At 58.2% G+C, this 55,519-nt stretch carries 64 protein-coding genes (1 of these 64 running past the window's edge); 4 read left to right on the top strand and 60 right to left on the bottom strand.

The annotated features are described in order from the left end of the window. The first annotated feature begins 294 nt into the window (after nt 1-294). Nucleotides 295-684, top strand: coding sequence for a hypothetical protein (locus BG83_RS0126690; protein WP_024979630.1), 390 nt, complete (start codon nt 295-297; stop codon nt 682-684). On the opposite strand, the gene BG83_RS0126685 is transcribed toward BG83_RS0126690, so the two are convergent. From BG83_RS0126685 to BG83_RS28210, 16 genes are all read right to left on the bottom strand, one after another. Continuing rightward, nucleotides 681-1,385, bottom strand: a complete 705-nt coding sequence (locus BG83_RS0126685) for an SOS response-associated peptidase (protein ID WP_024979629.1) — start codon at nt 1,383-1,385, stop codon at nt 681-683. The genes BG83_RS0126690 and BG83_RS0126685 overlap by 4 nt on opposite strands. 144 nt (nt 1,386-1,529) lie before the next feature. Then, a complete protein-coding gene (locus BG83_RS0126680; RefSeq protein WP_152543766.1) occupies nt 1,530-1,868 on the bottom strand; it encodes a hypothetical protein in 339 nt (112 codons plus the stop codon). Between the two features lie 261 nt (nt 1,869-2,129). Beyond that, nucleotides 2,130-2,900: a PRTRC system ThiF family protein gene (locus BG83_RS0126675; protein ID WP_024979627.1), complete on the bottom strand. Its 771-nt coding sequence runs from the start codon at nt 2,898-2,900 to the stop codon at nt 2,130-2,132. Continuing rightward, nucleotides 2,890-3,513 (bottom strand): PRTRC system protein A, encoded by a 624-nt coding sequence (locus BG83_RS0126670; RefSeq protein WP_259394443.1) that lies wholly within the window; start codon nt 3,511-3,513, stop codon nt 2,890-2,892. The genes BG83_RS0126675 and BG83_RS0126670 overlap by 11 nt, the downstream gene beginning before the upstream one ends. Before the next feature lie 14 nt (nt 3,514-3,527). Beyond that, nucleotides 3,528-4,259: a PRTRC system protein B gene (locus tag BG83_RS0126665; RefSeq protein ID WP_231973466.1), complete on the bottom strand. Its 732-nt coding sequence runs from the start codon at nt 4,257-4,259 to the stop codon at nt 3,528-3,530. Nucleotide 4,260: 1 nt separating this feature from the next. Continuing rightward, the gene (locus BG83_RS0126660; RefSeq protein ID WP_231973468.1) at nt 4,261-5,148 is read right to left on the bottom strand and encodes a hypothetical protein; all 888 of its coding nucleotides are present in this window, start codon (nt 5,146-5,148) and stop codon (nt 4,261-4,263) included. Between the two features lie 155 nt (nt 5,149-5,303). Beyond that, nucleotides 5,304-5,531: a hypothetical protein gene (locus BG83_RS29770; protein WP_162634492.1), complete on the bottom strand. Its 228-nt coding sequence runs from the start codon at nt 5,529-5,531 to the stop codon at nt 5,304-5,306. Between the two features lie 3 nt (nt 5,532-5,534). Next, entirely contained in the window at nt 5,535-5,747 is a 213-nt protein-coding gene (locus tag BG83_RS0126655; RefSeq protein WP_024979623.1) for a PRTRC system protein C, read from the bottom strand. Between the two features lie 12 nt (nt 5,748-5,759). Further along, entirely contained in the window at nt 5,760-6,263 is a 504-nt protein-coding gene (locus tag BG83_RS0126650; RefSeq protein WP_024979622.1) for a PRTRC system protein E, read from the bottom strand. Between the two features lie 116 nt (nt 6,264-6,379). Next, nucleotides 6,380-8,155, bottom strand: a complete 1,776-nt coding sequence (locus BG83_RS0126645; RefSeq protein WP_024979621.1) for a PRTRC system ParB family protein — start codon at nt 8,153-8,155, stop codon at nt 6,380-6,382. Nucleotides 8,156-8,331: 176 nt separating this feature from the next. Continuing rightward, nucleotides 8,332-9,072, bottom strand: coding sequence for a prepilin peptidase (locus tag BG83_RS0126640; RefSeq protein ID WP_024979620.1), 741 nt, complete (start codon nt 9,070-9,072; stop codon nt 8,332-8,334). 20 nt (nt 9,073-9,092) lie between these two features. Beyond that, complete coding sequence (locus BG83_RS0126635; RefSeq protein WP_024979619.1) at nt 9,093-9,419, bottom strand: hypothetical protein; 327 nt, start codon at nt 9,417-9,419, stop codon at nt 9,093-9,095. A 53-nt stretch (nt 9,420-9,472) separates the two neighbouring features. Beyond that, nucleotides 9,473-10,306 (bottom strand): hypothetical protein, encoded by an 834-nt coding sequence (locus BG83_RS0126630; RefSeq protein WP_024979618.1) that lies wholly within the window; start codon nt 10,304-10,306, stop codon nt 9,473-9,475. Nucleotide 10,307: 1 nt separating this feature from the next. Beyond that, nucleotides 10,308-10,481 (bottom strand): hypothetical protein, encoded by a 174-nt coding sequence (locus BG83_RS0126625; protein ID WP_235193286.1) that lies wholly within the window; start codon nt 10,479-10,481, stop codon nt 10,308-10,310. A 105-nt stretch (nt 10,482-10,586) separates the two neighbouring features. Continuing rightward, nucleotides 10,587-11,180: a hypothetical protein gene (locus BG83_RS0126620; protein WP_024979616.1), complete on the bottom strand. Its 594-nt coding sequence runs from the start codon at nt 11,178-11,180 to the stop codon at nt 10,587-10,589. Between the two features lie 117 nt (nt 11,181-11,297). Next, a complete protein-coding gene (locus BG83_RS28210; protein WP_231973470.1) occupies nt 11,298-11,924 on the bottom strand; it encodes a hypothetical protein in 627 nt (208 codons plus the stop codon). A 369-nt stretch (nt 11,925-12,293) separates the two neighbouring features. Here BG83_RS28210 and BG83_RS0126610 point away from each other — a divergent pair, with 369 nt between their 5' ends. The 3 genes from BG83_RS0126610 (at nt 12,294) to BG83_RS0126600 (ending at nt 17,215) form a co-directional block, all read left to right on the top strand. Beyond that, on the top strand, nt 12,294-13,115 hold the full coding sequence (locus tag BG83_RS0126610) for a hypothetical protein (RefSeq protein WP_024979615.1): 822 nt from the start codon (nt 12,294-12,296) through the stop codon (nt 13,113-13,115). Between the two features lie 114 nt (nt 13,116-13,229). Then, nucleotides 13,230-14,051 (top strand): hypothetical protein, encoded by an 822-nt coding sequence (locus BG83_RS0126605; RefSeq protein ID WP_024979614.1) that lies wholly within the window; start codon nt 13,230-13,232, stop codon nt 14,049-14,051. Then, nucleotides 14,048-17,215 (top strand): helicase-related protein, encoded by a 3,168-nt coding sequence (locus tag BG83_RS0126600; RefSeq protein ID WP_024979613.1) that lies wholly within the window; start codon nt 14,048-14,050, stop codon nt 17,213-17,215. The genes BG83_RS0126605 and BG83_RS0126600 overlap by 4 nt, the downstream gene beginning before the upstream one ends. 460 nt (nt 17,216-17,675) lie before the next feature. Here BG83_RS0126600 and BG83_RS29765 read toward each other — a convergent pair whose 3' ends face one another. The 44 genes from BG83_RS29765 to BG83_RS29145 all read right to left on the bottom strand — a co-directional run. Next, a complete protein-coding gene (locus tag BG83_RS29765; RefSeq protein WP_182557887.1) occupies nt 17,676-17,813 on the bottom strand; it encodes a hypothetical protein in 138 nt (45 codons plus the stop codon). Between the two features lie 77 nt (nt 17,814-17,890). Further along, nucleotides 17,891-18,418, bottom strand: a complete 528-nt coding sequence (locus BG83_RS0126585) for a hypothetical protein (protein ID WP_024979611.1) — start codon at nt 18,416-18,418, stop codon at nt 17,891-17,893. Between the two features lie 406 nt (nt 18,419-18,824). Next, the gene (locus BG83_RS0126580) at nt 18,825-19,151 is read right to left on the bottom strand and encodes a hypothetical protein (protein ID WP_231973472.1); all 327 of its coding nucleotides are present in this window, start codon (nt 19,149-19,151) and stop codon (nt 18,825-18,827) included. Between the two features lie 197 nt (nt 19,152-19,348). Further along, nucleotides 19,349-20,023, bottom strand: a complete 675-nt coding sequence (locus BG83_RS0126575) for a hypothetical protein (RefSeq protein WP_024979609.1) — start codon at nt 20,021-20,023, stop codon at nt 19,349-19,351. 112 nt (nt 20,024-20,135) lie between these two features. After that, on the bottom strand, nt 20,136-21,176 hold the full coding sequence (locus BG83_RS0126570; RefSeq protein WP_024979608.1) for a phosphoadenosine phosphosulfate reductase family protein: 1,041 nt from the start codon (nt 21,174-21,176) through the stop codon (nt 20,136-20,138). Between the two features lie 81 nt (nt 21,177-21,257). Continuing rightward, complete coding sequence (locus BG83_RS0126565) at nt 21,258-21,782, bottom strand: NADAR family protein (RefSeq protein WP_375140048.1); 525 nt, start codon at nt 21,780-21,782, stop codon at nt 21,258-21,260. A 670-nt stretch (nt 21,783-22,452) separates the two neighbouring features. Then, nucleotides 22,453-22,797: a hypothetical protein gene (locus BG83_RS30015; RefSeq protein WP_231973473.1), complete on the bottom strand. Its 345-nt coding sequence runs from the start codon at nt 22,795-22,797 to the stop codon at nt 22,453-22,455. A gap of 113 nt (nt 22,798-22,910) precedes the next feature. Beyond that, nucleotides 22,911-23,417, bottom strand: coding sequence for a membrane protein (locus BG83_RS0126555; RefSeq protein WP_024979605.1), 507 nt, complete (start codon nt 23,415-23,417; stop codon nt 22,911-22,913). Between the two features lie 100 nt (nt 23,418-23,517). After that, entirely contained in the window at nt 23,518-23,763 is a 246-nt protein-coding gene (locus tag BG83_RS0126550) for a hypothetical protein (protein WP_024979604.1), read from the bottom strand. A gap of 379 nt (nt 23,764-24,142) precedes the next feature. Next, nucleotides 24,143-24,325, bottom strand: coding sequence for a hypothetical protein (locus tag BG83_RS0126545; RefSeq protein ID WP_024979603.1), 183 nt, complete (start codon nt 24,323-24,325; stop codon nt 24,143-24,145). Nucleotides 24,326-24,490: 165 nt separating this feature from the next. After that, entirely contained in the window at nt 24,491-24,967 is a 477-nt protein-coding gene (locus BG83_RS0126540) for a hypothetical protein (RefSeq protein WP_024979602.1), read from the bottom strand. Nucleotides 24,968-25,173: 206 nt separating this feature from the next. Beyond that, a complete protein-coding gene (locus BG83_RS0126535) occupies nt 25,174-26,031 on the bottom strand; it encodes a ParB/RepB/Spo0J family partition protein (protein ID WP_231973475.1) in 858 nt (285 codons plus the stop codon). A gap of 177 nt (nt 26,032-26,208) precedes the next feature. Beyond that, entirely contained in the window at nt 26,209-26,526 is a 318-nt protein-coding gene (locus BG83_RS0126530) for a hypothetical protein (RefSeq protein WP_024979600.1), read from the bottom strand. Nucleotides 26,527-26,721: 195 nt separating this feature from the next. Continuing rightward, nucleotides 26,722-27,450, bottom strand: a complete 729-nt coding sequence (locus BG83_RS0126525; RefSeq protein WP_024979599.1) for a hypothetical protein — start codon at nt 27,448-27,450, stop codon at nt 26,722-26,724. A 240-nt stretch (nt 27,451-27,690) separates the two neighbouring features. After that, entirely contained in the window at nt 27,691-28,182 is a 492-nt protein-coding gene (locus BG83_RS0126520; protein ID WP_024979598.1) for a hypothetical protein, read from the bottom strand. Between the two features lie 12 nt (nt 28,183-28,194). Continuing rightward, nucleotides 28,195-29,184, bottom strand: a complete 990-nt coding sequence (locus BG83_RS30010; RefSeq protein WP_231973477.1) for a DUF1643 domain-containing protein — start codon at nt 29,182-29,184, stop codon at nt 28,195-28,197. A gap of 183 nt (nt 29,185-29,367) precedes the next feature. After that, nucleotides 29,368-30,522, bottom strand: coding sequence for a hypothetical protein (locus BG83_RS0126505; RefSeq protein ID WP_024979596.1), 1,155 nt, complete (start codon nt 30,520-30,522; stop codon nt 29,368-29,370). 110 nt (nt 30,523-30,632) lie between these two features. After that, nucleotides 30,633-31,067, bottom strand: coding sequence for a hypothetical protein (locus tag BG83_RS0126500; protein WP_024979595.1), 435 nt, complete (start codon nt 31,065-31,067; stop codon nt 30,633-30,635). 50 nt (nt 31,068-31,117) lie between these two features. Next, nucleotides 31,118-32,002, bottom strand: a complete 885-nt coding sequence (locus BG83_RS0126495; RefSeq protein ID WP_024979594.1) for a DUF5131 family protein — start codon at nt 32,000-32,002, stop codon at nt 31,118-31,120. 66 nt (nt 32,003-32,068) lie between these two features. Continuing rightward, on the bottom strand, nt 32,069-33,571 hold the full coding sequence (locus BG83_RS0126490; RefSeq protein ID WP_024979593.1) for a 3'-5' exonuclease: 1,503 nt from the start codon (nt 33,569-33,571) through the stop codon (nt 32,069-32,071). Between the two features lie 80 nt (nt 33,572-33,651). Beyond that, nucleotides 33,652-34,221, bottom strand: a complete 570-nt coding sequence (locus BG83_RS0126485; RefSeq protein ID WP_024979592.1) for a hypothetical protein — start codon at nt 34,219-34,221, stop codon at nt 33,652-33,654. Nucleotides 34,222-34,349: 128 nt separating this feature from the next. Next, nucleotides 34,350-36,449, bottom strand: coding sequence for a putative bifunctional diguanylate cyclase/phosphodiesterase (locus BG83_RS0126480; protein WP_024979591.1), 2,100 nt, complete (start codon nt 36,447-36,449; stop codon nt 34,350-34,352). A 9-nt stretch (nt 36,450-36,458) separates the two neighbouring features. Further along, nucleotides 36,459-37,697 carry a site-specific DNA-methyltransferase gene (locus tag BG83_RS0126475; RefSeq protein ID WP_024979590.1) on the bottom strand — a complete coding sequence of 413 codons (1,239 nt, stop codon included), beginning with the start codon at nt 37,695-37,697 and terminating at the stop codon, nt 36,459-36,461. 1,115 nt (nt 37,698-38,812) lie between these two features. Then, complete coding sequence (locus BG83_RS0126465; RefSeq protein WP_024979588.1) at nt 38,813-39,571, bottom strand: phospholipase D-like domain-containing protein; 759 nt, start codon at nt 39,569-39,571, stop codon at nt 38,813-38,815. A gap of 211 nt (nt 39,572-39,782) precedes the next feature. Next, nucleotides 39,783-41,411, bottom strand: coding sequence for an ATP-binding protein (locus BG83_RS0126460; protein WP_024979587.1), 1,629 nt, complete (start codon nt 41,409-41,411; stop codon nt 39,783-39,785). Nucleotides 41,412-41,745: 334 nt separating this feature from the next. Further along, entirely contained in the window at nt 41,746-43,560 is a 1,815-nt protein-coding gene (locus BG83_RS0126455) for a hypothetical protein (protein WP_024979586.1), read from the bottom strand. Between the two features lie 118 nt (nt 43,561-43,678). Further along, nucleotides 43,679-44,134, bottom strand: coding sequence for a hypothetical protein (locus tag BG83_RS0126450; RefSeq protein ID WP_024979585.1), 456 nt, complete (start codon nt 44,132-44,134; stop codon nt 43,679-43,681). A gap of 183 nt (nt 44,135-44,317) precedes the next feature. Beyond that, nucleotides 44,318-44,536 (bottom strand): hypothetical protein, encoded by a 219-nt coding sequence (locus BG83_RS0126445; RefSeq protein WP_024979584.1) that lies wholly within the window; start codon nt 44,534-44,536, stop codon nt 44,318-44,320. A 278-nt stretch (nt 44,537-44,814) separates the two neighbouring features. Beyond that, on the bottom strand, nt 44,815-45,000 hold the full coding sequence (locus BG83_RS0126440; RefSeq protein WP_024979583.1) for a hypothetical protein: 186 nt from the start codon (nt 44,998-45,000) through the stop codon (nt 44,815-44,817). Between the two features lie 108 nt (nt 45,001-45,108). Then, a complete protein-coding gene (locus BG83_RS0126435; protein WP_024979582.1) occupies nt 45,109-45,447 on the bottom strand; it encodes a hypothetical protein in 339 nt (112 codons plus the stop codon). Between the two features lie 420 nt (nt 45,448-45,867). After that, nucleotides 45,868-46,152, bottom strand: coding sequence for a hypothetical protein (locus BG83_RS0126430; protein ID WP_024979581.1), 285 nt, complete (start codon nt 46,150-46,152; stop codon nt 45,868-45,870). Next, nucleotides 46,149-46,427 carry a hypothetical protein gene (locus BG83_RS29160; protein ID WP_080693756.1) on the bottom strand — a complete coding sequence of 93 codons (279 nt, stop codon included), beginning with the start codon at nt 46,425-46,427 and terminating at the stop codon, nt 46,149-46,151. Before BG83_RS29160 ends, BG83_RS0126430 begins: the two co-directional genes overlap by 4 nt. A gap of 179 nt (nt 46,428-46,606) precedes the next feature. Next, nucleotides 46,607-47,122 carry a hypothetical protein gene (locus tag BG83_RS0126425; protein WP_024979580.1) on the bottom strand — a complete coding sequence of 172 codons (516 nt, stop codon included), beginning with the start codon at nt 47,120-47,122 and terminating at the stop codon, nt 46,607-46,609. A 124-nt stretch (nt 47,123-47,246) separates the two neighbouring features. Beyond that, complete coding sequence (locus BG83_RS0126420; protein WP_048932974.1) at nt 47,247-48,233, bottom strand: DUF7221 family queuine tRNA-ribosyltransferase-like protein; 987 nt, start codon at nt 48,231-48,233, stop codon at nt 47,247-47,249. A 453-nt stretch (nt 48,234-48,686) separates the two neighbouring features. Beyond that, on the bottom strand, nt 48,687-49,247 hold the full coding sequence (locus tag BG83_RS0126410) for a hypothetical protein (protein WP_024979577.1): 561 nt from the start codon (nt 49,245-49,247) through the stop codon (nt 48,687-48,689). Then, nucleotides 49,244-49,618: a hypothetical protein gene (locus BG83_RS29155; protein WP_182557885.1), complete on the bottom strand. Its 375-nt coding sequence runs from the start codon at nt 49,616-49,618 to the stop codon at nt 49,244-49,246. The genes BG83_RS0126410 and BG83_RS29155 overlap by 4 nt, the downstream gene beginning before the upstream one ends. A 76-nt stretch (nt 49,619-49,694) precedes the next feature. Beyond that, nucleotides 49,695-50,948: a hypothetical protein gene (locus tag BG83_RS0126405; protein WP_024979576.1), complete on the bottom strand. Its 1,254-nt coding sequence runs from the start codon at nt 50,946-50,948 to the stop codon at nt 49,695-49,697. A gap of 553 nt (nt 50,949-51,501) precedes the next feature. Then, nucleotides 51,502-52,197 carry a hypothetical protein gene (locus tag BG83_RS0126400; protein ID WP_024979575.1) on the bottom strand — a complete coding sequence of 232 codons (696 nt, stop codon included), beginning with the start codon at nt 52,195-52,197 and terminating at the stop codon, nt 51,502-51,504. A 54-nt stretch (nt 52,198-52,251) separates the two neighbouring features. Beyond that, a complete protein-coding gene (locus tag BG83_RS0126395; RefSeq protein WP_024979574.1) occupies nt 52,252-52,446 on the bottom strand; it encodes a hypothetical protein in 195 nt (64 codons plus the stop codon). Nucleotides 52,447-52,700: 254 nt separating this feature from the next. Continuing rightward, nucleotides 52,701-53,021, bottom strand: coding sequence for a DUF1294 domain-containing protein (locus tag BG83_RS28200; RefSeq protein ID WP_025584864.1), 321 nt, complete (start codon nt 53,019-53,021; stop codon nt 52,701-52,703). A gap of 290 nt (nt 53,022-53,311) precedes the next feature. After that, nucleotides 53,312-53,809: a hypothetical protein gene (locus BG83_RS0126385; protein ID WP_024979572.1), complete on the bottom strand. Its 498-nt coding sequence runs from the start codon at nt 53,807-53,809 to the stop codon at nt 53,312-53,314. Beyond that, on the bottom strand, nt 53,806-54,294 hold the full coding sequence (locus tag BG83_RS0126380; protein WP_024979571.1) for a hypothetical protein: 489 nt from the start codon (nt 54,292-54,294) through the stop codon (nt 53,806-53,808). The genes BG83_RS0126385 and BG83_RS0126380 overlap by 4 nt, the downstream gene beginning before the upstream one ends. A gap of 165 nt (nt 54,295-54,459) precedes the next feature. Next, the gene (locus BG83_RS0126375) at nt 54,460-54,831 is read right to left on the bottom strand and encodes a hypothetical protein (RefSeq protein WP_024979570.1); all 372 of its coding nucleotides are present in this window, start codon (nt 54,829-54,831) and stop codon (nt 54,460-54,462) included. A gap of 388 nt (nt 54,832-55,219) precedes the next feature. Beyond that, nucleotides 55,220-55,519 carry the 3' end of a hypothetical protein gene (locus tag BG83_RS29145; RefSeq protein ID WP_080693754.1) on the bottom strand. 477 nt of this gene lie beyond the right edge of the window, so only the last 300 of its 777 coding nucleotides appear in the window; the start codon falls outside the window, past its right edge; it ends in the stop codon at nt 55,220-55,222.

Here is a 55,519-nt window from a genome sequence, read left to right as displayed (position 1 = left end):
CCGTAAGCACAATGTTATTCCATTGCCAAGGGTATGGCAACACAATGTTATTACACCGTTTCCGCCTTGTCTGCACCGCCCTTATTGGCATCGCATCCAGCGCAAGCGGCATGCAGATCTCGCAGCGATACCTCCGCGTATGGCTCGATATGCACCTCCTCGCCATGCGGGGCGGAGTCCGAAATGTTTCGCTGGTATGCCCGCTAAAGAGCATGGCGCCAAACAGAAAGCTTGCGCTATGCCGTCACAGCTCGTGTGGCATGCTGGCACCCAAAACCGGAATCAGGAGGCGGCATGACGGCAAGTGACGACGATTGGAGTGGCGCGGCGTACGCGCAAGACAGCCGTGGTGGAGACACTTTGGCAGCGCACCTACAGGCGGCCGGAATTCTTCCCCCTGGGCACGTCATCGTGAACGTGCAGATCTACCTGAGAGCAACCGTAGCGCCTGACGGCGTCGAAGGGCCTTACCTTACCGTCATGATGTTTGACGCATCAGGGAGCCGCGATCCGGCGGCGGCTTATCGTCAGGCAATCGCGGATGGTCAACGGATCTTCCCGATCAAGCACGTCCAGGTGAACGACGCGATGATCGAAGTGTTCAGCGACCTAATGCTCGATCTCACGCCTCGCGGCTTCGATGTTCCCCCTCAGGCGCCGCAAACGATGGTCTACAAGGCTTAGAACAGTTCACCGCTTTGCGTAGCGGCGTCTAGCTCGGGTTTTGCGCCGCGCGGTGCGCGCGGTGCCGGAGCTGTATCCATCAACTCCGCCGGGTACAGCGTCAAAAAGCTGCGCGCCGCCTCAGGATCTCGGCAGTGCAGCCAGTCGTCCCAGCGATTGCGCGGCACGATAACGACACTGCGCTTTTCTTTCCCGGGTGCGTGCATGCGGCGCATGATCGGATGCTCGTCAGCGTTGACCGTCAGCATCGTGAAACTGTTGCTTGCCGGCGTATTGTCGGCCACGCGCCCCTCCCAGGAACGCCATAGCCCTGCGATCGCAAAATCCGCCTCGTCCTTGAGCCAGATTCGGTACCGCGTGCTCTTCTTTGGATCGGCCTCGTAGCAGGGCTCAAACAGGGATTGTGCGGGGACCAAACATAGTTGTGCAGCATGCCAATACTTCGCGAAAGTCCGTTTCTGCCCGACAGTTTCCGAACGCGCGTTCGTTGTATCGAAGCTCACTCCGGCGGGCTGGCGACGTTTCGGCACGAACCCGAAGTTGGCCAGCACGCATTCACGCCCGCCGTCGGCCGTGTTGCGCACTATCGGCGCGGCATAGTCTGGCCAAGTCTCGCGCGGATACTCGTCCTCGCCGGCAGAGTCCACACGATACAGGCTACGAATAAGGTCGATCTCTGACGGCTTGTAGTTGTTGCACATTGAGCGCGCTCCCGTTTGCGTCGATGTCGTACGACGCATTGCTGGCAGATGCTGATCTTAAGCTGGCACAGCATAGCGCCAGCCCCGGGCCTGCTATGTGAAACTTGTCGTGGTTCGTCCGTATGGGCGACTGTCGCGTCCCCGCTAATCGCGGCGGAACACCCGTTGATTGCGCTTCTTGGTGCTGTAACGATAACGCCGCTTTTCCTTGATGATGTGCAGCGACGGCAGATTTTCCTGAAGGCACACCTCGCCGTCGAGCACCCGCTCCAGCTCGTCCAACACATAGTCGAAGCCACCCGGAATGAGTTGGTCTTTCAGGCCACGCGCACGGGCCACAGCGCCGGCGGTTTTCACCACGACGTGTAGGCAGTAAATCTCCCACACCAGACGGCGGACACCCACCGTCGGGTTATCGGCGTAGATGGCGCGGATTTCGGCCTGGGTAAGTGGCGGATAGCGCTTCCGCTCGGGATTCTGCATTTCCATGTACCTGTATATTTATACAGTATCGGGGCGACACCCTGGCCGGTCAATGCCTGGCTGATACGCGTGCCCGACGGAGCACATAGGATCGTGTAATCCGACCTCCGCCCGTTGGCCACGCAGACGCGGAGGAACGTTGGGCCCGCCGGGTTAAGCCCAGCAGTGGCGAGAACAATCGTGGGACCAAAAAAAAAAGCCCCAGCCGCCCCCAACATCGGGGAAGGCTGGGGCTGGTAGCCAAATCGAACTTCGATCAGGCTACGCCGCTTTCGGCAGTGGCGAATATCCCATCCGCGTCCAAACTTCGTCATCCACCGGGATCGGGGCAACTCGCCCTGATACCAAGTTGACGAAATTGCCGTGGAAAGACAACTTGCCATTGCGAAACATCTGCCAGAGAAGCTCTGACGCCCAACCTACGATCATCCGGTTGATGAACAGGTTCTGCCGCTCAAGCGCCTCGGCCATCGAGCACGACGGTTGGTCGTCCTCAGGAAGGGTCGTATCGGCAATCTCGGGGAACAGGTCAACCGCGTGAGGCAGTCTGTCCTGGCGCCCATGTCCTTTGCAGAACTCTCCCACGACAACCTGACCGCTCGCCGCGTTGTTGCCGAGGTCCATGTAGTACCCCTGCTTAAACGACTTGGCGATAAGGTTTCGTGCACGCCGCGAATCCACACAGGAAATCACCATGTCGGTCTTGAAGATGTCGACGTTGTACCCGTCAAACATCACCGGCATCGACCTCCACTGAGTACCAAACCCCATGTTGATTCGCTGAATCATAACGTCGGTCTTGAAGTGTCCGACGTCGCAGGGGTAAAAGCCCTGCCTGCCCACATTGGACGGCGAAACCGTATCACCGTCGATTGCCGTGACTTCGAGTCCTGGATGACCAAGCTCGCCGATCGCGTAGTTCAGCGTGGCCAGCGCAGCGAGCATCGCACTACCATTCCCGCCGGCACCGACCACAACGATCTGAACCTTTCTCGATAGGAATTCCGAACGCACCATGTGATCACGCTGCATGACGCACCTCCTCAAGCGAGAACTGCTCGCTCACGGGGATCGTGATGCCGAGAGCGCACAGGCGCGCGGCAACGTCGAACTCCGAGAGATCGCATCGGTGGCAAAGACCATATACCACCGAAAACTTGACCTCGCCTCGATCGTCCTTGTTGTCCGTCGAACTGAAGTACGCCGGCGAACTACCATGGCTGTGCAGGTCTACGACAAGGTGCTCACCGGGCTCGAGCTGCGGGCGTTCTACGACAACCTCCGCCGAAGATGCCTTCCGCTCGACCAGCGGCCGATATCGAAACTTTCGGGTGTGCTCACTCCATGTGATCCACGCCGCGGTCTCAATTTCGCCTGCCTTGCTGGCCTGCTCCGCAAACTGCCAAAGCAGATCGCGGGGCACCTGGCCACACAGCAACTCGAACGTTTCCGACACCTCCCCATAGGGAAGCACCAACCCGCTCTCGTTCTTCATGGCCAGCTTGCGCATATACAGCCACGGGCGACGGACTTCGAGCGCCAAGCCGTTGCTACCGACCAGGAACCGATGCCCAACGCCTGCGAGCCGCTCGAAATCGGCGAATTTCGACATGGGAAGCGTCGGAAACTGTGATTGAAGGAACATGTCACGAGAATCCATCACTCGTCCCCCCGAACCAGCTTGTCGAACATCTGACCCAGCGTAGCGCCAGCTGACTTGAGCACGCGCGTCGGAAAGGCTTGATGCTTGCCTTCCAGCAACTCCTTCCAGAGGACAAACGGGTTGGCCCCCTTCTTCAGCAGCTGATCCTGCGGCACATTCGGGTGGGTAAACCACGTTCCGAAAAACGCGTCTTCCCACTGCTCGATTGGGGCATTCACTCGCTGCTTAGGCAGATCGATATTCCCGACGCAGATGCGCCCCGCCTCCCACACGTTGAAGAAAGGGCTGCGCAGCAGCCGAGTCTTCTCAGTCGGCCTCGCCTTACCTGCATAAGCGAAGACGAACCAGGCGTCATTCTTCACGAAGAAGACGAGGCCCGGTAATGGACACCTTCCAGCTTTGTCACCGTCGAAGCTCTTATTCCGAAACGCCACGTGGCGCGTCTCTGGACGGGTGTACCAGACCATATAGTCCGGCCCCCTACCAAGGACACGCTGGTGGAACAAGGAACGCGAGCTCGAGCGATCGGCGAACTGGTCGAGCGCTTCAATCAATGCCGCCTTACTAGCCGGCTGCCCGGGTGCAATCACTGCGTTGTCACCGTCGATCCGTACAGGATTGATAGTCACAAGGCCTTGGCGGCCGTCCGCGGAACTGCCCGAGTACATGAGGATGGCGTGGTCCAAACGCAGCGACCCGCCAACACCTCCAACTTGGGTATTGATCATGTCAATTTCCATATTCAACGGGATCCGTCATCGACTGCAGCAGGCGATCAGTCGCGCGCAGCAATTTCAATTTCGCATCCCAGGTTCTCAAGGTGCCTCGCAGTTGTGCGGGGCTCTCACAGGACAGCACTTCAGATCCGAGTCCGTACGACCAGCCCTCGCCACCCGAAGTGAGCAAGTTTGCGTAGTCGTCCCAAACCCGAAAAATGTTGTCCCGCTTACCGTCGTATTGCGCTTCCGGGTGATCCCATGCCAGGGAGAACACTGGGTACATCGACGTGAAGTCGGTTCCCCACATGTTCGGCCAAGCTGCTTTCTTGGGCCGGCGCGCCTTGACCAAAGCGACAAGGTCAGCGAGCAGTGGCGGCAGAACTTCATGCCGCGCTGCCACTTCCTGCACGAAGCGATCCATCTCCTTGGTGCAGGGCATCTTCAGAAGATCCGGCATCGGGCAATCCCTTCGGAAAGCCCGTGGCGTGTAACTGAAGAACGCATCAGAACCATCCTCGTTCTCCGGTTCACCTCCCTCTTCCTCCAGCTCGTCGTCCGAGTAGCACTCTTCCCATCCATACGTGCATGAGCCCGTGTTGGACAGAATGTGCTTGTGATCGAACGTCCAGCCGATTTGATGACCAGCGGCAGAGAGAATCGTGGTTGCCGCGAGCCCCAGCCCATCAGCGATCGCATTCATCGCTTCAAAGCCACGGCGCAGGCTACGAAAGTTAGGACCGCACCGGCCGATCTCCACAAAAACGGCAAGACCGTCCGATTCCTCCTCCATAGGCTCAGCGATCGCCCCACTGTCATAGAGATCGCTGACCGTGGTGAAGACCAGATCGAGGTCGATGACCTCAACCCCGGCGGTACGCTCAGCGAACCATCGGGACATTGCCTTTTCGAAAACCTGACCTGGCGAATACCAGCTACGCAGGTCAGAAGATCGAATCATCTTGCAAGCATTCAACGATTGAACCGCGTCTAGCCACTGCGGCCCCCGATGCCCGCCAAACTCGACCGGAACATCGCTATGTAGCCGCGGTAGTCTCAGCCAAGAATGGGAAGATCCAGGGGCGCGGGGCAAAATCGGCCGGCTGGCTGATCCCGCTTGGACTGGGCGATCATCGCCATCAAAATGCACACGCATTGGGATACCTCCTCAGGTGGTACGGGCACGGGTGCAGCAGACCCCGAAGGTTCTGCCGCGCCCATCACCTTTTCCACCGATGAGCCTTCAGCCTGGGCAAACCAGGCGTCAAACGTCATCGGCTTCATGGTTCAGCCCTTTTGTCCCACCTTGCGGCGGACGTTGTACACAACGGTGCCATCCTCCCGCACGTCCCCTTGTTCGATTTCCGCCGTTGCAATGTCCGGATGCGCCATGGAAAGCACATCACGGACTTGTTCGAGCGTGAGCGAGGGGCCCGGGTCGGCGAACTGAGTGCCGTGGTACATGAAGACGCGCTTCAGCGTTTGGACTGTGAGTGCCATGGTTGGTCCTCCTTAGCCCACCAACGGCGTGCCGCCGAACAGGCCGCCGGTAGCGTTGGACTGGTTGGTAGCAGCGTCATCAGACTGAACACCGGCAGTGGTAGCACCAGCCGATTCTTCAGAGCTCTCATCGTCATCCTCGGCGCCGATCAAGTCGCCAGCGGAAACGATGCCCGAATCAGCCTTAGGCGCCGGCTTGGCGACACCCTTGGCCTTATCGACAGCCTTCCCCTTCGCCACATTGAGTGCGGCGCTGGTTTGGGCAAGTTGATCGACAAGCGACTGACGTTGCTCCGTGAACTCCGAGAGGCAACGGACGAACTCGAGATCGAGCTCCTCCGGGGTACCCGTCAGCACCAGCGGCGTCAGCAGCCCGCTCTCGCTGGCATCCTTCTGATCCGACTTTGGCATTGCGGCCACCGTCAGTTTTCCGGACTTGTCAGCGACGATCGAGAACATCAACCGGCCGCCCGATTGCTGGGCGAGCGACTGCAGCTGTTTGAACAGCGTGGACATATAAACTCCTTGGGATGCATGTGCGAATTCCGCCTCTCGGTAGAGGGGAAACCCGCGAACGGAAATAGAAAATGCTGGCCACCAGAACGGTGGACAGCGACAGGAACCACGGCTGCTTAGTTCAGCAGCATGACGGCAGGAATCTTGCCGTTGAAATCGAAATCCGACGTCGCCAGAAGCCCCTTGATCATCTCGTCTCGCTTGCCCGACATGATCTTGGAGAACTTCTTGTCGAGGTGCTGTTTCAGGCCGATCTCTTGGCACAGGCTTTCGATCTCCGCCTTCGTCATCACCTCCATCAGACCCGAGCAGACTTTCCAGTGACTGGCGAAGTCCACACCGAGGAACGATGCAAGCGCCTTCACCTCGGACATCTGGATCTTATCGACGACCGACCAGGCGACCATGTCCAGCAGGCGGCCGCGCGGCGTCTCATCGAGGCCTTGTACAACGTCCAGGCTGTCTTTCAGCTTGACGCCGTTACCAACCTTACCCCCGCTCGCCTTGCGAACCTGCTCAGCGAGAGCGCTGTCGTCGATATGACGCAGCAGCCCTTGCGCGGCGAGAGTGATGATGAGCACGTCCGTTTTGGCCGAGCTGCGCAGAATCACGGTGCGCACGACCTCCCGCCAGGTCTTCTCGCGATATTCCTTCACGCGAGGCGACACTGCCGAGATACTCGGTTTGGCACCCGTCTTCCCTTTCTGGGCGGCGCTGCTGCCAGCACCCGATTTCCCGGATGTCGACGCAGAACCCTTGCCCGGGCCGGTCGAAACCGGAGCGAGCGTGGCCAGATAGGCCTTGTTCTTTTCCTTGTTGCATGCAACGTCCATGCAATAGTTCGGGAACGTCTGGCCAACCTTGCCGGGCACCGCAGAGATCAGGGCACCGAAGTTCGCACACCCCTTGCAGGCATCTGCCTGTTCGGCGCCGACGCCCGTGTCGCCGTCCGCCTTGAGGGCGATTACCGTCTGGTTGTCGCCGGGGCGGACCACCTGGATGCGTTGATACTGCCCTTCCAGGCTCTTTTTCACGGATTCGATCAGCGCTTCGTTCTTCGCATCGAAGCACGATTTCTTCGTGCAGCGACCATCGTCGATAGCCTCCGCAAAAAGCGCGCGCTGATTGGCCGAATTGTGATGGCAGGAAACGCACTCGCTCTTGTCAAAGCGCGCGTTGTCGAGCCGCAAAGCCTGCGCTGCCAGCTCAGTCCTCAGATCGGGGACCGAGACTTTCTTCTCGATGATGAGCGGAAGAATCTGGGCCTGTACGTTCTTCGGAACGGCTGCGAGCAGCTCAGCATGACCGAGCAGGATCTTGCGCTCATTCAACGCGTCCTGAACAGCGGGGATGCAGTTTTGCAGCGCGAGGCGGCTTTCCAGCTTGGGCATTGACCACCCGAGCCGCTTCGCCACCTCATTGCGATCACCACCGTAGAGGCCCATCGCCGTAACCGCGGCACCCGATTCTTCGGTGGCCGACATACCTTCGCGCTGGATATTTTCAGCGGCGGCAGCGGCAGCGGCCTCCGCATCGGTCATCTCCCGCGAGAAAGCTGGGATTACCCCGTCGGGCCCATACGCTTCGTGCGCGCCACGTAGGCGACGTTCGCCTGCGATGAGTTCGAGGTACCCATCCTTCGGACGGACCAAGATGGGCTGCAGAATGCCCTGAGACTTGATGGACTGAACCAACTCAGCCATCGCCTGCGGCTCAAAGAACTGACGTGGGTTATAGACCACGCGAACATCGCCGATGCGGGCAAAGATGAAGTTCGCGCCCCCCGGAGCCAGTTCCCAGTTAACTGCTTGTGCCCTGTCTTCCGGCATAACAGCGCCTGCGTCTGGCAAGGGTGCAGTGGGGACCAGAGAGGTCTCGGTTGAGAGTTGCATGGATTCTCCTGAAGTACAGAGGCAGAATCCATGCCCCGCGTGGGATCATGAATCCCACCAGGGTTGAAAGTGTCGACTTGTCGTCGTTTGGCTAGTTGCGCCCAGCTGCGCATTCTGACGGGACCATTGCTGCTTCCCGCCAAGAAATTAGACCGATTTTAGGGCAAAAAACTCGTTTACGGCAACAGATGGCCGAAAAGGCTAGCGGTGTCGCACAACGCCAGCACCGCTACTCCTGCGATGGCCAGATATGGCCCGAAAGGGGTCTCCCTGCGACCAGCGCCCCGAGCCATCAAGCTCACTCCCGCCACTAGAGCGAAAAGCAGCAAGGCCGTCGTCAAGACGGCCAACAGCGCCGGCGCACCGCTCCAGGCACCGATGGCGGCAAACATCTTGAAGTCGCCTTTGTACATACCGGACTGTCCAGCGGTAAGCTGGAAAAGTAAGTTCAGCCCCCAAAGTGCACTGTAGCCAGTGACAGCACCAATCACGGCTGACTGCAACGGGACGAATGTGCCCGCACAATTGGCCAGCAGCCCACCCCACAGCAGCGGTAACACTATGACGTCTGGAATGATTTGATGCTCTGCATCGACTAGCGCGCAGGTCGCGAGCATGGCTGCATACAGGACAAAAAGTCCGATAGTCGCCGGCGAATCCCATCGCCATGCTGCTAGCAGGCCTGCACCTGCGAGGAGAGTGCAGCAGACTACAAAGGTGGACCAAGAAGCCCACGTACTCGGAGGTTTCATGCGGGAGAGCGCCGCCAGAAATACACCCAGCCCCTCCCCAACGCCGTCTTCGTCGACACTCCATTGCGCTTCGAGGAATCGTGGAATCCATCCCGCCAATGCAATGCTGCAGCCGCCGGCCACCAGGCCCAAAATAGTGGCCCCCAAAACGACTGGAACTTCCATCCGGATCCTCGCCTACTAGCTCAATGCTCCGCGAGCAAGAACCCTTCTGGCATGCTCGCAAAAAAGTCTGAAACTTCCGCTTCTTCAGCTTCGATATGGCACCGGTACATACCAGCATCGTGCTGTAGAGTGATTTGGCCACGTCTGCAGCGCATTCGGTTGGCCATCTCGCCTTGCCGGATGCGCAGCGCGTAACTTTCGCGCCCGCCCTTTTCGATCACACGGAGCGCCAGTTCGCCTTCGACCGATTCGGCCATGAGAATCTTGTCGTCGGCCAGCAGAAGATGACCGGGCATGGTGGGTCGGATTGGCGTCGAACCGACCTTGAATCGCTTCTGGATCTGCATCTAGCTCCCTTGGTTTTGGAACAGCTTACGCCGCCGACGCCAAGATACCAGCCCTACTGGTGCCCCCAAACAAAGCGTGCCCGAAGGCCAGCCCACCAACGGCCAATTCGCCGCGAAAGGTCATTGGCGGCGATGATTGCCACCGTCGCAACAGTCAACAACCCGGTAACCAGTATCAGGCCACTTGTTACGGCATTCGGCGCGAGCTCCAACGCAGCAAAGGCGAACGCAAGTGTCGCCAAGCACGCCCAAACCGCCAGCGTGAAAAGCCCGTCTCGCTGGGTCTTGACCAGATCCTCCAACACAACCCGGTCAAGCACGGTGATTCCACCTGTGGACTGCTGGGGAAACGCCTTTCTGACTTCACGCGCCAAGAAGTCAGCGCTGGGATTGGCTCCATCCTCCCACGTGAGGCGAGCTTTGATGCCCTCGACTGCGGCACGGGCGTCTGCAATCGCCTTCGCCCGGGTCTCTTCGCGAATGTATTTTGGCCAGTCGTCACGGACAGTCGCCTCAATCACATCCGGGACCTCCCCTTCCCAGTAGAACTCATAGAAGAGTTGGAGGAGCGTGAGGAACGGCGTTCCATGGTAGCCACGGTAGCCCCCGTAACTGAGACACGCCCAGTGAGCGAGCTCATGCAGGAAGAACTCGTCAGTCGGTACCTCATGGAAAGCGGCCACGCGGAAACGGTCACGCCGGCGCCAGTCGCCGACCACGATCTTGCTCAAGAGAGATACTTTTTTGGCTAGGCGCAGTTCCGGCGCCCTCTTGATACCGAGTTCAAGGCAGATGGCTTCGTACCGCTCGCGTGCCGCGGCAAAGTTGTCTGGCTCGATAGCACCGGACGCAACGGCGCCCCATTCAACTAGTCGTCCGAATAGCATGTCAGTTCAGCGCAGGCTTGTACGAGCAAATGAAGTTGTGCATCAGGGCGAAGCCCTCGACATCGCCATCGAAGTAAATGTGGCCCCCGCTAATACTTCGCACGGTGACCTCACCGCCCAACTCCCCGTCTGTGCACTCGTAGGTGCGATCCACGACCACGTCTGCTGCCGTCATAGCCATGTGACTCCTCCCACCACCATATTGAATATTTCGGGTATCCGGGTCTCGTGGTTGATATCAACGTTGAGACGTCACCTTGTCTTCCCGATTTCCAAACGCCTAGTCGATATCAGCGTGCCGCTTATTCGTCCACAATCCGGATGCGATCTGATTCCATTCAAAGAGGTCAACCGCATTGATCCGCATCGCCCATCCTGAGTATCGGCCGTAAGCCGGATGCTCGGGAGTAGTCCATTCCCATTCGTTCGTCGTGACATGGACGCCGAGCCGATTCATGGCCTCGCGTTGCCCGTCGTGCCCGGTGTGAATTAGCGGGAAGTCGTCGGGGAAGTTAGCGAGTGCTGCGCGTAGCTCGCCGACGGTGCGCGCGTAGGTGCTCTGCCAATAGCGCCTCGAGAGCTCTTGGTCTGGCGATAGCGGGCGAGGCCCGCCAAAAAACCGGTAGATCGTGTCTAGGGATTCGAACGTGCTGAACTCCACGTGCCCGGGAAGCTTGCACCGCTCGACGGCGGGTTGAACGTTGAATGCGACCAAAGACTTGTCGCCGCGAATCAGGTCGACGGCCGCCTGATAGTCGCCGTCGTAGCTAGCCGTCACCAAATACGGCAAGTCTTGCCCGCCGACTTCATCATCGGCGTCAGTGTCGTAAATCTCTATTAACTTTAGCAGTGAGGAACCCGTGGTTGCATTCATGCTTTTCGACTCCAATCAGGTCATCCCTGGTTATCGGTTGCGGAAACTAAATTGCATTTCGTGGTTGATATCAACCGAGGGCCCATGCGCCGTACCTGTGAGCCAATCAATAGTTGTTTAGCGATTGCCTAAAGGTGCACCGCCGCCCTGTTGCGCAGAGAGCGCACGAAGCTCTTCGGCGACGCTCTCGCAGGATTTCGGCGTGATGCGCCGTCCTTTGGCTACGATCTCCGCGTACTCAGCAGAGAATCGGATGTCGTCGGGGACGTTCCCGCCAACGGTGAGACTGAACGCCGAATCGCCGATTGCCGTGTACACAATCGGCAAGTTCATGACGGTGGCCACCTTGCGGTTGACGAGCTGCGGCGACATCTCGACTTCAGGCAAAGTCTTGCCAGCTTTGGCATTGATGAGGCAGGCGGCCATGTAGGCTGAATAGAACTGCTGACGAAGGAGGCCGCCCGCTTGCGCTGGTAGCGTCGACTTCGCGCCAATCTTTACCTCCGGTTGAGGGGCGTCTCCACCCGCGACCGCCGCAACAGAAGAAGAGTCGCTTTTGGTGTCAACGGGCGCTCCGGACGGAAATTCGATGTCGGGGTGAGTACCGGTGTACGTGGTCCAAGCCACTAGGATCACCACAGCCACCATGAGCACGCGCAACGGTAGATTCACGTCGAATGAACGACCGAATAGGGTCATCCTTGTCGGATCAGAAGCTGGGAAATCGTCTTCCAGGTCCATCATGTAGGTTTGCGCGCCACGAAGATTCAGGGTGGAGATCAGGTTTGCGACCGATTCCCCCGCTCGCGCGCAGTTCAGCCAACCTAATCTTGGATAGTTCAATTATCTGGTCGCGTTGGCTCGCCAACCACTCGTAAAGAGCCCGCATCCCGGCCCTCTTTCGGTCCCAATAACGTCGATTCCACTGGCGAGGCACAGCAACGAAACTCGATTTCCTGGTAGGAAATTGCTGGTATACTCGACCTCGATCCTTGATCCGGTAGCTGGACCGTACCTAGCCCTTTCTAGGCGCACCTTGCGCCACTTTCCCTTCGGGGGGACATCACGCTCCCCTCAAGGGGCATGGTGTCTTCCATCAATCAGGAGACATCAATGAACCATTTCATCGACTGCATGGAGCAGTACTGGGCGTCCTACAAGGATCTCATGCTGCAGCAGGCTCGCGACCGTCTGGAGCTTGACCATCGCTACAAGGTAGAACTGGCAATGGCCAGCGACGCCGCTCACGCGAGCCCCTCTTCCGAGTACGTAACACGTGCCGCGGAGGACGGGATCGAGTCAGCGGCCTGGCGGCTTATTCAAGAGTTGCTCGCCCATGCAGTCCGGGAGTTTTCTCCAAACCCAGCGACACCTTTAGAGCTGCACAGCAAAGAACTGATCGATGAACTTGGGTATCGGGCAAAGCCCGGATCCTTTAGCCCAAGCGGCCTGTGGAGCGCACTCGAGGCGAAGTACAGGGATGGCATCGGTCACACACTCGCCTACAAGAAACGCGGCGAATCGCTTGGGAAGTACTTCTCTCTCTCCGCGGGGGACGACGTACTCACCAAGAATGGCTGCATTCAGCTCACGCGGGATATTCGCTACGTGGACAAGTCCTACAGCGTGCCGGTGCTCGGTCATGCCGAGAGCGAAACACTCCGGCTGGAAGTGCTCCCAGCGCTTGCTAGCTTTGCAATTTGGGCGGGCAAACCTGGATTGGCAGAGGACATCGCCAAATTGGTACCGCATTTCAGCTACCCAGCTGGCGTTAAGTCCCGTGAGGCTTTCAAACTTGGCTCCGCGCAGGAAGGTCGAATCAAGCTCGTGACCTACCAAACGTCATTCGAGTGGATGTTCGAGCGCCCTGTTGCAGAACCGCTTGCCCTCTTCCTGGGCGAGTTCTATTTCGCGCCGCTACAAACGGCAGATTGAGTCCGGGTAGGACGCTTCTACCAGACACTGCAAGGTGCATTGCACCGTAACCCTAGAGGGACACATGCGCCCTTGGGGGGCCGTGTGTTTCTCCCAAAACCGCTGGAGAAAAACATGGAAGTTCGTGAACTGATCGATGCCACCCAGAAGTACTGGGAAGAAGTTGCTCAAACAATTCTGGGGCATGGAAAGGAAATCACTCGTCTGCGCAAAGTCGAAACTGCGATGTTCGGAAGCGAACGCTTCATGACCGCTCTTCCGGAGTACGACGAGATCGACCAACGCAAGCATCTGCGTAAAGCCGCAACCGGGCTGATGCAAAGGCTGACTCAAGTCGCGATCAACGAGTACTCTCCGAGTTCCTCGTCTCGACTCGAAATCAACTGGAGCGAAATCGCTGAAGCTGTTGGTTTTTCCGATGAGAAGCGGACGGAGTTCGATGCACACGTCTTCTGGCAGGAACTTGAGAAGCGGTACGGTGGAGGCAATGGCGCAAAGAATGCGTACCAGCAAGCCTCTTCTGTCCTTATCGATGAGTTCCGCATCAAGCCAGAGACGGGCGTCGAGCGCCGCAGAGGCGGGATCGTTCTCAATCTCGACATTCGTGCCACGCAGAAGTACAGCACTCGCTACACCATCGACTGGGGTAACGCCCAACGGCTGACTCGTACGCTGATTGCCCTGAAGTCGTTTGCTTCTTGGGGCGACATGTTTGCGCTTCAGCACGGCATGAGTACGTTCCTGAACGTGTGGTCACAACGTGGTGATCAGGTGCACTCGCGCGAGGCATTTACCTACGGCAACGTCGAAGGTGGCCAAATCAAAATAACCACCTTCTACAACCGGTTCGAGTTTGCATTCGATGCTAAGGCGTCCGAGAAGCTGCAACTCTTCCTCGGTGAGTTCGGCTTTACGCCGGTATCGGAGGCAGCATGAGCTGGGCAAGCAGCTTGCTCGAGATCCGATCAAAAGGATCAATGACGGCAAAAGCGGGCTCACTTGCCGGGCTTCACGAAGCTCGACAAGTCCACCAAAGTCAGTTCTTCACCACTGTGGCACTGTCGCAGTTCTGTTGGCGCCTTGTGGAACCGTCGATGAACAGGATCGCGGAAGAAGAAGGCATTGCTGAAGGAAAGGCGCTGAAGCTGAGCGTGCTCGACAACAGCGTCGGCAGCGGGCGATTGCTGCACTGGGCAAACCCTGAAATCCACTCGCTGTACGGGGTGGACGTCGATGAGGGTTGTATTGCAGCGCTAGGAGAGGCTGCAAGGGAGGCAGGGTTCACGTATGAATTCATCCATACAGGAATGGAATCGATCCGGCCGAAAGATTTTGACGTTTGCCTGATCAATCCGCCCTTCTCTATCAACCTTCAGAGCCCGTTCCTGGCGCCATACGAGTGCACTTCGTACGGGGCCTTTGGCCCCAGCACGAGCGCGCGCAGTGATGAGTATGCACTTTACCAAGCGCTTAGCGCGGCAAAGTGGGTTGTCGCGATACTGCCAACGACACTGGCCGACGAGGTCTACCTCAAATCGGTCAATGAGCACTCCAAGCATCAGTTCCGACGACTGCTGGCGATGTACGACATGCCGCAAGACGTTTTCCGGGAGGAAAACGCAACTGTTCGCGTGACCGTGGCACTGTTTGACACGGCCTTTCACGCAATGCCCGCCACACGGCAACGCGTAACTGACCTTAGCGCAGCTGTGGAGGCTCCAAGCTTGTTTGGAGGCATCCGCCGCGAGCCTCGGCTCAAGCACTTGGAATCGGAGAAATCGGGGCCTGCTATCAGCCGGCCCGTCACAGGCGATCCCGCTGTTCGGGTGTGCCATGACGGCCGTTGGATCAAGCTGAAGTTCAGGTGTGGGCTGACAGAAGCACTCGTGCTGAACGCGGTATACCAAGACCGCATCGGCGCCCACAGGCCCCACGAGGAACACCGATATCCGCGCGAAGTGAAATACGTTGGTCAAGGTGTCCTGGACCTGCAGATCCATCTAGCACAGCCGGATCCGATGAAGAGCTTTTGGGACTTCATCGCAGTCATTGGACGTGCGGGCGGTACTCCGGTAGTCGATGCCGGCTTGCTTCGCTACCTGCGGAGTCAGATCAAGGTGACGGCGACGCAGAAGACGCCTTTCCGACATACAGTGCTGATGCCTGGCACGGGTTCCGACACTGAGGGGCCGATGCAGGGAACCGCCAAGAAGGATCATCTGGTCGATCCTACGAAATGGGGATCTGCAGTGATCAAAGCCGGTACCACGGTCAGCTTCGTGGAGGTCGAGCACGGCAGGCATCGTTTCGAGTACCAAGGGAAGCAATACGTCCTGCCATACGAGGACATCTTGGCGCGCTTCGATTTGATCCAGAAGGAGGCGGCATCAGAATGGAAAGAGGTCTACCCAGGCCTCGCCGTTCAGAATCCGGAGCTTGCTGCAGTCTGGCGGGCTCGGATCCGCTCTCTCGGGATCGATACCTGGCTGACTCGCGGATATCAGGTCGACGACCTGGTGGAACTGGCACTGAAGCGGGGCGGCGTGGTTGCCTGGGCTATGGCTCTAGGCAAAGCTCGCGCAGCGCTGGCGATTGCCTTGCTTCTTGGGGGCAAACATTCGCTGGTCGTTCTCAAGGCGGCCTTGGTCGACGAGATGCTGATCGAGATCCGCAAGATTTGCCTTGATGGCGAACTCTGGCAGGTGATCGAGACGCCGGCGCATCTGCAGTCCCTGCGTCGGATCAACATCATTTCGGTGGATCGGCTGAAAGCTCCCATTACTCCAGAGCGGCCGCGCATGACGTACGCCAAGAAGTTGAGGCGACGCGTCGGCACGATTATTCCCGACGAGGCTCATTTTCTCGGGAACATCGATACCGATCAAACCGGCGCCGTTTGGCAGGTGTCGGCGAAGCGCAAGTTCCCACTCACCGGTACGCCGGCGGGCAACTATCCGCGCGACTGTCACGGTCTATTGGCATTCGCAGGGGGAGATGGAACAGCGGCCCAGCCGTACGGGTATCGCCGGTACTACCTTGACCCCAGTCTGCGCCACTCCATGGCACTGGCTGAGCGAGGTATTGATCGCGTGTTGAACACGTTCTGTGAGTTTGTCTGGGTCACCCGCGAGTTCGAAGATGAACTCAAGGGTGCAAAGCGCGAAGTACCCCGGATCGCCAACCTAGCTGAATACCGCAGGATGTTGGCACCGTGGATCAAGCGCCGCGTGGCCAAGGAACCCGACGTAGCTTCGTGCGTCTCGATTCCTGAGCCGACACCAGAGACACACCTGATTGAATTCGACATGGACCATCTTCTGCATTACCTGGTCGTGTCGGAGGACTTCTCCAAGTGGTATCTGGAAGGTCTTGACGAAGGGAAGCGAAACAACCTCGTCACCATTCTTGCTCGCATCAAGGCTGTGGAGATTGCCAACAATTTCCCGCAGCATCCGAAGGCGACCAAGGGGTATGCACCTCTGACGAGCAAGCAACGCTTCTGTATCGACAAGATTGAAGAGCTCGTGGATCTGCGTAGGCGGCCAATAATGTTCACCGGCTACCCCGGGAATGCAGAACTGGTTGCACGCCACTTAGCCAAGCGCCACATCGATTCAGTGGTGATCCACGGCGGCAAGACGATCAAACGTCGGAACGCCGAGTTCGAGGAGCGATTTCGGAAAGGAACAGTTCCGGTTGCTTTGGTGACATACGGCAGTATCGGGGAAGGCACCAACATCCCTCAATGCAGTGACGTGCTACTGGCTGACAAAAGCTGGTCCGCACGAAAGGAGAGTCAGGCGATCGCCCGGGCGCTGCGCGACGAGAACGAGTGGGATGAAGTGAAGGTGCACCACGCCATCACCGAACACTCAATCGATTCGTATATGCAACAAGTAGTGTCCTATAAGGCCGACAGCTTCAACGCCGGCTTCGATTGGGGCACGCCGACCACGTTCGATCAGGAATTCCTGCACATGGACGTGATCTTCCGGCGATTCTGCAGTGACCTGTCCAAGCTAGTGGGCGTTCACGCGCTCGATCTACGCAAGTATCTCGAAAAGGAGGTGTCGCATGCTCAGCAACGCATCGCGGCTTAAGCCGATTCTCCCCACGGTCTCAATCGGGAGCGAATCGGTTGTGATCCGGAGACCCGGTCAGTCCCAGCCCGTTGTCGCCAACATTCTTGGCACATTCAAGGATGGGAACGGCCAGGTGAGCCGGGTTGTACTCGATCGGCTGGTCCACCGGCTAGCCGAGAGCGAGTACGAAGGTTGGCGGTGCTCCGGTGCAGTGGTAACAGAGCTACACCGCGCGCAGGAAGCCGACGACTAGCAACAGCAGAAGCGCAACGCCCCGGGGACATCCCTGGGGCGTTTTTTTTGGGCGAGCGAAACTACAGCTCAGATTGCCGCGAAAGCAGCAAAGCGCTGGGGAGGGAAAACATCTGGAAGTGGGGGGGACTGCAGGTAGGAGGAGAGGAGGTTTCAATTGTGCTGGGAAGGACACCACCATCCCGCAAGCGGGATGGTGGAGACCTGAACGGCACTGGCCAACAGATCAGGCCACGGAAACGGTCACCCATTTGCCGTTGACCTTGATATCAGTCAGCACAGAACCATTGAGCCGGTAGACGCGGCGCGAATCCGTTGTCGAAATCACGTGCCTGCGGCTTTGAGCCTCGAACGAGGTGTACATGGTGGAACTCCTTTCGGTTGAAGGGAGCGCCACTGCCCCTACCGGGACAATGGAGCCCCGGATGGGAACGACGTACATCAGCGCAAAGCGAGTGTTGCAACCTGCGTGATCTTGCCCAGAATCCTCTTGTAGAAGGGTTCGGACTTGATAAACGGCGCGGTGTAGACCCACTTGCCAGTTTCAGCCAGTTGAAGGTGACGCTCGCGCGCCTCAGCAACCGGTTCTCGGAACATCTGCTCGGCCATCTTCGGTGCAACGATGACCTTCGTCTTCGTTGCAGTCGTTGGGGCCGGTTGGAACCCGAGATAACGGATCCACGAAAACCGCAACTGCTTGCGATCTTCAATGGAATCCACGAAGGCGACGACAGTCGCACCTTTGATCGTGGTGTGGAAGACCTGCAGTCGACGGATCAAATCCGCGTCATGCGTGGACTCCAGGCACCACTCGACAATCACCCCTGCCTGCTCATCCGAGCTAACGAAATTGCGGTACCCATAAGGAGCACCGCTGGATGTCATCGTCCATACGCGCTTTTCGCCTGATTCCAGAGCCTGACGAACGACAAAGGAAACCAAGCGAGTGCGGAGCAATTTCTGAAACATGTGGTTCTCCAAAGGAAACTTGGAGCCACCACGTCTCCCCAGGGGAAAAAGTGGCGCCCCGGGGGTGACAGACACACAATGGATGTGCGAGAAGACGATGCCAAACCGCGCAAATGCGATCGGACATCAAACAGGTGAAGAAGGCAGGTTGACATGCTCCCGAAAAAGGGAAAGGCAAGTCGCAACTACCAAATGGCTAGATCGCGGCCCAGCTACCGGACGCCGTGACACAAAGGTCAGGGAGGCGTCGGAGTGAAACAAAAGCACGCCAATTTTACCTCGATGCGCTTCCAGATGGGAAGTGGAAACGCTAGATCGTCAACACGACTGGATGCACCTCCCCGGCCCGAAAAAGAAAACCGCTCGACGTGGGGACGTCGAACGGTTCTAAGGCGAAAACTTGGGACTACTCTACTTCCGGTGGCGAGATCAGACCAAGGTCGATGCCTTCCTTGATGATGGCAACGATGGCTTGATCTTCCGCGCCACCCTCCTTGCGCCACTCTTGCCATTGCTGCTGCCATTCTGCCTTCTGCGCGTCGGTTGCCGTTGCGAAAGCTGGATTGCAGTCGGCTGCCAAGAAAGGCGGATGATTCTCGAGCAGAGCCACACTCGGCACCTCCAAATAGCGAACATCGAAATGCTCCTCATCGGTGGTGCTGTGGGTCGTGTAAGAGTACCTACACGCACCCTGGTCGAAGTCATCGTCCTCGTAGGCGTGGTAGACGGTCACGTCCCGGTGCGTCAGAAACACTAGGGGCTTAACCCAGACTGTACTTGTCGGCATAACAGACTCCTTGATGTATAAAAAGTCGCGGAGCTGCCCCTTTGCGGGGGATGCAGCCTCCCGCGAAGGATTCGTATTGATAATCGGGCTCACTGCACCCGTACAGCAAGCACTGCACTTATGAAGTACCGCGCTCCGGTTGGTTAGGAAAGCAACTTCGCCACGGCGAGCTTGATTTCCAGTTCACTCAGAACGAGACCGAGGATGTCACATGATTCTTCGAGCACCTCTTTGGCGTGCTCCTCTCCCGTGACTGAAAAGCCGTACTGCTTGCTTCGACTCTTCACATCTTCAACTGCAGAGTCGACATCCTTAATCGAGACGCCCCCCTCCAGGTTCGAGTAGCCCGCCAGAACGTACACATCTGACCAGCTCGCCTCGCAAGCATTGCAACCCATCTCTTGCGAGGCGGTACCTCCGTCCGCGTTGAACGAGTCGCCGCTGAGGTCCTCGGTACTTCCACACGACGGGCACTTACAGCCCTGGTGGGCAACGTACTGCTTGCCAGTCATTGCTCCAGCGAGCGGCGACCATACATCATCGATCACGTTCGCCGCAGGCAAGATGCTTTGCGCTTTCTCTTTGAACTTGGTGAGCGTGGAGATGACTTGGTCGACGTCAGCAAGGAACTTGTCGGAATTGCCGTCGGCTACCGCTGCGATCCAGTTCTCGACCAGTTCCTTTGCCGCGGCACGCGCAGCATAGCCAGGGAGATCCGCACCAAACAACGTCGCGCCTTCGGCACTACCATCACTGATGCTCACAACTGCATTGAGGCGAGCCGCAACGCTCTCCGCCAGTTTGATTACTCGATTCATATTGCTTCTCCATTTTGTTTGCGAGAAGCGGCTCCCTTTGGGGGCTCGCCCCCGCATGGGTTGAACATGATGATCTACGCAGATCTGACGACCTGCGCAGGCACCCAGTTTTTCAAATCGGTCCGGTTGCCTCACCGTACGCGCCGGCGGGAAGCTCCCAGTGGCCATCGATAAGAATCGACTCGGTGTATTCGGTCCGTCCAGCAAGCTCGAAGTAGCGTTCGTCTGCCTGGTAAGGCGTTCCTTGAGCCGCACGGATCCGCACCGAATCTCGGCGGTGGATCGTGACGCCGAACTGTTCCTCGTACTTAGCGATCCGCTCAAAGGCAGCCGGATAGTACTTCGCAATTGTCGCCCACTGGTCAGGAGACCCGAAGATGCAACTCCTGCACGAGCATCGTCCAAACCCACAGTAGTAGGCAGGATGTGCACGCACCCTATGCCGCTCGAAGATCTCCCAAACCTGGCGTTCGGCCCAGCGATGAACAGGACGCCAGTGATCTACGTAACGCTTCACGCGCTGCCCGTCTCGATTGTCCGTGCGATCAGGCTCGAACATGCTGTAGCGGGCCCTAGAAGCCGACTCTTCCGCTCGTTCGCCCGTAACTACCAACGTCTTTCCCGACTGGAATCGGGATTCGGTTGTCATCACGCGCGCGAGCACATCAATCTTCGTGTAAGCGCTGCACCAGCGAGTTGTTAGTGACGCAGAGACCTGGGGAAATTTCCTTCTGGTTCCCAGCTTTCCCCCATCACCGCCGCAGATCACCACTTCGCCGGCTTCGCTATCGAATGCAACCGGCGCTGTCCGCTGCTCCAAGCGCAACATTTCGCGCTCAAAGCCACCGACCTTCCAGCTGAAGTAGAGCCTCAGCCCAAACGCGCGTGCAAACGCTGCACAGTAGGCCTCGGTTACAGGCCAATCCATCAGTTCCGAGCCTTCTCGACCGTCAACCAGGTGGTGGTGGAGTTCGATCCTGTCTGGATCTACGCCCCGCTCGAGCAAGTGGAGGACACAAGCAACACTGTCCTTTCCCCCGCTGAATCCGACCACGAATCTGTCGTACGTAGCGAGGTCCGGTTCGACCGGCTCAGGCAAAGGCGTGACGACTTCGGTGATTGGCCAAAAGCCCATCTGTAAGTCGATGGACATGTTTTTCTCCGTCTGACGCGGAAGCCATCAACCCCTGCAGGGAAGATGTCCCCGCTTGGGTTGAAATTTGAGAGCCTTCGGCTAGGCGCGCGCAAAGCTCTCTGGTTTATGCACTGTGCCCGTCACGGTGGCGCGTACGCTGCCTTTCGACAGCCAAGAGCGAACCTCCATGAGCACGTCTCCGAGAAGGTTTAGGCCTTGCCACTGGCCGACGTCTCGGATACGCGGATCATTCCACGCGAGCCCCACACCATAGATTCGATCGTATGGACTGGCCTCGACCAAAAGTGTGTCCTCTGTCCCGAGCAGGATTTCGCCAAGAGGCGGGTTCTGCCAGAACTTCTCACGGCAGCCAACGATCACGATTGATTTGCGCTTCTTGACCCAGACCGCTTCATCAAACCCTCGGACTTGGCGGCCTAGTCGTTTTTGCTCACGCGGTTGAGAGGCCGAAAGAATTTGCCTTGCGGTCTCATCGTCATCGAACAGTCGCGCCTTGGAGTACATCATGAACTGCTCGACTGAAGTGAACTCGACCCCGCGGAACGTGAACCGAGCCGGATGCCAGTTGCTTAGTGCATCTTCGGCGCCGAAGAACAGAGTCATTCCTTGGATCTCATGCATTGCACACCTGGTTAGGTTGGGCGCCATTGCCAGGGCGGCGACGGCAGAGTTGAAGGAAGACCGGCCACTCCAGCCAGCGGTGCGTAATAACGCGCCCATCCATCACAATGACCCGCCGACTGCCTAGGTAGCCGTTTGCGAGCGCGTAATCGGTTAGATCCGACGCGCTGCCCGCACGAAGCATGTTGGAAATATTCTCCCGCGACATGAAGCGGCCGAGTTCCCCCTTTCTCGAGGGACGAATTGCCGTGGGACGATTGGAAAGTTTATTCATAGCTACCTCAATGTGAAAACAGAGAGGCAACTCCCGCTCAGGGCAAGGTTGCCCCGAATGGGTTGAATAACTGGAGACTGGCTGCAGAACAGCCACAAGGCACCACCCTTGACGGGCGGCAGGGTTGAAAACGTACGCTAGATGCGGCCCAGCTGCCGGGCGACATCACAAGGATGATCGCCGGGAAAGATCGACCAAATTCTACCGCCTTCTGTTCCTGGTGAGAAGTGCGGCGAATCCGGTCGGTCGAAGTTCTGCACTCGGCGTCAACTTGATATCGCGTGCCGCCTCTATGTAACTTTGAAGGAAATCGAGAGGTGCGCCCGACCCGCGGGGCGCGCGCTGTCCCTCGGGTTGCTCTGGCGGGAGCGTCCGGGACTATTTGGCCTTTGCCAGGGCCAGGATTGCGTCGCTGAAGAGTCGCTTGCGCCAACCCCGCCTGCTGTATTTGCCATAGGCCATCACCATCCGCTCTCCAAGAACGAAATTCCGCATGGTGATGTCAATCGTGACACTGCCATGCGGTGCCGTGATGACTACGCCAAACTGAGTGTCCGGCCGCAGCTTCCACCCTTTTGGTAGTTCAATATCCTCGATCACGTAATTTTCCTGACCACGCCATTTGGCGTGTTGGACACCGTGGTCCGCCCTATTTTCAGTGCCGAGGCCAGTTAATCGAGCCCCGCACCCAGACAAAAAACTGAGTTTTTCAACGTCGCCCATTATATGTTGGCCTTACCGCCTACTGCCAGCGAATGATGCCCCCCGCACCGAGGGGTGCGTAGGTCAAAAAAAAAGCGGTCCCCGAAGGGACCGCCGTTGCCACTGTGACATCGTCACATGTGTTGGACGCGCAAACGCCCGTTGACCTGAACGATTGCAACCACCTGGCCAGCTCGAAAGACATTGCCATCGCCGACCTCCTGAACAACCGGGATCATCCGGTTGTCTTCGGTTCGCACGATCAGCTCAACGGCCTGCGTTTTGCTGATCGCGCCACCCGCAGCGTAGCCAACCAACGTGCCCACACCGCCGGCAATCAGCGGTGCAGCGTTGGAGTTGCTGTGATGCATGCCGAGGACGACACCAAGGATGCCGCCAACGGTTGCCGAAATTTGGCGCGCGGTGCCCGAATCGAGTTCAATCGGCCGCGCGTTGATAACGACGCCCAGAACTGCGGAACCACCACCGCGCAGAGCGTCACCCGAGTTGTACGTCGAGTTCGATCGAGAGACCGGCTCGCCTACTTGGTTGACTGACCCATACCACTGAGCATGTGCGAAAAACGGCACCAGCGCAAAAGCGACGAACCCTGCGCGGACGATTTTTGCGAACGATTTCATTTCTATTCCTTTTCAGAAAAGATGGCCCACCGCCAACAGCCAATGGCCATCGGAAGCAATGCCGTTACAGAGCAAATGACGCAGAGCAGCGTCGAACGAGTTAGTACTGGCGTCTGCCACCTCGAAGGCTTCGGCCAACAGCGTTGGCCATGCCCCCAAAGCAGCGGATCAGCAGAACACACACACACACAACAGCGAGCACGATACCGATCAACGCAAGTCCTGAAAGGGCGTGACCACGCATCGCATTACCCACCATGTTGTAGACGACCGAACGAATTACGGCGTCGACGATCATTGACCCGATGCCGTAGTGGCCACCGAACAACGCGTGAAACTGAAGCATGCAAACCTCCTGGTAGCGAAATACCTCGGAGGCCTACTTCCGTACGGGAGCAAACACCCCGCAGGAAATTAAGGTAGGAAGAGCCGGTTCGGAACGAACCAGCCGGTCGGTTCTCGCTCTAAGAAGCGAGGGAAGCGCTCACCAGAAAACACTGGCGAGGCAAAGTGGCTAGAAGGGCCCAGCTGCCGTTACAAAGTCGCAAATGACTTCGTAGAAACGAGGCTGATTCTATACCTGATGTTTCCTGTTGGGAAGCAATGAAGCACGGCGTGCCCAAAAAGCAAAAAAGCCGCACTCCGATTTCGGGGAGCGCGGCCTAAGGCCGTTCGACGCAATCAGGAAGGAGGACTCAACCAGATTCGTCTTACAGCGCTTCAGATCAAGCGAAGGGATGGAAGACCACCCCAATCACCTGTGCGGCAATAGGAATCCCCGCAACACCGGCCAGAATGGCCCATGCGCGAATCGCCTCTTGCTTGGATTTTCCTCTCTTCATTCCATACCTGGCTACGAACACAAGACATACGAGCACGACGACGTAAATGGCAAGATTGCTTCCCATAAATCGCTCCCGGTCGAACTTGCTTCGAATGCCTCGCCGGCGGCATTGTTTTGGGCCGGCGCGACGGTTCGCTGCTGAACCCATCAAGCAGCGAATTCTATTGTCGCGCAAATCGGTGGGATTTTTCTGTCCGCCACTTGGCCTACAGCCGGCGCTCTCAGGCCGTTACTGCTCAATCCCCCTGAAGACCCGAATCTGCGAGATGGCACGGATGTACCAGGACTTGCGCCGGGCGGTCGGGTGCGACGCAGCATCTTCTCTGAGGGTCTCCTGCTCAACCCAAGCCCGCATACCTTCCCAGGCTGATGAGGACAGAAAGTACTCTTCCCGCACGTCGGGTGAGTCGAACCGGTCGCCTGCCGGCGGGATTCCAAACTCATCGCCAAGCCGTGCTGAGTCGTCTGCGGTGAACCCGCTCAGGAAAACGACTGGCTCGTTCTCGCCGCGGACCAGCCACCAGCCCTCGCGCTCTTGGCGATCATGAGTAGGGGGCGCTTTCGTCCACTGCAAAGACGCTGCGTACAGCGGCACACCCTCGCCTGAGGCCTTACAGCAGATGAACAGTGAGCCGGTCAGAGCGATAACCCCCTGGAATTCCCGCCCGGCCACTGTAGTTCGAAAGAAAACGTCAGTCTCATTCATTGGTTCTGTTGGCCCTAAGGGCGATCTCCACAACTGCTCTGGACAGGTCTGTGGACAAGTCAGTTACGCAGCGTAAAGTTGCCCGCTATCATCGGACAACTTCTTATGTTGCCTATAAATTAGGCATGCCACACACGCGTTTGATATGGTCATGCCCGCCGGCGCGCACGACGCTATGCGGCACGCCACACCGAGCACCAGACGATCTATTTGTCGACCGGATCTTCCTTCTCTGCCTCGCGAACCTTCTCGAGCAAATCGCTGATCGATTCACGCGTTTCGCGCCTAAGGCGTTTGAATCCGGGATCTGCTTCTATGTCCTTGATCGTCAGTAGCAGTCTTGCGCCCACTTTGCGCATGACCCGCTTCAGCCGCTCCCCGGGTAGATCTCGTGGTCGGACCTTGCCTTTCCCCGCAGTCACTTCCACCAGACGCTCGGGAGCACCGTCCTTGTACAAGCGGATCGCTTTGATGGCCGTTGTCGCTGTGGTCTTGTCTTCAATGACCAGATCCTGGATCCGCCGGTCGGCGTTGGCGAGCAAAAGCAACCCTTTGATGTGCATCTCTGAGCGCTTGAACTCCGAGGCAATCTCCATTGTGGACATGCCGAGCTTCACGTGAGCTCGAAAAGCAACGATCGCGGTCTCGAAGACGGTCAGGGCAAGCTGATCGTTCCGTTGCATTACGCTCAGCGTGAGCGACCGCGGGTCCGCCCATTCTTCGATAATTACCGGCAGCTGATCGATTTGCCGATTCTTCCCATCGTCGAGATAGTGATTGGCGAGCCGCACTGCCTGCAGTCGTCGATGCCCGTCCCGCACCGCAAGCACCGTCTTACTGCCCTCGCGGATCGGGAACACCAGGAGCGGTTGACTCTCATCAAAACCGTTCTCGGCAATCTCGAGGGCCAGACGCTCGATGCCGGCCTTGTAGGCGGCCGTCTCGATCCGAGGATTGAAGCCGCGAACCTCACGAATCTCGTCGACGGCCCACCGGTACTGGTGGCTCGCTCCCGTACCCAAGTTCAGCGCTTGACGATCCCCAAATTCCAATTGGGAGTCCATCTCAAATGGAATAGTCGGAGCAGCTCCGTCAAGGACAAGCTGAGGCTGTGTCTTCGCTCGCACACCCTGACTCCGTTTTGTTGCCACCACTTGCATACTCCTGAACTTAGCTATGGCGCAAGTGCCCGAGCGCTCATCGCACGGACAACCCATTCCTTCCGAAAACTCAGTTTTCCTTCACGGCACTGGAGAGGACTCTGCTCGCCCACCATCCGCAACCAGCTGCCAGACAACCAGGCCGCCCTCGCTGAGAGACCAGTCGACGAACTTGCGATCACGAAGAGCCACAAGCACTCTTGACGCTCGCATCAACCGTTCGCTCTGGCTGATGAGCTGCCCGGGAAAGGCCGCGCGGGCGACCTTTCCTGTTCCTTCCACGGCTCCCCGGCTCGCCAGCACTTCCATGACGGCGCGCTCGTCGTCACTGAGTTGAGCCTTGGTCAGCCAACAGAGTGGAAGTCGCACCTGACTTTCCGAGCCAGTCCATACGGTCATCAAATATTCCCAATAGCCACTGTTTCTACGCGTTGCCGTCTCCGCAACGAAACGCAATTTCGTTGTCCAGCCAGCAACACAGCCAACATCGAAGCGAGACGTTTGAAGGAGAACCCGTACTTCGACTGCGCCCTACGAAATGGAAGATACCGAGTGCGAATGCCATTTCTAGCCCTCAAAAATCGGCCGGCTTCCTTACTGATGTACGCGCTCCTCGGCCCCTGGGATGATTTCCGCTCGGGAAATTTTCATTGGGGCGAACGTCACGGGCCCAGCCTGCGGCGAAACTTGAAGAACGCCCTTGTTGCACGCCAGCCAGAGCACACTGTCCACGGTGGCAATACTGTCGCCGGAAGCGTCGGAGAGCACGCGGCACAGTCGCATGCAGGCGTCAAACCTCTCAAGCCCGCGGCGTCGCGGCTTGTCTGGAAAGCCCGTGAGACGGCAAAGCCAGATATCCGGCTTACAGACGTCCTCACCGAAGTTCTTGGCCAACTGGTACTTCGTATCGACTCCCACCCACGGAAGAGCGCCGCACCATTCGACTAGTCGAATGGGGTTGTTCTGGCTTAGGACGTCCTGCAGCGAATGAAAGTCGGCCGCGCGCTCGCGCCACACTCTTTCAATTGCCTCAGCTTTGGCACGGAATCCAAATGCACTGACGACGGGGCGCCCTTCCTCGATTGCATCCCAGACGCGCTTTTCGATGGTGCGTGCAGCCTGGGCGGAACGACCCGCGCAAAGTACGATCCAGATGATTTCTGCTGCCATCTTTTCAGGAGTTTCCGGGCGGCAGCGGCTTTGGTTCGACCACTCAATGATTCGTCTGGCGTCGGGGTCATTCTTGAGCAGCCAGTCACGCAGCTCGAGATACAAGGCGCTCGGAATCCGGCTCTCGGGGTTCGGAATTTCACTCTTGGCCAAGATGCCCTCCGGCATTATTTGGCCGCACAGCGCAAGCTGCCATCCGCGGCCGTTTTGTTAAGGAAAGCGATAATTAGTGATTCCCAACGGGAAGCACTAAAGTAAGCCGAATGATACTCCCTTAGTCGCCCCTAGGAGGCGTTCCCTACACCCACGGCAACCCTTACCCGAGACGCCTTAATCGGCACCGAAAAAGCAAAAAGGGCCGCAGATGCGGCCCTTTTCATTGATTATGTCGGTCTAGTCTGTCCGGCTACATCTGGCGTCCTGGATCGCCCAGCCAGCGCCGATCAGGTCCGTGCCTTTCGTCGGCAGCAGTCGCAACTGGCATCGTTCTTTCCCTGCATTCGCAACCGTAGTGGCTTGTCCATTCCTTTCCAGAGATGCACCGGTTACCTGAATTTGATTGGGCGGAGGCGCAACGTTGGCTTGAAACAGGAAAGGAGACGCAGCCAGGTAACCGGCGGTGAGTTGCGCTGCCGCAGCGAGCGTGCCTGGCTCCAAAGTCTGCACTAAGACGCGCTTCACCCTGCTTTCTGGATCGTCAGCCGAAGCCACCAAGGTACCGATGCCCTGTCGGACTTTCTGGAATCCGCGCCCTTGATCGTCGATCCATTGGGCGAAGGCCGCCTCATTGCCTGCAATGACCTTCAGGCCTGCACACGAGACGATGCCAAAGATAATCAGGACGCTGACCGCCTGCGCAGCAATCTCTCTACGTGTTCGGAACATCACCCTCCTCCCTCATCCTTGAATGCAACTGCGCGACCGTTCCAGCTTTCCTTCGGTGTTACCGCTTGCGCGCGACGCAACCACCAAACCTCCCATTTGCACCGCCCACCACACTATGGCTGCAACGCCCCCACCGATTCCGGCGAGGAACAGAAGAGCGTCGGCGATCGCCTGTGGGACTACGGCAGCAACTCCAAGCCCGGTGTAGCCGCTCAGGCCGAAGACCGCAGCGCATGTCGGGCCAAACACCGGACTTTCCGATCCGGTGACACCAGACACCATCGCCAGTACCACCAACATGCAGAACGTCACCCCAACGATGCTGGCCGATCCGATGCCGACCGCCATACCCAAAGCGAGTGAACTGGCCAGGCAGCTCACCGCCTGAACGCGCTGTCGCGTTGTGTTGAAACACTCTTTGCGGATCGTGTTCGCAATACGCATCAACTGATTTGGCATCGTGTGGTCAGGCGACAGGGATGGAATAGCGCCACGGCACGGGGCGCAGCTCGGCGGGCAAGTACAGCGGGTGTTCGGGGTACCCGGAGGAGGTAATTCGCAATGCGTGCACGGCAGATTGAGCCGGAGGATGTCGTTGAACCTGGCATCCATTAGGCGCCGGGTACTCGCCTTTCCCTTCGGTGTACCCCAAGCGGCAATCAGGACGCCACCGCGCGACAGACAGAACTCGGCGGCAACCTGGAGCGCCTCATCGGCCATTGGTCCGATTGGGTCTTCCATTTGGGCAAGCTCGTTCGCATCAGTCGCTACTCCGGTCGCGGCGTTCACGATGATTAAGTCGCTAGCACCGAGCGCATTAGCAAACCCGACTCCCCGCCGCGCGGTTGGATCGTTGTCTACTGCATCAGCCGTGCTGGGGTTATGCAGAATAAACGCGACTGGGACGCCAAACATGCTCAGCTGGCGTCGCAACCACACCCGATGTTTCTCACCGGAAAAATACGCGTTCTGCTCGGTCCAAGCCGGAATTGCTGCACTCACAGTTTTCCTCTCTGACATAGCACGCGCGCGTGCCGCTTCCGCCGCCTCATGCTTCTTGCCAGGAAGCATTCTACCAACACGCTCCCCAGACCAACGGGATCAACGCGCTCTGGAATGAAAAAACCCCGCTCAAGGCGGGGATGTGTGGTGCAGAAGCCCACACCGTGGGCCTGCTAGCGGACCTTACGAACCGGCGCCGACCACCGGCACAGTTTGCGGCACATAGCCCGGCGTAGTAACGAGCACGTGACTGCGATTGTTCGTGCCAACCTTTCCGTCGATGGTGTTGACGTAGTTCTTGTAGGTCGGGCATTGACCGGAAGTGAACAGATCCGGCTGGCCGGCTTGCAACGGGAAGCGAGCGTAGTACGGCGCGCTGTTACCGCTGTTGCAGTCCGCAATCACGTATTCCCAGACCATGAACTGATGCATCTGGGCGTACGGCGGAGGCGCACCGTTCGCTTCCAGCTGGCCGAGCGTGTATGGTGCTGCCGGATTGAAGACGCCGCTCTGCCATTGGCCGATGTTGATCGCATTCCCGTTCGGCAGCGTGCTGGATGCCGTGCCGGTCAGTTGGCTTTGTGCCAGCACCTGCACCGAGACCGAGGACGGGAGGTCGTACTGGACGCCGTACGCCTCGACGGAATTCAGCGCGTCGGCGTATGCGGACAGGGCATCACCGGACGAACCGGGCACCAGGGCCAGGTAGTTGACGCCAGCACTCTGGTCGCTCGGGAGGATTGCGTTGGTGAAGCCGATCAGCGACAGCACCATGCCGGCACCCGTCGTATAGGCCGTCGCAATCGCCGCGCCGCCCGACGCGACCTGTGACATACGTTGCGAAGCAACATGCGTCAGCGACGTGATGACGAAGTTGTTGAACTGCGTCGTGATGTACGGGGTCACCAGTTCCAACGTGCCGTTCGTCTGGACCGTATGGTCCGCCGAGGACGTGTAGGTGCCGCCCGTCGCCACGAAGCGCACGTAGCTGGCCGAGTCATACGGCGCTTGGCTCAAAGTCATGCTGAACGTGCCGTCCGCGGCCGAAGTAGCCGTACCGATCACGGTACCGTTCGTGCCATCTGCGTTCAGCACGTAGGCCGTCACCGTCGCGCCAGCAGTCGCGCCGCTGTTGAAGACCTGGCCGGTAACTGCCGTCGTCTTGGCCCCAGGTGCAGCTTGGCCCGTGTACGGGTTCACCGGCGTCCTTTGATTCCCCACCGTGCCGGTGCCAGTACCGTCGGAACCACCGTTGCCCGCAGCCGAGCCGTCGCCGCCACCACCGCACGCCGACAGCAGTGCGACAACTGCCAACGATGCCAAAGTCAGTTTCTTCATAGTTTCTCCGTGTGAAGTGTTCGAGTGAGTCCAGTATCTCAAGTCGAACATGTATTTCTAGCCCCTTTGTGCAAGCGCCAAGGAGGCGGTAGAGGTGCTCCTTGGGATCCCTATTTCCTATCCAAGATGCGACACCCTTCCTCATGAGCTGCCTTGCAAAAGCGGATCAGGTCGATTCTTGTGGTTCGACGGATGACGCCGCTTTGAAGGTTGGCGCCTTGATAGACGGCACGGTAGAGGTAGCCGCCCGCTGCGGAGCGAGCAAACCAGACCTTCTCGATTCGGCCAAGGCGACTGTCATCATTTCCAATGAGACCGAGGCTCTGTGCAAAGCGAGCTGTCATAACCCCGTCTGCTTGTTGCTCGAACTGCACTTTGTGGAATACCCACAAGGCAATCCCTATTCCAATCGCAAGCGAAACGGCGAGCCACACCAGTGACGCCACCCGAGTTGGTTTCCTATCGGGACGGGCTGAGGCGTCGACGCTCATCTTCTGGGCGCTGGGGGATTCAACTGCCGTTGTTCGCAATTCTGCGGCTGTCATCTGTACCATCGTTGATGCCTGCTGTTTTCCTATCTGGACGGTGCCGCCATTCACACCACGGCAAGCTGTATGACCGCACCTGTGATCGACGGGGAATCTGTCCCTTCCGCCAGCGTTTTCCCACCTGGAAATTCTTGGCGCTGTAAGGCAGTTGGCCATTCGCCAACCACCGCCCCTTTTCCGGTCAACGTAACCTTGGCCCCATTCCTGGTCGGAAAATGGCCCGCTTGCTTCATGAAGAACGGCACGTCATACCGGCTTGCTTGCTCCGCCAGGCTTTCCGCCCACTCCAATTTGTACTCACGTGCAGCCCAGCTACCTTGCCGGCTTTCCCCTTCAGAAATGATCCAGTCCAACTCCTCGATCGCAGCCTTTCCGGCATGTCGCCCAGATTTCAGTTGGAAAGTCAGATCCATGGGGCCAAGGCCGGGCCCGTGGCTGATACCTTTGACGCATGCATCAAGGTCTAGGAGCTTTGGGATATCGCGCTCTGCCTCTTCCTGATTGACCACGGTGGCGATTAGCCAGACGTTGGGATAGCCGGTCCCCCAGTCTGCAGGCAACATGCGCTTTGCGTTCCCGATGCGTTTCGTGACCACCAGCCAGGTCAGGTACGGCGTTTGAGCCATGAGGTCCCATGCATCGGCCCGCCATTGCTCGTCAATCTCGTTGTCGAACATGTCCGACTGGGTGTTCCAGAACACCGGCCAGAATTCACCGCTTTTGGCTGCGCGGCGGTTCCAGGTGAATGCCTTGTTCCAGTTCGAAGGCGCAGTCCGCTGGCGTGGCGCATCTGGACCCCAGTGCTTTCCGCCGTGAAACCGTATGTCGCCCGCTAGCGCGTAGCACCCGTCGCAGCCGGGTCCGATCTGCGTGCAGCCAATCCATCCGTTGATGGTGGACTTCGCATAGGAAATGCCAGTTTCGATTGCCATGTTTGCCTCTTCACTCAAACCGCAGACTGTTGCAAGCCCCACAGGTCTTGGCCGCTCCAGCTGGCCTCACATAAGGGAGTCCTCTCTGGAGCCAATAATCTCGGCATCCGCAAGCATGGCTTTCAATTGCCCCTGGATGGCGTAGATGTCCAGCCACTCGCGTGCCCGGGTGAGCGTCACATAGAGCAGCCTCAACTCCTCCGGTGTCATCTCAACCTTGCCGGTCTCTTCGTCGGTATAGAACCGAAAATCGCCTTCCACCCTCACCGACTTGAACTCAAGGCCTTTGGCTTTGTGCGCGGTACTTATGACCATGTCCGCATAGGAGACGGGTACCGATGCCCCCACCATCTCCTCGAGCATGTCGGGCCCGATATCGTTGATGAGCTTCACGTAGGGCTTGATCTCTTTCCCAGCGAACGTGTCTGCGTAGTCGCAGACTTCCATCCAGTCCTGAAACAACGTGAGCGCTGAAGGTGATGCGGGCGATATACCGCACATCAACTGTCGAGAGGCATTGCAGAAATTCAAGATCTCGGAAGAGTTTGCCCGGAGAGCGACACGCTTTCCTGACCGTAGTTCATCGGCCATTTGGGCAACTGCTGTAGCGTTCGTGCGGCACAGAACGGCCTTGAACGGGAAGATGAAGTTCTCTGCTGCTTCGTCGATCACTACAGACGAGATTGAGTCTTGCCCCCTTATGGGTGTCGTCTCACCGAGCTTCCTAAGTACAAGGGATGCCAGATCAGCAATGCTCCGGCCGAACCGGAACGATTGCGTCAAATACACCTCTGGGGCCTCAATGCGCTGCATTGCATCTACGCTGCCGCGGAACTCCATGATTTGCTGATATGGATCGCCGACGTAGATCACCTGCGCGTGATACTGCCCCTGAAGGATCGCGAGCATGACGTCATCGCTGTCTTGCCCCTCATCGAGCAGGATGTACCGCCCCTCAATTTCAGGTGTGGAAAGCTGCCAGATCTTGAGGTAGACATCGTGCCCGATGCGATACGGACTCTTCTGACTGCAGAACTCCTCCCACAGCGTCTCTACATACGGCAGTAGCTCACCCTGCAGCTGCTCCATCGCCCTGCGCTCAATGATGGGATTCGCAGCAATGTGATGGAGAGAGGGTGCGTGGTCAGCCGATTTGCAGAAACGTACAGCCGCATCATTGACCATCTGCGCCAAGTCCGAACCTCTGAGCTCGACCGTACGGCCGAGCACGCTTGGCACGGCAATCGCCCGCAATCCCATCCGCCCACTGAGCAGGTCAGTGGTCTCCATAGCGTTGTTGACCTTAGCCGTGATTCCCGCTGGCAATGAGCGGTGCGCAAGCGCATGGAACGTGCTCGCGGATACCGATTTCGGAAGCTTTCGCTTAGCCTCGGCGGCGTTTTCCCTTCCGAATACAAGATAGACCCCGCGCGTATTGCCCTTCGTGTGCGCGATCATGTCCAGCAGCGACGTCTTGCCGGAGCCTGCGCGCGCGATCACCTTGAAGGACGCGCCAGTCATGGATAGATCGATGGCCTGATTCTGCTCGGCGGTCGGCTTCAATCTCATGTGGTTGGGGAAGTGCGCGGGCGTCTGGTGTTCATCGCAGGGGCCTCGACAACGTGGCCGGAGCGGAACAGCCCTCAGATTTAGTTCGTCGCCTCAGCGGCCGGGAGCGCGTCACCGGAGCCGGCCAGTCGCGCCGAGACTTGGAAGGCCCGCTTACCCGCGTCCTGAGCAACCATTACGGGTACCTCCTCGCCATCTTTAACGACCAGGGTCGCTTCGCTCACATCGCGGGAGATATCGGCAAGTTGGAATGCACGGTCACCGAGCTTCACAGTCTTCAATGCGTCGAGGCGGGAATTGTCTAGAGCCAAGCGCACTACCAGTGCACCGTTTGGCATGATCGCGACCGGCACCGCAACGACGCGGAGCCCCACCGATTCTTGCATCGGCTCAACCTGGCCGCTTTTCGACAACCCCATGTAGCCAAACACCTCCTTCGATTCGAAATGCGTCGGGTTGGCGTTCAGCGCGAGCGTGACATGCGTGGTCTTCCCAAAGCTCTGCACGGTCAGGTTCAGCGCCTTCGGATTCTTCTCCAGGGCTTCCAGCCCGGGCAGATGAGACTTCGGCTGAGGCGCGCCAACGTCGGCATGCGCAACGGCGCTAGCCATCACCAGAACTGCAGCTGCGATTGCTCGAATGGTCTTCATGGTGTGCTCGATTGAATGGGATTGAAATTCCTTCCAGCAAGGTCCAAGGGACTCCTTGCCTACCCTGCGAGTACACCACTCAGCGTGGACGGGAACAATCGAGAAACGGACGCCATCCAAGGGGGGATTCAAACAGGCGCGAGGTTCGATTCGCTGGCCTGCTCCCGGACAAATGCAGCGAAATCCTCTGCACCCATGGGCTTCCCGAGCAGGAACCCTTGCACTTGGTCGCAGCTCAAGTCACGAAGCTTCTGCAGTTGAGACTGGGTCTCCACACCCTCCGCGACAACCTGCATTCGGAGCGTATGCGCGAGGCCGATGATTGCCGAAACGATGGCATAGCCCTCATCGCCATGCTCATCGAGGCCTCTAGTAAAGAACCGGTCGATCTTGAGCTGCTTGGCTCTGAACCGTTGGAGGTAGGCCAGGCTAGAGTAACCAGTGCCGAAGTCATCGATCGCGATATCGAATCCCGCTGCCTGGAATTCTCGAATGTTGGCGGTGGTTTGCTCGGCCACTTCCATCGCAACGGTCTCGGTAATCTCGAACATAAGGCGATGTGGCTCCACGCCGTGCTGACCGACAATCTCGTTGACCGTCCGTATATAGCCCGGCTGCTGAAGCTGCTGGGGCGAAAGATTGACCGCTATTCGCACCGGCGGGAGCCCCGCACGATCCCACTCCAGAATGTGGCGGCATGCTTGCCCAATCACCCAATTTCCAATCTGGGAGATTAGGCCTGTGCGCTCGGCCAATGGAATGAAATCCAAGGGCGGCACGATACCGAGTTCCGGATGCGTCCATCGAATCAGCGCCTCCGCGCCCTCGACTGACTGACCGTCACATCCGAACTTTGGCTGAAAATGGAGTTTGAACCCTCCCTTCTCGACCGTATCTTGCAGAGCCTGCATGATCTGGAGTCGCCGGGACGAGTTCTCTCTGATGTCGGGACCGTAACAACGGTAGCCATTCCCACCGGATGCCTTCGCCGCCGACATTGCCCCATCGGCGTTCCGCAGTAGGACTTCTGGCACGTCCCCATCCTTAGGGAACGAGGCAATGCCCACAGACAGCGTTACCCTTACCGTGGCTGCGTTGTCGACCGCGATTCCGCCGCGCATGCTTTCAACAAGTTTGCCTGCAAGTTCTTGCCCCCCACCACTGCCAGCGTCACGAACAACGAGAGCAAACTCGTCAGCACCGAGCCGCCCCACAACTGCGCTCCGGCCAGCCGCCTCGACCAGCCTCACCGCGACAATCCGCAGCAAGCTATCACCGATGGCCAATCCGTATGAGTCATTGAAAACCTTGAATGAATCAAGGTTGACGTGGAGTACATGGAACGCTGACCCGGCAATGGTCGCACTGTCGATCTGCTCCTGAATGCTCCGGTAGACAGCCTCCCGGTTAGGCAACGAAGTCAGGGGGTCAATGGAGGCAAGCATCGTCAAACGCTGCCTGACTTCCCGGAGCGAAGATGTCAGACCGATGCGTTCACGCTCGTGGCGGAATCCAATCACTGACAGCAGCAGCGCGAAGGAGACGATAAATACCGAGCTCACCACTACTGCGATTAGCGCCTCTCCCCCTGCTGACGCACTGGTCACGAGGAGCGATCGGCTGTTCGGCGCCACCACAACCGAAAGAAGCGAAAGGTAGTGCCCCCCGCCAATCGAGGCCCCGATGAGGCCGCTCGCCACGACGCGGATGGCCATGACTTGGTGTGCACCCGGGCGACCGAGCCGAATGCGAACGAGGAGCGCAGCCGTAGTGGCAGCAATGGCAAGGATCATTGCGCTGCCGAAGACGCCAGGAGAATACGTTAGCCCCGGCTCGACGCGGATCGCCTGCACTGCGGTAAAGCTCATCAGGGACAGACCGACGCCAGTAACGATGCCCGTGAGTACGACAATCTGACGCGTTGGGTTCGCACGGGTCGCTGCATCGAGCGTCAAATAGGAGACCAACAGTGCGAGCCCAAACGACTTGAGGGTGATCCATGTACCCTGCGCCACCGGAAACGGTAGGGTAAAGGCAAGCATGCCCAGGATATGCGTGGCCCAGAGCCCAGTGGCGATCGCGAAGGTCCCACCAAGAAGCCAGGACAAGCGCTTTACAGCGTCAGTCGAAAGACGGATACGTGCACTGATATCGAGCGCCGTGTACGACGTAAAGGCGGCGACGAGGACCGAAACCGCGACCAGTGCGTAGTTTTGCGAACCTGTCACCACCACTCCTTATGCAGCGTACTTAACCGGCTCGAACAGCGGGTTTAGTGAATACCCGTCAAACTGCTCGAAGTGCGTTGCTGCTCCGCGGATGTACTGCAGCATCTTCTCCGCCATTGCCCAGCGCCGGCCAAGTCGCTCCGCGGCAAGTGCGGTCTTTCCTGTGCCGCCGAACGGGTCGACCACCAGCTCACCTGGCTCGGTCAAAAACTTGATGAAGAACTCAGGAATGCGTGTGGGCATCATCGCGCCGTGCAGGGGCAGCCCGAGCTCTGCAGCTCGGCGGCGATACGCGCGAGTGTCGGCGCAAGACGTGCCCACTTCGAGCACGTTCGAAGGCAGGCGGCCTTCCGTCACCGTTCCGTATTGACCCAGACGGTGCACTTGCGACCCGTCACCGTAGGATGCCGTCCTCTTGACGCCCCCCTCCTCCATGAACCTCAAGTGGCGCTCGGTGTGCGGCAACAGGACCTTTCTGTTGTTTGAGCGCACGCGCGACGGGTCATTGGTGAACCAATAGCAGTGCTCATAGGCGGTCTTGAGCTGGATCGGCCTCAGGCATGCCCACTGGGTCGGTCCCGGTGCCTTTGAAGACTTCCAGACAATACGGTCCATCAGGTGAAGACCCAGTCGGTCTTCAAGAGCCAACACCAGGCGCTCGAGATATGTCGAGCGGGCCGGCGAGCCCCTGACATGGGCGTCGTTGGTCAAATTGATGATGATGCTCGCGCCGGGGGCAAGATGGCGGCACACCGGTTCAATCGTCTCGCAGACGAAGTCGATGTACTCCTTCATCGTGGGGGGATTCCCATATGCACGCGGCTTGGCGAGCAAAAACGGAGGAGACGTTATGACCAAATGCACCGGCTCGTTGAGCCCCGCAAACACCTGCTTGCAGTTCCCGAAGACTGCGATCCCGAGCTTTGTCGAGAATGCGATCAGCTGAACTTCGTTCCCTGCCTCATCCAGCTTCTTGCCGGCCGACTCCGTGAGTTGCCAGATACCGCGCTCACCGGCCACGCGCTCGAGAATACCCATGCGGCGAAGCGACTGCTGCCCCCACCGCATTTTCCGGTGAACGAGCGAGTAAAGCTTGCCGTCATCACCGATCGGCGTTTTCTCGTGGAGCTCCTGGATGGAAATGCCCGCGCGTACAGCGACGGCTTGGTAGAACTGCTTATTCGTCAGGCGACCGCCCGGAGCATCCGCGTAAGCGCTCGCGACGTGCGAAAAGAGGTCCAATTGCATAGCTGGAAGTTCTGGAAGTAGGACGCGCATTGGCGTCGACCCTTCCAGCTTGTCAGAGACGGTGCCTATTTCTAGCCCTGCGGGAAACCAACACCCGCTGCAGCGTCTATTGGGCCAGAATGCCCCACGCCGAACCACTCCGAATTAGCGTGCATGCGGGCCATCTTTCTGTTGAAAAGTTCGCCCTGCATCGAGAAACAGGCACGCCCATGCGCGCTCGCCTGTGATCCACTGCGCGAAGGCATCCGCTCGCATCGCTGGTTCCACCGGCGCGAGTCGGCTGCTAGTCCCCTACAGGCGCAGCAGCCGGATTCGCATTAAGGATTCCGCTTGCAGCCCTCAAGAGCCGGGCCGCGACGTCCGCAGATACATTCTCGGCCCCCAGATTGAGGGCAAGTGCATCCGCCATCGCCTTGAGTTGCCAGTCCGCCAGTCTGAGCGTCCTAGGGTCGCGCAAGACGTCCCCGTTGAGACCAATCAATGGCTGGAGCGCATCTCTCGGGTATGTGAAAGTGCAGCCGGCCGCGCCTTCAACAGGGTCTAGCCATACCTCAACATCGTCGTGAGCGCCAATTGCGCTGACTGTTCCCAGACGTCCCCGCGTGGCGTTCTGGTGGCATTCCGAGCCAAACTCGACGTCAGACCGCACCCGCACGCGACACCCTTCGTCGAGCCCAATCACAGTTGAGAGCAGATCGGGGAAGAGAACTCGATCAACCGCTGCGACCGCCGTCCCATATGCAAGCTTCGCGCCCCTTTTAGCTCGCTTGGCGTTTTCGGAACGGACCTCCTCGTAGAGGTGCAAGAGAGCAGCGGAGAGTGCGTCGTAGGGCCTGAGCCGCATCTCTCGAGGAGCACCCCGCATGATCAAGTGCATTGCCTTCACGGGAGCGCTGTCTTCACCTGGCGTCGGGCCATATGAGCCCCAACCGCTTCCGGCGGGCGCCCCGCTGCATCCGTCAAAAGCCATGTCTTTCTCGACTCCTCTGTTTCGACGCTGCAGAATGGCTCAAGGCGGCAGGGATCAACTCTGCTTTACCGGGAAAGGAAGGCAGTTCTGAAGCGCCACAGCATCCCCTCCCCAATCCTGACATTCTGCCGTCCGCTGTCTATACTTAACGCCAGGGATGGCCGTTTGCCCACATACCGTTGAAGTCGCCCATGTACTGTTGAGCCAGTGCACGATTGCGCCAGTCAGCACGGAAGTTTTCGTGGTTGTACTTCTCAGCGCGAACGGTGAAATTTAGCGATCCGGTCCCGACCGTCTCTCCGTCGCTGATGAGGTACTTGTTGTGCATCAGCGGTGCGTCATCCACATACCGGACCTGCGCGCCGACCGCAGCAAGACGTCCGGCTATAGAAGCTCCCTTGCCGACGTTCTCCTTCGCATCGACAACGATGCGCACCTGCACACCACGACGCATGGCGGCGACGACTGCCTTCTCAAAGCGCTTGTTCGTGAACTCGTAGGCTGCGATATCCAGGGATCGCGTGGAAGCCTTTACGACATGCAGCGCCACATTCATCGCCGAACGATTGGGCGAGAAGCCGACTTCGATCGTGCCTGCTGCCGGTACCGTCACCGCACTTTCACCCGACGAACTGGCGGCATCGTCTTGATTTTCGTCGTAGCCGCGAGAACCGTGGTACCCCCTGCGGCCCTGGTACGAAGTGTTTTGGTAACCGCCCTCACGGTTGTCTCGAGACATTGCCGCGGCGATCTTGGCCAGCACGTCAGGGGATGAATGGGAAGTCGGTTGCTCGACGCGATTGCCATGCCAAATGCCAATGCTGTCGAGAGCCGAATCGACGATCCCCGCTTGCGCGAATGCAGGCGCAATTAGGAGTGCTGCGCAGATGAATAGCTTCTTCATGGTCCTGTCCTGTTCTGGTTGTACCTACGACGCCAATGCTACGTACCGCTACACCGATTTCTACTGGTGACGATGTTGGCCAGGTCAAGGCGTCTCAACTTCCTATCGGGAAGTTATGGTCTCACTGATGCATGTTCTTTGCCAGCCTTGCGCTGCCGTGCAGGCAAAAAAAAACCCGCGCAGCGCGCGGGTTAAAGGTGAGATAGTGAAACTAAGCGACCACGGCAGGCAACTGCTCTACGATGTTGAGACGACCGTGTGCGTTTACCTCCAAGACAAAACGCGTATTGCGTACTGAGTCAGTGTCCACCCAGACGTCCGACAGAAGATCGGTTAGAAGATCCTGCGGCTTCACGTTCCGAGCCTGCTTGATCCATCGGCTGTACTTCGCCAGGCACTCGCGCTCGTACTGCTCATCATAGCGATCGTCGTCCGAGAATGCGTTGAACTGCAAAACACCTTCACCTTTGCTTGCGCTGGGCGGGCTGTAGACGGTAACGCTCTCCAACGATTTCTCTCCGTGACCGATCGCGATTTCGTGATCGGCAACCTTGACATCACCCCAAGGCCCCTTGATAAGCACCCCGTCGCAGACCTGTATGTCGAATGAGTGCGTTTCATGGTCGGATCCCGCTGTTGCTCCAGGACTCACGATCTCGAAGCTGACTTCGAGATCGTCAATCAGAGGCGCGTTCATGAGCCAGTGACCTTTGGGGACCTCTCCCCGAACAATAAAGGCTTCCATCTTCATAACGTAGGCTCTCTTGACTGCGCTGAGGAGGTCTTCCTCGAGATCCACACTTCCGGATCCACGAACCACTCGTACGACTCCCTTCTCGAAATCCGACCTCTTAAGAGGCTGGGCATTTGCACCCCTGTGAGCATAAGGGCTGTGCCAATCCGCAAAACATCGCAGATCGTCCAGGATATCCACCTCGCTCGCCGGTACAACAGGAAGCTCGCGGAGCAGATCCGGCGCACATTTGGACGCAACCCTCCAGTAGGCATTGGCAAACTCGACGGGGTCCATCTTGCCTTGCAGCTCAGCGAGCATGGAATAGGCGACTGCGGACACCTGCGCCTCGATTTCCTTGGCTTTGTCCTCCGCATCGATCAGGCAGTTGCGGTCAGGCAGCTTCGCTTTGTACCTTGCGCTATCGAGGTGAACGATAGCGTCGGGGCGCGAGGAATGGCTTCCCAGTACGCGAATGCCCTGAAGATACACTGCGGTCCGCCGTCCAAATCCGAAGCCCTTGAGGTCGCGAATCGAAACGGCCCCGACCGGTGTTGCGACGAACGTTTGGGCGTCCTGAGCGTCTGGTCGCTCCAGTTCTTCGCCGTTAAAAAAGATAGGAATCGGGTAGCCGCGCGCGATCTCTCTCAAGGCGCTGCCTATACGATTCTCGTCGAAGGTCAGGTTGCTCAAGGTCAGCCGTGTGCCACTCGCCACCTCACCAGCTTGCAGCGAGAAATCACGCATCTCGAGCAAGTCGAGAGTGCGCGCCTCGAGGCGTTGTCCGCAGGACTCGACCTTCAGCACCTCGCACGCAAACAGTGCACTTGTGAACCCCATACCAAATGGGTTTTCGAGCGACTGCGTTTGAGCATCCCAGCCGCTCTCGGCGATCGTGAACAGCTTCTGGAAGTCCTGGACCCCTTGACCGTCATCGATGACAGTCAGCGATTTTCCTTCCAGGCGGATGTCGACCATGCTTGCGCCGGCTCGACGGCTGTTCTGAATCAGCTCGGCCAGGAAGGTCGAGAAATTCGAGAACGCGAACTTCAGGTTCTTGACCAGGTTGCCCTGGTTGACTGCAATACGTACGGAAGAAGAGGACATGTTTGCTCCAAAGAAAATGCGGAGCAAACGACCCAGCGGGACGAAAGCCCCGCGAGGGTGAGATAGGAATTCGCACCTCCAACCGAAGGCGGTTCCAAGAGTTGAATTGCTGCTGTGTCGAAAGCGGACAACAACAGCCTGGCTGGGCACGGTCCAGCTACCGTGATCGAGGATCGGGATGGATTGTAACTCAGTTTCCCGATAGGAAGTACAAGCGGGCCGCTTCGATGGTGCCATCGCAATTACCAGCCACCTTTGGACAAAAAAAATGCCCCGGCCCCTTGTGGGGTCGAGGCGGGGAAGCGCAATGAAGTCGCCATCGCAAGCAGCTTGCTTACGCTGCCTCCTGGAACAGATCCCTTTGCTGGTCGTCCCGACTGAGCAGCATTTTGTGTTCTGCATCGCCGATTGCGTTCCGGATCAGATGCTCATCCAGTTCGGTTGGCGTAAGGTTCAGCCGCTCGGCGAGGCGGGTGAAGTACTGCCCTCGCTTCGCCATTTCCTGATACCGCTGAGCCATGCCTGACGGCAACCGCAAGATCCCTTCGTTCAGCCAAAACCGCGCGGAAGAGATTGCGGGTTCAGACTGAGTTTCAAGCATCAAGCGCGTGTCGAACGTACAGGTAACAAATGCGCACGCGGCCTCGGCGTCCACTTCAAGCTGGTCAGCTTCTTCGAAGTAGACTACGCGTTCGCCGGCCGTCGTTGCTGCATAGTTTGAAACCCGTTTGCCGTGACGATATCGGTTCCACTGTTCCGCCCCGTAATCACGCAGGCCGTCCACAGGTGCCTCGGCATCGTACTGTCCAACCCGATACCACCCATGAAGCGGGATCGGAATCTTTGGGTATGTCGCGACGACCGGAACCTCATAGCGTCGGCCCAACGTGTGCACGTCGTGCCAAATCGCCACCGCTGGGAAGGCCTGCGGCGCATAGTGGTGCATCGACAAGAAGAAGTCGATCGCGACCAATTGCTGCGGCGTCACCAACTGGAACTGAATATCGCAGAGCTCTCGGTTCACCGGGGTGTCTTCCAGTTTTCCCGTGGCCAGATCAGCTTGATGCCGGTCTGCGCGCTCGATTTCAGTCGCGTCGAGCGTCAGGAGGTATCTCAGAAGCGCGACACGGTGAGAGTATGAGTAGACGTCGGCCTGCACTCGCGTATAGCCGGCTTCGCTGACCGTACGCCCGACCAACTCGCGTTTGCTGAGATCCCACTGCGTCGCAAGTAGATAGTTTCGGACTCGATTGATTCCGGCCAAATGCGCATGCTGTGGCTCTTGAATCATCGACTCCATCGACTTGTCCCGCTCACCTGAAACGCCGCATATCGAACAACCGAACCGGCTACCACATGCTGCCTTGTTGCCGCTGTCGCCGACCGTCACACCACACGTACCTTCATTGCCCGCGCGGTAGAGATCGATCATGCGGCCGATGCTCCGAACGCTCAGAGGAGATGGGAACGGTGCGAATCGCTCATCCGAGAACATTGCAAGCATGTCCCAGACATCTGACAGACTCCAATCACAGATCGACGATAGCGTGAGGTAACCATCCTTATGCCGGACCGCATCCAAAGCAATTTCGCCTCGGAGAGACATCAGGCTAGATCGCGCCGCGCTTTCGTCGTAGCGAGTACCGAGTAGCACAATGGTTTCGCGAAAGCCCGCGGCAACCGCCTCTTTCTCAAGCAATGCACGCAAGCGCCCAAGCGGTTTGACCTTCCAGTCGTCCGCGCAGGCACGGATCACTTTCCCATCGCGCACACCGTTCTCAGGTGTACGGAGCAAGGTGCCACGCCCTACTGTCGAAACAACAAACTGCGCAGCAAGCGAAGGTTCCGCGATGTGCACGCCGACGTCCAGGTCGTTTTCCTCGCAGAACGCACGGAACTCCTCGAGCGCGATATGCAAATGGTTGGAAATGGACGGGTTCTCGATCGTCGTGTTAGACGTTGCGATGTAGTGCCGGGCCTGTTGCACGCCGGCCAGACACGATCGACGAACAGCCTCGAGCATCAGGATTGCGACACAGGTCGAATCCTTGCCTCCGCTGTAGCCAACCTGCAGGCCATGGCCAGCAGCGATCTTGTCCATCAGGATCACGATCACCGCTTCCATCTTGTTTCGGATCTCGTCAAACATACTGTTCTCCAATTAGGAGGAGAACAGCCCCCAGCGGGAGAAGTTCTCCCGTAGGGGTTGAGGTAGCGCCAAGGCCAGTAAATCCGGTGACCAATGGCGCCTGGTGGGCGCTGATTCGTTAGAACAGCGCCGGCTGAACGCCTTCACTCGACCAGCCGCATTGCTCAAAACCCTTTCGGATTCTGTCGTCGGCAACGTACGCGCGCAGGCCTTCTTTCACTTGCTCAGCATCACCTTGCTCGAAGATGGAGTCGAACTGACGCTCCCCAAAATCGAACACGGTGAAAAACATGTAGCCCGGGTTGTAGAGGCCAGCCAGAAACAGACGGCGAACGATATCGATGCGCAGATCGAGATCGTCTTTACCACTCCGGAAGCGCTGCGTGAAGTAGTACAGCCAGCAACCGAGCTCGAAATGCTCCTGGGCAGCTGGGGCTTCAGACGCGTGCTCCCAGCGGTCCAGCGTGGTCCCCTTGCGCTTAGCTGCGCCATACAGGTCACGCGCATCGCGCTCCAGCATTGCTCGCTGGCGGGCCGAGATTGGCGCGTTGACGCGATCAACAAACGATGTCATTTACTTCTCCGAAGGTTTGCGAAGAAGCGCCCCCATTTCGGGGAGCGCGTCCCCGCGAGGGTCAATTTGATGCCGGCGCCATGAAATGGAGTCCGACAGAACGGAAGAAGACCTCCCGCTTGGATTGAAGTCCCGCTTAGGTCAGTGAATACGGTGACCTATGCGCGCCCGGTGGCTGCGGGCTCAGAAGCCCTCGACCGCCCCGAGTTGCCAACGCTGTTTTGCGTAGGCCACCGCCATGGTTTCGAGCGAACTTCGCTCGTCGGTTTGCAGCTGGCCAGTGGACTTGAAGAAAAAGTCGAGCAGCTCGCACAGTCGCGCCTTCGTACGTTCGCCGTGGGCGGAAAACGTCTCAAGTGCGCAACGCACGTACAGCGGAAACGTCGTTTGAGTAAGAGTCATTGCTTGGCTCCAGATTGATGCAAGGAGCAGCCCCCTACGCGGGGACTGCAACCCGCGAGGGTGTGATCGATGACAAAAGCGAAACTGATTCACCAGAACACTTCGTTCACCGAGAGGGATTTGCGGCGCCAGAAATGGCCGCAAGATCGAAGGATGTGAGGCTGATATTCACCAAACCCCAAAGGCTGGGTTACGTCCAGCTACCGGATCAAGGATCAGGGGACATTCTACACCCCCAATTCCCAATGGGAAGCGCTGGCGCGTTGAAAAGGTATCGGTTACGCCGAGCCAGTTGTCCCGAAGACTTCCGCCAACTTTGAGCGAAAGATCTCAGCCAAAACGTCGGCATCATTTGCTGCGTCTACCGGATCCCGCTCGAGCTGGGCCCGGAGTGCATTCTTGAGCCAGTCGGAAGTGCTGGGGTCATTAAGAACCTGCTGGACCTTCATGTCAGTGAGTGTCATGGACGTTGGCCCCGTCTGGGGCTCGAATTGGTTGGACAGAGGCATAGATAGAGCGCCCCAACTGCCTTCAGGCGGTCGGGGCGAAGGATTCAGCCGCTCAGCCGGCTATCAGTCGGCAGAGCCTTCGTGCTTAAGGGTGACTCGAGCACGGCCAGGCGTGAACTTGCCCGACCACTCGTACCCCTGTTCCCGAACCTTGTCGCGGACACGGTTCTTGAACGACTCGCCGTGTTCCTTGGCGTGCATCTCACAATGGGCGTCCTCCACCGCGAGGGCGAACGCGAGATCGTTGATGGCCGTTCGGAGATGGCGCTTTAGCCGTCGCTGGTTGTCAAACCGCTTACCAACGACTGCGGCGACTGCCGCGGCGATGATTGCAGCCGTGAGCGTGAATAGCCCTCCAATGAGGGCCGCTTGAACCGCTGCATCCTGAAGATGAATCTGCATTTTTGCTACTCCTGGGAAAACTGGAGAAGCAATTGCCCGAGGGGCGATTGCCCCTCCGGGTTGAAATAGATGACAGCGGCGGTGATACACCGCCGTGACGAAGTGCGCAGCAGCATATGGCCGGCACTGTTGGCTAGAAAGACGGTCCAGCTCCCGGATCGAAGATCGGGATCGATTGTAGAGGATTTTCTACGACACGAAGCACGTCGAGGCAACCTAAGCGCCGGTGCGCGGGCATGCACGGCCTTTGATGCATTGATGACCGTCCTGGAGTGCCGCCTCTCCGATCTTTCGTCGAAGGTGACGAATGAGTGCCGCATGCTGTCTTGGAATCAGCCTCATTGCCTTGCCAGAATGCAAAAGCGCCCAGCCAACCCCGTGTCGGGAGTTGATCTGGGCGCATCCCCCTAGGAGGAAAACCTACATCTCCGGCGGACTGGCAACTTCGCGCCAGAAGCCGGAGGCTCGCATCACTTCCGCACCGTCAGGCAACACGATGTAGGAGATGTCGATCGCAGCAGCCGAAGGGTCCTTCGGATCCGCGTCATCATCCACACCTTCTGCAGGTTTGAACGGATACTGGATCGACACACCGCCGTCGGCGTACAGCGTGCCGGCCGCGTGGAGCTCAATTGGGAAGCACGTGTCGAAGGCAACCACCTTCACGACCACAGGGAATTGCAGGGCCGTCAATGGATTCTTCATAGTGAGCCTCCGTTCTGAATTCGCTTCGGCATCAGAGCGGACATCGTGACGTACTCGCCCGTAATGCCACGAATCATGTGGCGATGGTGCCCCGCCGCGTGGCATTCGAAGATCTTGTCGAAGCCATTCGGCGAGTGGTGCGTCAGTTTGCCATGACAAACCGGGCAATCGTCGTGATGGACACGAGTGACGACGCCATTCTCCATTCGTCGAAAGCCTGGCGACAATTCACTGGTTGGTGCTGGCGTTGCCGCCATATCGACCGTTGTGGTCATAAATCTGCTCCTGAGAAAGTTTCCTCGCAGAGCGGCCCCGCGCGGGACTGTCGCCCGCGAGGGATTGATCGAAAGAAGCGCCCGAAATGGCGCCACTCTAGCTAGTTTGGCCCAACTGCCGGAGCAAAAATCACCGCGAGAATTACTTGCGGTGACCCCGGTCTAAAAGCTATGGCCAATCAACCGCCCAAGTCTGCCGACGACTCCCAACTGTGGGTCGGAAGGCCATCGACTATCGAGCCGTCAGCATCCAAACGGAGCCAGAAAAAGCCGCGCTCGCGAGCCCACGACCAGATCGATCTGATGTCTTCTGGTGCCGCCAGCGCGAATGCGTAGGCGCCAGTTATGGGGTCTTCCTGAGGAACCCAAATCCAGTAGCCCGACTCGTACTGGCCGTAAAACCAAGGGTTGCGATCGCCAGCCAGCTCGAGCATTCCGTTCGTCTCGGCCGTAATGTGACAGGTCGAGAGACAAGCCACCGCCGCGACATCGGCGAAACCGCCCTTGCTGGCAGCAAGCAGTGCCTCTACTTCTGGAATCGCGTTGCCTACCGGCGTAAGCCTCGAGGTAGCCTCGGCACCTATCGCTCCAGCGCCCCCTGCCCCAGGGGGGGCATCGCTGTGCTCATGTGCTTTCGCGAAAGCGAGCAGCGATTGGATCAGATGCGTTGGGATGAGAACCAGGTTGTTCTGCATGAATTGCTCCGTGTTTGGTGCGAAGCAAACCACCCAGCGGGGAGTTTGCCCCGCGAGGGTGATAAAAGAAAGTGATGCGCGAGCCCAACTACTGAAGGGCTTGAACATCTGACAATGAAAGGACTCAGTGCAGCTTGAGGCGGAACTGATCGCCGGTTGCCGGCATGGCGCGGCGCCTTGCAGTTTCCATCCACTTACTCATCTCGCGCTTCCGATGGTCGATGGTGTTGGAAATCCCAGCTTCAAAGGCCTTTCGACGCGCACCGAGGTCGAAGGACATCGAATCTGTCGACGCGATCCAGTCGAACATTTTCAGTTGGTCGATTGCAGTTCCCTTTATGCCGAACAAGTGCAATCGACTGGTTTCAGGAAGTTCTCCTTCGAGACTTGCGAGGATTGCGAACAGACCGTGATCTGGATGCCCCAAGCTTCGTCGGCAGACCGACCCGAGGCCAATCAGCGCCGGCGGCGCTGCCCAAGGTTGCCAGCGCTCCCATACCGCGCGCATGAGCTCAAGGCTCCTTGCGTAGTGTGAAATTCGCCAGCCCTGCAAGACAGGCACGGGAAGACGCACCTCATTCCGAACAGATGACTCAGACCACCCTTGCTGGACTAGCTGGTTCTGGTACTCGTAGGCGATCCGAAGGCAACCTTCCAACAGTGTTGCTGTGGCGTCGATGCGGTAGTCGATTTCCTCATCGTTGCTGCATATTTCGGGCTCACAGCACAAGTCGGGTTGCGCATACCAACTCGCGCGAGTCGATATTGCAAAAGCAAGGTACTGCTCCAAACTCCAGGGGTACACTCCCGCTATCCCAGATTGCGTGCCCTTCTTTTGCCAAAGCGAGATCGCGCTATATCCGGCCGAATCTAACGCGTAGTCCAACTCGGAAAGGTCAGTTGCGGAAGGAAACGCGAACTGACGTGCAGCCGGATCCCAAAACGCATTTGCACTCACCATCACCGGGTAACCTTCATTGAAGGCGTGGAACACGAGCTTGCCACTGCGATGAGGGATGCCGACACGGGTAACCAACCCCGGATCGAGATACGCATTGACTTGGTCACGCGGCATGCGCGACTCAAGCAAACGGGTCAAAGACGGATTCATTTCCTGCTCCAGGATACGTGCGAAGCAGGACCCGGAGCGGGATGCTGCCCCGCGGGGATTTGAACAAAGACGCCGCGCTGGGCGGCAAGAGAGAGGCACTAGGTGCCATTGGCTAGATCAGGTCCAGCTGCCTTGCGAATGTTGCTGCGAAAGTATAGCGCGAAATCTAGCTTGCGCTCTTCGCCAACTTCCATTCCATCATCGTGACGCCCGTGCGCGCATCCAGGATCCTGCAGTAATCGCCCTTGCCATACCGGAACGTGGCGACCAGCGAGGCCAACCAATACCACGGTGCCGAGTACGAGGGACAGCTTGTTCCGCTCCGTGAAAACACCTGAAAGCGTAGAGTCATCTGAGTCCTATCTGAGAACCGTGACGTCTTGTCTGGCCTCAATTAAGCGCTGAGTCGCCCGAAATGGGTCCCGTCACTTCGATTTTGATTGCGGCACAGCGTTAGATCACCGGTTCGACGTGCCGTACGCTAAGAACGTAATCCTTGCCGTTGACGCCGTGAATGATGGCTCCCTCGCCGCCGGCGCCAATCCGGACTGACAGTGTTTGCGACGCGGCATGCTGGCGCGCCTCCCGCGAATCCAGCGTAGCATCCACCATTGCGACGCCGCTCTGGTCGAACGTGACCTTACTGATTGTCAGCCGCCAGAACCCGCTGAAATCATCCGGATTGATCTGTTCGCCAATAGTCGCGATGGGGAACGCGTAGCGTTCGCCGATCACTGCGTACCCCCCATCGCGAATGATGACGTTGCGCTCGACTTCCTGAGCCCCTTTCCGCAGCACCTTCACGCTGACTGCTGTCATTCCGCCCAACGTTCCATTGGGCCGTTCCTTCGCCGCTCGCACGTCCGCAATCGATGTCTCTTTGTGCCCTTCGGGCGACGCTCGGCCCTCCGTCCACGCATAGACCTGTCGGTATTCTGCATTCGCGGGGCTCGCAGCGGCAAAAACGATCAGCAACGTGAGCGCGGCTGCGTTGGCCAGGAAGTTGATTTTCATTTAGAGGTCGATAGATCTTTGGTTGCAACATTTGGACTCGCATTACCGGTGTGGAACGGCAAAGCGTGGCTCGCGTCAAATGGCGACGTAGGTGGATGGACTTTCCAATGGCCCACCCCCTCCCATACGCCATTGGACTCGCGGTACACCAATCCGCCTTTCCTGAAGCCAAAAAATATTGGCCAGTTGTTCAGATATAGCGAGGCAAGCTTCAGCACGGTCGGGTAACGGCTGGCACCGCGAAGTCGCGCCGCACGGCACACGAATCGCAGCCAACTGGCAGTCGTAATTGACGCCCAGATCAACTCTGCAATCAGCCAGAGGACGAAATACAACACCAGGCCCCAAAATATAATTCCAGTGGCGAACATGGCACTACTCAGCATGAAGCCCCCTTTCGTTCAATAATGGGTTCGCCCGTTTTCTGGACCGCGGCCGGCGCCCTGCTTAAGTGGTGACTTCATGAGCCGCCGTGGACATTCTGGCGTTGACCCACAGTTCCTCAAGACCAACCAACGAGTAGTACGCTTCGTCAGTCTCTTCGAGGGATTGAGCTAGATCGTAGGCAGGGACGCCATTGGCAGAAAAGATCACAGTGCCGCCAGATTCTTCGGCATTGAACGCACGTCCGCGCAAAAACCAAACGAGGACTGTGGGCTGTCCAACCTCTTCGAAGAGGGCAAAGGAGCGCAGGTTTGCCGCCACGTTGGCTTGCATTGCAGGCTCTTCCGGATCACCTGCAACGAACGTCATATCACCGGGATTCCAGCGATATACTCGGAACGCGCCGGCAAATCGCATCTCCTCGGGAGCGTTGGCGTTCCACCAATCGCACAACGACTTCACAGCGCCATTCGCTTCGTAGTCTTGCTTAATCTTGGACCAAGGAACTGTATCCGTGAGCAGATTTAGCGCAGCACGAAGCGCAGAATAGCTCCCGGAGATCGCCATATTCTTCCGGACTTCGACCAACCCTGGTCGTGACGCTCGCTTAGCTCTCGACACGCGAGTACCGTGGAAGTCAGCAACGCTCGTCAAACTGAAGGTCCCGCCCAGCAGTGCATCCTTCGTGGGGTTGTTCCAGATCCCTGAGAACCACTCAATGTCGCGGTAAAGCACAACGAACTTCTGCCCACCTGGGGACTCTGCCGTCATGGAGATTGCCGCCTCCAGGGACTCCGCAGCGATGTCGGAGTCTTTGAACCATCCGCAGTACTTTTGACGGGGCGCCAAGGCCCCCAGCATCTTGAGAGCGGTCTCCACCTCTTCAGGCTCGACGTAGTCCGCTGTGAATCCAACGTACGTATATGACCGAGCCTGGCGCATGAGCACACCCTTCACTGAACCATCGGCGTATTCGCGCACTACCAAGGTTGGGAAGTCTCTGGAAGGGTGCTTCGCTGTAGCGTTCCAATCGATCGGCCACTCGTCGCACAAGTAGTCGTGATGCACGCATGCGATTGCACGACCCTTGTAGGAGGTGCTGCCAATCAGCTGGGCTACATACACGTGGTGGTCGGTGGCACAAGCTGACCGTTCCCACACTGGCGGCGCGAACGAATAGTGAACCACCGCCTCGGCACCGTCCTTCTCTCCTGGCACCACCGCCAGCAGCTCGAAGATCTGTTCCTTGTGTCCTGCTTGGAAGCGCTTCGCGAAAAGCTGGTCACGCAAGTCGAGGCGTTCCACTTCTGTCAGCATTTCGTTCTCCGTTGCTCGTCACTGCATGTGGTGCGGCTGCGCCGGATAATTGCCAGGCGCGCGCGATCACCACTTGTGGAAGATGGAGATGACGATACCTGCGCCCGATTACGCGAACAATCTAGAAAGGAGCCACAAACGGGAGGGGTTTCAAGTTGAGCGCTGCCTGTGGTTCCCGACATGGGGCCCACGAGGCGGCCCAGATATGGAGGGGCGAGTACGTGCGCGCTAGGTGCTCTCTGCATCGGGATCCGCAGGCAGCAAAACAACGCTCTCCCGGCGATACCACTGCGGCTTCAATCTCCCATCCATTCCTTTCTGGAATTTTAGATAGTCGCCACTTGCATGCACCTCGACGATGGTGCCGTAGGCGTAGCGGCCGCTCCGCTGTCGAACCTTGCAAGCTCGATTTAGCGCGTGTAACGCTTCCTCCCTTGAGGTGCTCACAGATGGACTCCTCTCGTTGGCACCGGGTCCAAGACGAACGGCGTAAGGCGGCGACTAACCCACTGGATCGACGTACCCCGCCCGTGAACCATATAGGTCGAGCTAACTAATTGTCGCCCGCATTTTTGATGGGATTCAACTGGGCTGGGTCCGCCGGCACCTTCACAACCACATCGCCAGATTGGGCTGCCTCCAACAGGACCCTGTCGATACTGGCCTTCAGTGTTTTGCTTTCACCTTCCGTGTAGCTCGGCCAAGGAACGAACGGCTGCGCATAGTCACGCCCAAGGCGGATGGATTTCGGACAGCGGTACACCGCAGCTTGGTGTTCCATCCTAACGATCAGCATGTCTCCGCTACAGTCCAAATGCTCGCCCGAGAAGGTCACATCCATGACGCCTGAGTTCGCCGGATTGCGGAAGAAAATCAGGTGGTCAATAGGCGTGGCGCACATATAAATCGCTGCAAGTACAGCCCAAGTGGTCATACCGAATCGCAGGCCACCGCCGATCGCACCTTTTTGAGCACGTGCTGCCAGCACCAGCTTGAACCCGAACAGAATCAAGCTGATGCAGCCAAACAAGAGGTAGGCTACTGGGGCCCAGTTGTAGGCACCGCTGTCGATCCCTCCAGCAGCGGGAGGCAGAAATTCAATTCCCAGCAGGAACGCAACAGACGCTACCCCGCAGGCGAACAAGTGAACTTGGCCGAGCCAACGGGCTTTTCCCCCTCGAAGGAGTCCCCGTATCGCCGCGATGAGGTTCGCGTACATAAGGAAACAACTGATGGCGAGGAAAGGCATTTCGATTGAATCTCGGTTTTCGAGGATGGGATTGAACAGCGCGGCCGAGGCGAGCTAGATCTTGCCGGTTCGGACCAGGACGACGGCGTCAGCATACTTCACCGGCTGGCCAAGATATTCGCAAATACGAGCGTGCAGCAGCGTGGGATCCTCCCACGGCTTGTCGTTGAGCTTCCCCAGCGCCTCTTTCAAAAGATCGACAGCTGTCTCGTGCTTCACTGCATCAATCCAATACTGCGGAACCGGCATTCACTCTCCATAGGTCGGCGCCTCGTTGCTTTGGCAAGAGCTGCAATTCTCACCATGCGGCAATCCTCGAGCAACCGAGAAAGGAGTTCCATGCAAGGGGGCTTTTTACTGCGAATCTCGAGGTATGTCGATTGGATGCTGACCAGCTGTGCGAGCAGGACTTTCGCCCTCCCCTGTTGCGAATGATTGAACGATCTGTGGACCCGCGGCCAATGCACTCTCGGTCAAGCACACTCACAGCCAACCGGATCGGCTCAGCAAATGCCCATGAACACCGCGAAGGCCATCATCCAGAAGACCCAGGCTGTCGCGAAGACGACGTCGAACGACCACTTCTTTGTCTTGTGACGAGCAAGCGAGCGTCCGATCTGGCTGCCGACAAACCCACCGGCCAATGTAATGATGTGGAGGTACGCCTCAGGAATCCGGCGTTGCCGGGTTCTTGCAAGGATCTTGTCGACTGCGAACATCACGAACGCCACCGAGTTGATCAGAAGGAATGGCAGGCGGAAAGATGAAGGAAATATCGGCGTGAGGACGACAACGACACTTGAAGCGATCGCGACGATCTTCATGAGGCGGCTCGAATTCTCGAGCAGTCGAAACGACTGTTGTTGAGGTGAGTCCATGATGTTGCTCTTTCTCCCGCGGTATCCCACGGCCCACGAACCAGCGAATACGCACCCTCGAGCCCAGAAACTTCGTCGCTACGAAGATAGCCAGTTGGCGCTACAGAATACACTGGCCAGAAAAGCAGAAAGCCCGTCTCGCATCGGAGAGACGGGCTTCTGAACTAGCGACTGCTTTCGGATCAGTTTTTCCGTGTCAGCCCTCGCGATCCATGTGGCGCTCAGTTGTTTGAATGCTACCCATCAACGATGAGTCCGCGCTCAATTCCAAGCCGCCATGCGGCAAGATGCGCCGCATATCCGGCCTCGCTGAAACACTGTTCATCGAGGCCCGCCGTAGGTGGCCCTGCCGTGAAGTTGATGGATGTCCACAGAATCAACTCCGCGCCGAGTCCTTGACCTTGATACTCGTCTGCAATGCAAACAGCGCCCGGCGTGTTGTAGTAACCAACGACCGAGGCACCGCTCCATCCGCTCGATGTGGCGGAGCGGTGCAGAAGCAGAGCACTATCAGACGATGCAACGAAGCCATACTCGGGGCTCCTGATCGAGACCTCCACCTCACTCGCGTCGAATTGGACATCGATATCGCGGATGTAGTCTTCAAAACGTTGGTTGAGCCAAGGATCCGGGCCGTCCGACTGGCAGACGAAATCGTCCTCGCTGCAAACGAGGGGAGCTTCCGCCGGCGAAACTTGACAGCCTGAAGCCAGTGCAGCGGGGCATCGATTCATGCGACCTCCTGGAACGCCAGCGCCTCTTCGAGCATCTGCTGATACGTGATCAAGCCCTCCTGGAACTTCTGGCGAACTGCCGCCAGGCGAACTCCACGCGCCCATCTCTCCGATGCACCGATTCTGTCGAGCGCGCCAGGATCGGGCACCCTGAATCCCTCATCCAGCAGGGATTCCACGGCATCTTGGAGTGAGTTGTGGCACGTATGCCCGACAAATCCGTCCTCGTCGAACCGCTGGATGCGCCAAGGTTCAGTGCCAGACATCTCCGGAGCAACGAAGCCCCAGGCCTCGCGATGAATTGAACGGCACTCGATGCCGACCGGCTCACCCTTGTATGCCTGCATGAGCTGCTGATAGCAAATCTGCACGGGGCTAGCGATCTGACGAAGATGCCGCGCAAAGTCGGAGGCTACGCGCAGATGAGCGACCCGGGCACGGTCCCATTGAGCCGTGCGGAACCGCGTGGTGGTTGTAGATGCCATGTTTTGCTCCTAAATGGAAATTGAGAAGCAAACACGCCCCAAGGGAGTGATTGCCCCCCTTGGGTTGGATGTGACGCTGCCTGTATAGCAACCGGTGTTGGCCAATATCGCGGCGCCACTCAGATGAAGCCGTCGACAGCTGACAAGGACCTCTATTCCCAAGTCCTAGTGCGCGCGCTCAATCTGCACGCCGCCGGCTTCCTGGGAGTCGCCGGCGATGCTCGACTGGCGCGATTCCACAAGCACCGAGAGGTACTCCTGATAAGCCAGTCGATCGATCGGGGCGAAGGCGAGCCCTTTTGCATCGCAGTAGTGACGCAAGTCGGCGAGCAAGCACAGAACCGCGTGCTCAGCTCCTTCCGGAGAGTTCGGTACGTCGGATGAGGTCTCGTTTGCGACACCCCATGCCTTGAGTGCCTGTTCGACCCGGGCCACCCGCATGCGCGGACTGTAAAACGAATCCGAAGCGAACTCGCTCATCTCGGCCGGAATCCGGATCTCGATAGCAACTGCGTCGGAAACTTTAGTTGTGCTCATTACCTGCTCCTGATTGAAGTATCGCGAAGCAGGTCCCCTAACGCGGGAGACAAGCCCCGCAAGGGTTATTAGTTAGCGACAAAAGCCGCTTGGCTGGGGCGCGGTCCAGCTACCGTTGAAACTGAACTGATGTTACTACACGCACTAGGTGGCGCGCACTCTAGGCGAAGGGATTTTTCTTCACACTCGGGCATATCTCTCTGGGCTTACACCTTGGCGACATCACGTTTTCGCCTGGGATCAAGGGATATCGCCGGCACCTAACCGCGCACTGAAAGGCGAAGCGCTTCAAATACAGCTACCGCCCCATGAATGGAAAGGCCCGCGTCCTCCATGCGCGGGCCCAGGTACATTGAAACACGTGCGAACGCGCTACAGCCGAAGCTGTTCAAGCGGCCAATGCGGAGTAAGCACCGAATGCACGAAGGCGCTGGCAAACTTGATGCGCGGATTCCTCCGGGCTCGGTGTCGAGCCGCCAGCAATAAAGGTCCGAAGCGGGCCGGCCCAGATACTCCAAGTCCAACCGGGTCTGGAGCCGCCGGCACCAGATTCGAGCGACATGCGGCACGCGTAGCCACCCCAGTTCGCGGACAACATACCTTTCCCCGTCGGCTCGAACGTCAAGACGGGACCTGCAGCATCCAGCTTGAACGACGCCGATTCAGCGTTCGCAACCGCTGCGGCCAA

The sequence above is a fragment of the Ralstonia pickettii genome (assembly GCF_000607165.1).
GTDB classification, from domain to species: domain Bacteria; phylum Pseudomonadota; class Gammaproteobacteria; order Burkholderiales; family Burkholderiaceae; genus Ralstonia; species Ralstonia holmesii.
This window is presented reverse-complemented; position numbering and strand designations above follow the sequence as displayed.

Coding starts and splice junctions, on each gene's coding strand:
- BG83_RS0126690 (WP_024979630.1), top strand. CDS start 295: ATGACGGCAAGTGACGACGATTGGAGTGGCGCGGCGTACGCGCAAGAC.
- BG83_RS0126685 (WP_024979629.1), bottom strand. CDS start 1,385: ATGTGCAACAACTACAAGCCGTCAGAGATCGACCTTATTCGTAGCCTG.
- BG83_RS0126680 (WP_152543766.1), bottom strand. CDS start 1,868: ATGCAGAATCCCGAGCGGAAGCGCTATCCGCCACTTACCCAGGCCGAA.
- BG83_RS0126675 (WP_024979627.1), bottom strand. CDS start 2,900: ATGCAGCGTGATCACATGGTGCGTTCGGAATTCCTATCGAGAAAGGTT.
- BG83_RS0126670 (WP_259394443.1), bottom strand. CDS start 3,513: ATGTTCCTTCAATCACAGTTTCCGACGCTTCCCATGTCGAAATTCGCC.
- BG83_RS0126665 (WP_231973466.1), bottom strand. CDS start 4,259: ATGATCAATACCCAAGTTGGAGGTGTTGGCGGGTCGCTGCGTTTGGAC.
- BG83_RS0126660 (WP_231973468.1), bottom strand. CDS start 5,148: ATGTCCCGATGGTTCGCTGAGCGTACCGCCGGGGTTGAGGTCATCGAC.
- BG83_RS29770 (WP_162634492.1), bottom strand. CDS start 5,531: ATGAAGCCGATGACGTTTGACGCCTGGTTTGCCCAGGCTGAAGGCTCA.
- BG83_RS0126655 (WP_024979623.1), bottom strand. CDS start 5,747: ATGGCACTCACAGTCCAAACGCTGAAGCGCGTCTTCATGTACCACGGC.
- BG83_RS0126650 (WP_024979622.1), bottom strand. CDS start 6,263: ATGTCCACGCTGTTCAAACAGCTGCAGTCGCTCGCCCAGCAATCGGGC.
- BG83_RS0126645 (WP_024979621.1), bottom strand. CDS start 8,155: ATGCAACTCTCAACCGAGACCTCTCTGGTCCCCACTGCACCCTTGCCA.
- BG83_RS0126640 (WP_024979620.1), bottom strand. CDS start 9,072: ATGGAAGTTCCAGTCGTTTTGGGGGCCACTATTTTGGGCCTGGTGGCC.
- BG83_RS0126635 (WP_024979619.1), bottom strand. CDS start 9,419: ATGCAGATCCAGAAGCGATTCAAGGTCGGTTCGACGCCAATCCGACCC.
- BG83_RS0126630 (WP_024979618.1), bottom strand. CDS start 10,306: ATGCTATTCGGACGACTAGTTGAATGGGGCGCCGTTGCGTCCGGTGCT.
- BG83_RS0126625 (WP_235193286.1), bottom strand. CDS start 10,481: ATGACGGCAGCAGACGTGGTCGTGGATCGCACCTACGAGTGCACAGAC.
- BG83_RS0126620 (WP_024979616.1), bottom strand. CDS start 11,180: ATGAATGCAACCACGGGTTCCTCACTGCTAAAGTTAATAGAGATTTAC.
- BG83_RS28210 (WP_231973470.1), bottom strand. CDS start 11,924: ATGATGGACCTGGAAGACGATTTCCCAGCTTCTGATCCGACAAGGATG.
- BG83_RS0126610 (WP_024979615.1), top strand. CDS start 12,294: ATGAACCATTTCATCGACTGCATGGAGCAGTACTGGGCGTCCTACAAG.
- BG83_RS0126605 (WP_024979614.1), top strand. CDS start 13,230: ATGGAAGTTCGTGAACTGATCGATGCCACCCAGAAGTACTGGGAAGAA.
- BG83_RS0126600 (WP_024979613.1), top strand. CDS start 14,048: ATGAGCTGGGCAAGCAGCTTGCTCGAGATCCGATCAAAAGGATCAATG.
- BG83_RS29765 (WP_182557887.1), bottom strand. CDS start 17,813: ATGTACACCTCGTTCGAGGCTCAAAGCCGCAGGCACGTGATTTCGACA.
- BG83_RS0126585 (WP_024979611.1), bottom strand. CDS start 18,418: ATGTTTCAGAAATTGCTCCGCACTCGCTTGGTTTCCTTTGTCGTTCGT.
- BG83_RS0126575 (WP_024979609.1), bottom strand. CDS start 20,023: ATGAATCGAGTAATCAAACTGGCGGAGAGCGTTGCGGCTCGCCTCAAT.
- BG83_RS0126570 (WP_024979608.1), bottom strand. CDS start 21,176: ATGTCCATCGACTTACAGATGGGCTTTTGGCCAATCACCGAAGTCGTC.
- BG83_RS0126565 (WP_375140048.1), bottom strand. CDS start 21,782: ATGACTCTGTTCTTCGGCGCCGAAGATGCACTAAGCAACTGGCATCCG.
- BG83_RS30015 (WP_231973473.1), bottom strand. CDS start 22,797: ATGGGCGACGTTGAAAAACTCAGTTTTTTGTCTGGGTGCGGGGCTCGA.
- BG83_RS0126555 (WP_024979605.1), bottom strand. CDS start 23,417: ATGAAATCGTTCGCAAAAATCGTCCGCGCAGGGTTCGTCGCTTTTGCG.
- BG83_RS0126550 (WP_024979604.1), bottom strand. CDS start 23,763: ATGCTTCAGTTTCACGCGTTGTTCGGTGGCCACTACGGCATCGGGTCA.
- BG83_RS0126545 (WP_024979603.1), bottom strand. CDS start 24,325: ATGGGAAGCAATCTTGCCATTTACGTCGTCGTGCTCGTATGTCTTGTG.
- BG83_RS0126540 (WP_024979602.1), bottom strand. CDS start 24,967: ATGAATGAGACTGACGTTTTCTTTCGAACTACAGTGGCCGGGCGGGAA.
- BG83_RS0126535 (WP_231973475.1), bottom strand. CDS start 26,031: ATGGACTCCCAATTGGAATTTGGGGATCGTCAAGCGCTGAACTTGGGT.
- BG83_RS0126530 (WP_024979600.1), bottom strand. CDS start 26,526: ATGACCGTATGGACTGGCTCGGAAAGTCAGGTGCGACTTCCACTCTGT.
- BG83_RS0126520 (WP_024979598.1), bottom strand. CDS start 28,182: ATGTTCCGAACACGTAGAGAGATTGCTGCGCAGGCGGTCAGCGTCCTG.
- BG83_RS0126505 (WP_024979596.1), bottom strand. CDS start 30,522: ATGAAGAAACTGACTTTGGCATCGTTGGCAGTTGTCGCACTGCTGTCG.
- BG83_RS0126500 (WP_024979595.1), bottom strand. CDS start 31,067: ATGACAGCCGCAGAATTGCGAACAACGGCAGTTGAATCCCCCAGCGCC.
- BG83_RS0126495 (WP_024979594.1), bottom strand. CDS start 32,002: ATGGCAATCGAAACTGGCATTTCCTATGCGAAGTCCACCATCAACGGA.
- BG83_RS0126490 (WP_024979593.1), bottom strand. CDS start 33,571: ATGAGATTGAAGCCGACCGCCGAGCAGAATCAGGCCATCGATCTATCC.
- BG83_RS0126485 (WP_024979592.1), bottom strand. CDS start 34,221: ATGAAGACCATTCGAGCAATCGCAGCTGCAGTTCTGGTGATGGCTAGC.
- BG83_RS0126475 (WP_024979590.1), bottom strand. CDS start 37,697: ATGCAATTGGACCTCTTTTCGCACGTCGCGAGCGCTTACGCGGATGCT.
- BG83_RS0126465 (WP_024979588.1), bottom strand. CDS start 39,571: ATGAAGAAGCTATTCATCTGCGCAGCACTCCTAATTGCGCCTGCATTC.
- BG83_RS0126460 (WP_024979587.1), bottom strand. CDS start 41,411: ATGTCCTCTTCTTCCGTACGTATTGCAGTCAACCAGGGCAACCTGGTC.
- BG83_RS0126455 (WP_024979586.1), bottom strand. CDS start 43,560: ATGTTTGACGAGATCCGAAACAAGATGGAAGCGGTGATCGTGATCCTG.
- BG83_RS0126450 (WP_024979585.1), bottom strand. CDS start 44,134: ATGACATCGTTTGTTGATCGCGTCAACGCGCCAATCTCGGCCCGCCAG.
- BG83_RS0126445 (WP_024979584.1), bottom strand. CDS start 44,536: ATGACTCTTACTCAAACGACGTTTCCGCTGTACGTGCGTTGCGCACTT.
- BG83_RS0126440 (WP_024979583.1), bottom strand. CDS start 45,000: ATGACACTCACTGACATGAAGGTCCAGCAGGTTCTTAATGACCCCAGC.
- BG83_RS0126435 (WP_024979582.1), bottom strand. CDS start 45,447: ATGCAGATTCATCTTCAGGATGCAGCGGTTCAAGCGGCCCTCATTGGA.
- BG83_RS0126430 (WP_024979581.1), bottom strand. CDS start 46,152: ATGAAGAATCCATTGACGGCCCTGCAATTCCCTGTGGTCGTGAAGGTG.
- BG83_RS29160 (WP_080693756.1), bottom strand. CDS start 46,427: ATGACCACAACGGTCGATATGGCGGCAACGCCAGCACCAACCAGTGAA.
- BG83_RS0126425 (WP_024979580.1), bottom strand. CDS start 47,122: ATGCAGAACAACCTGGTTCTCATCCCAACGCATCTGATCCAATCGCTG.
- BG83_RS0126420 (WP_048932974.1), bottom strand. CDS start 48,233: ATGAATCCGTCTTTGACCCGTTTGCTTGAGTCGCGCATGCCGCGTGAC.
- BG83_RS0126410 (WP_024979577.1), bottom strand. CDS start 49,247: ATGAAAATCAACTTCCTGGCCAACGCAGCCGCGCTCACGTTGCTGATC.
- BG83_RS29155 (WP_182557885.1), bottom strand. CDS start 49,618: ATGTTCGCCACTGGAATTATATTTTGGGGCCTGGTGTTGTATTTCGTC.
- BG83_RS0126405 (WP_024979576.1), bottom strand. CDS start 50,948: ATGCTGACAGAAGTGGAACGCCTCGACTTGCGTGACCAGCTTTTCGCG.
- BG83_RS0126400 (WP_024979575.1), bottom strand. CDS start 52,197: ATGCCTTTCCTCGCCATCAGTTGTTTCCTTATGTACGCGAACCTCATC.
- BG83_RS0126395 (WP_024979574.1), bottom strand. CDS start 52,446: ATGCCGGTTCCGCAGTATTGGATTGATGCAGTGAAGCACGAGACAGCT.
- BG83_RS28200 (WP_025584864.1), bottom strand. CDS start 53,021: ATGAAGATCGTCGCGATCGCTTCAAGTGTCGTTGTCGTCCTCACGCCG.
- BG83_RS0126385 (WP_024979572.1), bottom strand. CDS start 53,809: ATGAATCGATGCCCCGCTGCACTGGCTTCAGGCTGTCAAGTTTCGCCG.
- BG83_RS0126380 (WP_024979571.1), bottom strand. CDS start 54,294: ATGGCATCTACAACCACCACGCGGTTCCGCACGGCTCAATGGGACCGT.
- BG83_RS0126375 (WP_024979570.1), bottom strand. CDS start 54,831: ATGAGCACAACTAAAGTTTCCGACGCAGTTGCTATCGAGATCCGGATT.